Genomic DNA, 55,379 nt, shown 5'->3' with positions numbered 1-55,379 from the left:
CAGTGGACGGAAGGGCAGAAAACTGCTGCGAAACCGCACTCCATCCTCTCCCCGCACGTCACTACTACTTCCCGATCCGCAGCGCGCCCCTCCTGTCAATTTTGAAGTTGACCCACGAAAACGGACACCTATCCTTTTGATCAGGAGGTGTCGAAATGGGCAGGCATCGTATCTCATACGCTGTGGAATTCCGGGCCCACATGATCGAGCTCGTGAAGGCCGGGCGTACGCCCGAGGAACTTGCACGCGAATTCGAGCCGACCGCACAGACAATCATCAACTGGGTCGCGCAGGTTGATCGCGACGCCGGTGTGCGTCATGACGGGCTAACCACGGCGGAGCGGCAGGAACTCACGCGGTTACGTCGTGAAGTTCGGCAGTTGAAGATGGAGAGGGACATCCTCTCGCAGGCCGCGGCCTGGTTCGCGAGGGAGACGGGAGCCGTTCCACCAAAGGGCGGTACGGATTCATGAGAGCGAACGGGCCCGGTGGCCCATTGCCGCGATGGCACGGCTGCTCAGGGTCTCGTCGAGCGGGCTACTACGCGTGGCTCGTACGCGAACCGTCGCGGCTCGATCGATGCGCAGCTGCTCGCTCGCATCCGGCCCCTGCATGCGAGCTCGCGCGGCACGTATGGGGCGCCACGTATCCATGCGCAACTCGCGCGTGAAGGTGTGCACGTAGGACGCAAGCGGGTGGCGCCCCTGATGCGCATGGCCGGCCTGTATGGTGCGAGCCGGTGACGCTGGCCACACACCACACGGCAACGCGCGGGGGCCCGGCGTGCCCCCGATCTTGTACGCCGACACTCCTGTGCCGAGGCGGTGAACGTGCTGTGGGTAGCGGATGCCACTTACATCCCGACTGGCGAGGGGTTTCTGTATCTGGCTGTGGTCCTCGACGTGTTCAGTCGCCGCATCGTCGGCTGGGCGATGTCAAGCCATCTGTACACCGAATTGATGTTGCGTGCACTGGACATGGCGTTGCTGCAGCGAAGCCATGAGGGCGTCATCTTGCACTCGGCATCTGAGGGTCCCAATACGTCAGCATTCGCTACAGCGAGCGGCTGTCCGAACGGGCATCGAACCATCGGTCGGCAGCCGTGACGACGGCTACGACACTCAGTTCAAAATGCGTATTGAACGTTGGTTCGATCTGACCCGTGCTACCACCGGCCGAGATGCCCTGGCGTTGACCTGTCGATCGGATTCCGGCGTTCCCCGAGCATTGCCGGGCCCAACGTTTGTGACCTGATAGGAGCTTCGTACTGCGCCGTGAGTATCCTGTCCTGCGAGTGGGGTTGGTAATGCGCCCACCACATGGACCACACGCATGGAACAAATAGAAGTGATCTTGGGAGTTGATACGCATCTGGAAGTCCACGTCGGAGCGGTCATAAGCGAGACAGGGAAGTTGCTGGGAACTCGATCTGCCTCAGTAGATTCGGGCGGTTACCTCGATTTACTAATCTGGGCAAAGTCGTTCGGTGATTTGCGTAGCGCTGGTGTGGAAGGAACCGGAACCTACCCGCCGGATTGTCCGGCGGGAGCGGCACGAGGTGACGAGGCAAATGTGCATGACGACACGCAAGGAGTTGGTGGCAGCATTGCAATTCCCTACGGCAGCGCGACGGTCGGTGAACGGTTCAGGATTCTCGATGAGTTCGTGCCTCTGACCGGGTACCACCGCAAGCACGCCATTCGGTTGCCACGGGAAGAGCCCCGCGCGGCAAAGGGGACGCGCGAGCGCAACCGGCTATACGACGAGGCGGTACGCCGGCCGCTGACCGTGTTGTGGGAAGCCGCCGACAGGCTTTGCGGCAAGCGGCTGAAGTCGTTGATCCCGAAGCTGGTTGATGCCATGGAGCGGCACGGCCATCTCGACCTGGATGCGGTCGTCAAGGCCAAACTCCTTCAGGTCAGCGCGGCGACCATCGATCACACACTGGCCAATGCGCGTGCGCACATCGATGGGCAGCGCAAACGGCGCACGGGGATGGGCTGGGCCATCCGGCGCAGCATTCCGGTGCGTATCTTCGCGGACTGGCGCGATCTACCACCTGGCTTCTTCGAGATCGATATGGTCGAACACTGCGGCGGCTCGAAGATAGACGGTGAGTTCGTCCACACCCTCACGTTGTCAAACGCAATCTCAAGTTGATTCAGCTTCGGACGCAAACGCAATCGTAATTTCATACGCCCGCACATGCGGTTATTGGATCGGTGCGGCCTCCTTTGAATTGCGTTTGCGTTTGACGTCGCCCATATCGTTGATGTGTGGCGGAGGAATGCGGTTGATCATGCCGGCCTGACGCTTTTCCTTCAGCCTGTACGAGTCGCCAGAAATCGGCACGACGTGTGCGTGATGAAGCAACCGGTCGCCGAGCGCCGCCGTGAGCGTTGCGTCCTCGGCGAAGGTCTGATCCCACTGGCCGAACGGCAATTTGCTGGTCAGGATGAGGCTGCCCGTTTCGTAGCGTTTAGCGACGACCTGGAAGAGCAGGCTCGCCTGCTCCCGGTCCGTGGGCAGGTATCCCATCTCGTCAATGATCAGCAGTGTGTAGGGGTTTCGTAATCCGCTTGATGGTTTCCTCCTGCTGGTCACGACGCAACGCTGTCGTCAATTGCATCAGAAGATCGGCTGCAGTGATGAAGCGAGTGCGAAACCCGGCACATGGCAAGCCAGCAGCGTTTCGATGCGCATGTCGGTGACAAACTTCGCGTAGCTGACGCGGCTGTAACCCAACGTCGCAACGAACGTCGCAAGCATGCCGAGCTTGCGCCCCGGCTTACGAAACTCGATCCAGTCGATTTGCATCTGATGGCCCGGCTCTGTTTCGAATCTGATCACGGGGTCGGGGCGTGCAGCGGGTCGAAGCTTCTGCAGATACTCCTGCACCCGGCGCAACCCGCCCGTGTAGCCGCGCTCCTCAATCTCCCGCTTGAGCACCGTCGCCGGAATCCAGTCCGGCTTCGCTGCTTCGACGCGGTCCTGTAGATACGCTTTGAACGGCGCAAGCTTGCTGACGACTGGCTGACGGGCTTTACGTTGTGGCGGCCCCGATGCCAGATACCTCCGGACTGTGTTGACTGCCATGCCGGTCTCGACAGCGATGTCCCGGAGGCTGTTTCCCTGGCGACGCAGAATCTCGATTTCCATGTACTCCTCGTAGCTGATCACGGGCCGCCCAAAAGGAGCAACCCTACAACGAGGTGTATCAATTCCCAACTGCGCTGCTGTATCAATTTACAACTGAGCGCGACATTCGCCGCGCGTCGGCTTGTCGTGCAGTTGGCCGGTTGGCTGAGCGCACATCATAGTGCGCTCCGCGGTCATACGTTGCTGCTCGAGCATGAATTGGCGTCGCGTCATGCGTCCCATCGAGTTTGAACATCGCGTGGGCGATACCGTCGCTCGATGCCGAGCACCTGATCTCGCTGTTGCGGGAAAAGCTGAATCAGACCGTTCTGGCGGCGCCGGTCATCGACTTGAAGCTGGTTGCGGATCAGATTGGCGAATATGCCGGGCAGTCGAACACACTATTTCCAATGCCCGAATCGGACGGCGATTCGATCACGCGTTTGCTCGATCGCGCTTGACTGCGAGGTTGGGGCAGGAAAACGTGTTGCAGCTGTCAGTGCAGGACGATTATCGCCCGGAGGGGGCAATGTGCGTCGAGGCATATCAGGCGCAAGCGTTTTCGTGCAAGAAGCGCTCGCCGACGAAGGGCCACACAAAAATCGAAGCGGGTATACCTGGCTAACAGATGAGTTGCGCAACGTCGCCGAGAAGCGGGGGCGCTGGCGCCGGATCGGTGCAAGCAACCTTGGCAACTCAAACAACGCAGTCAACCCCACACCCATCCGACTCGAACAAAATTAAAAGCACCCACGTTCCCGCACCCCAACCTGGCGATATCCAGTCATCACTCGATCTACCTGAAAGCGCATTGCCGCCGCAACCACGCCCGCTCTGGATGCTTGATAAGCCCGGCGTCGGATGATGCGCGACCAGCAGCCGATCTATCGCCAGCCACTAAAATGCTTACACGTACCGAGCGGATCGAAGCAGGCTGGTGGGACGGCAATCGTGTCGAGCGGAATTACTATGTCGCGGCCGACGAAGGAACGGGAGCGTCAACAGAAAGACCGCGAGGACAAGGCAAAAGCGGCGCAAGCAGAAACGTCTTCAGAAGACACGATAGCGACAACGTCCTCAACCGACCAGATCGCGGAAGACGACGGCGCATCCAAACCTATCCCTCACCTGATCATCGGCAGCGAACTCGACCTTACCGACGGCGCTGGCGAACCCTTCTGTACGCTGGTTGCCCTAGCCATCGACTGCAACGGCTGCGGCAATCTTTCCGAGCTGATCACGCTGGCGCACCTCGCGTGCGGGCAAAGGCAGCTATTGCTTAAGCCCGTCGGACTTTACCGATTGGTTGCCTCATCTCGCGCATCTGAAAGGGCTCCCCGACTGCGTGCCGATGCTCGCGCCGCAGCGTACGGCGACGCGCTGGCACACGCTGCGGTGTGAGCATCGTTAGTATGCCGTACTATTCGCGCTGCAATTGCGCGATCTGTCGCTGCCGCATCTGACGGTGAACCGGGCGAAACGGCGCGCGGCCAGACGATTGAGCGCACGCGTGTTTCAACCGTCGAGCACCTATGATTTGCGCGGTACCGGGGTGCGCATCGGCATGCATCTCATCAAATGCTCGGCGCAAGGGGCCGCCGAGTGCATAGTGTCCGTTCGCAGCGACGCGCAGTTTGCCGATGTCGAAGATCTGGCAGGCATCGCCACTGGCGGCGACCTTGCCGGCAGTGTGCAGTACGCCGACAGGGCGGGCCAGGAGAAACGGAAAGACAGAGGAAAGGTGATCCAACTCGTCGCCCGTCGTCTCGATGGATCATCGCGAACTGTTCGGCGATCTGGCCACGGCGAGCCGCGATTTTCATTGAGGCCGGCTGGCCGTGGCGGAGCACACACCCATGCCGATGTCACGCGTCCGTCTCGCTGCGCCACGGAAAAGCGGCCAACACTTGCTGGATCGCCGTGTCGAACGGCATGCGGCGGCCGATCCCGAGCGCTTCGAGCCGGCTCGACGCGAGGTGGCAGTTATGCGGACGCGGCGTCGCATCGGTCGGCGTGGATTGCGGACTCAGGTGCGCGTCGAGTCGCAAGGCTTCGGCGAGGCGCACGGCGATATCGTACTTGGTCATCGGTTCGTCGCCGGACCACTGCACAATGCCGCGAATCGTTTCGCCACGCGCATGCCGTTCGAGCATTTGCCGGATCACCAGCGCGACGTCCGGCGTGAAGGTGGGATAGCGGATCGCCCACGCGTCCATCACGGCTGCCTTACCGTTCGATGACGCCGACGCGGCAATCGCCGGCACGAGACTCGTCACCGCCGATTCCGCCCAGTTGACAATCGGCCCATACAGCAGCGGCAGGCGCAGCACGCAGCCGAGGTCGGTCGCCTCAGTCAGCGCGCGCTCTCCTTCGAGCTTGCTATGCCCATACGCGTTGAGCGGCGCGGGCGGGGAGTCGTGCCGGTAGGGCGGGTGGGCGCCGTCGAACACGTAATCGGTGGAAATCGACAGCGTCCATGCGCCGCGCCGGCTGGCCGCCACGGCCAGGGTGCGCACTGCATCGACATTCAGCGCGCGGGCCAGTGCCGGGTCATGCTCGCACACGTCCGGCCGACGCTCCGCCGCGGCAATCACCAGCGCGTGCGGCGCTTCGCGTTCGACGAATTGCTCGACTGCATCCGCGTCGCGAATATCCAGCGCGACGGTGTTCGGCTGCGGCCGGCTGAACGCCGTGGCAACGACTTGCCAACTCGTCTGCTGCGCCAGTTCGTTGACGAGCGCACGGCCGAGCAGCCCGGAGGCGCCAATGACGGCAACTTTGAACATGATTCGAGCTCGTTTAGCGGGCTGCGCCGCCGGTTGCCGTGCCGCTCTCGACGGCGGCGACGGTGTAACCGGCTCCCTCGATGGCGGCCTTCAGCACGTCGACCGGTTGCGCCGAATCGACCGTCACGCTGCCGGACGCGAGATCCACCCGGACCTGCGCGGTGGCATCGTGCTCACGAATGGCGTTCGTGACGGCCGCGACGCAATGCTGGCAGCTCATGCCTTCTACCTGGAATTCAACTGTCATCGGAATTTCCTCTAAGGGAATCGTGTTGCGATAGTTGAATTATGCCTGTCGAACCGTCTTTGAGTTGCTGGACCTTCCCACCATGGGAAGGTGTACGATCGACTCAGACCTTGGGGAAACAGTCATGAATATCGGCGAAGCGGCCCGCACGTCGGGCGTCACAGCGAAGATGATTCGCTATTACGAAAGCGTTGGCTTGCTGGCGGCAAAAGGACGTACGAGCGCCGGCTATCGCGTTTACGGCCCGCAAGAGGTTCATTCGCTGCGCTTTATCCGGCAGGCGCGCCGGCTCGGCTTTCTCGTCGAAGATATTCGCCGGCTGTTGGCGCTATGGCACGACCGCTCGCGCGCCAGTGCCGAAGTGAAGCGGATCGCGCTGGAACACGTCGCGGAACTCGACCGCCGGATCGCCGAACTCACCGATATGCGCGATACGCTGGCGCATCTGGCCGACCACTGCCATGGCGACGACCGCCCGGACTGTCCGATCATCGAGCGCCTTGCCGATAGTGATCTGGTGGCGGGAAAAGGTTGTCACCCGGTTTGATCGCAAGCGGTGTCGGTGTAACCGGTGAATCACTGTGTTGCAACCGTGTGGTGTCTGCACCAACTATGTGCCAAAAAAATCAGGGCTCCATGCGAAAAAGCTGAAAGTCGCTGATGAATCGAATTAATTCAACCATTTGCGCGCACTGTGAGCGTGCACCATTCCAAAACGGAATGCACTCCATGCGGGCATTTCACTACCAAGGTGGCACCTCAGGACTATAATGCGGGTTAACCCTTTTACGGGAAATCCCTGATGTCCAATCCACCGGGGATTCAATCTGATCCTTGGAGAACGTCATGTTTGTATACTTTCTTGAAAAGCTGAGCACCTGGTTTGAAACCGCGGAACGTAGCCGTCGTGAAGCCTACCTGGCATCGTCGTCGGATATTGTTCAGCTCGAACAGCGTATCCGCTCGCTCGAAACCAACGGCTACTCGCTGTAAGTCTCAGCTGCTTCGAGTTGCCCCGCCGACGCTCGGCGTTCGGCCACTGCAGTAAATATCAAGCCCCGTCGATTCGGGGCTTTGTCACATCTGGACTCTGAAATTTCCCCGCGGAAGGGGGCCGCCGCTCATTTCTGGCGAATATCGACTAGCGTGGCGGATAACGCCGAGGTAAGGTGAGACGTTCCACGCAATCCGGCATTCTCAAACCCGACAGGTCCGCCCATGCCTTGCGTCCGCTCACGCCAATCCCCCCAATTCCTTCTGGCCACAGCCATTGTGGCCGCGCTGACGACGGTTTGCGCTGCGTCGAACGCGTTTGCCACGCCGGACAGCGCCCGCAGGCCGGTGATCATCGACTCGCACGGCGGCATCAACAATGGCCAGAGCGGCTCGGTGGTCCAGACCGGGCCACTGTCATGGCAGCCGATCGTCGGTGCGCAACCCATCGCCGCGCCGGTCGAGCTGGCGCCGGAACCGTCGCCACCGATCATGGTCGCGCCTTATATTCAATTGCCCGTAGGTGGCGGTTCGCCGCCACGGCCGCAGCCTCGTCCGATGCCTCTTCCGCAATAAGTTCATTCGGCGCGCCTGCCTGAGCAGTTCAGCTTGATCTCCGTTGACCGTTCGGTCGCCGCCAGTCGCTATGGCTGATTGCCGCGTATCGCACTCGCCCTCACGCGTGCGTGACAAGTGACAAGTGACGAGCGCATTGGGGTTTGGGCGCATGGCGCGCGCAAAACCGTCCGACGACAATCGGTTCGCGGTGTGCCTCCGGTGGCCCGAGTCTCGCCTGGTGGGCAGCGTCACCGCTTCGAACGAAAAGAGAACAAGGAGACAACAAATGCCCACTCACTGGATGCGGCGTGCAATGAGCGCTTTCGCAACGCTGCTGGCGCTTGCGGCGCTACCGGGCGTCGCGCTCGCCAAGGACACGCCCGAGAAACCCGCGCTGACGATGGCTGTCGGCGGTTTGCCCGGCCTCTACTATTTGCCCGTACTGACCGCGAAGCAGTTGGGCTACTTCAAGGACGAAGGTCTCGACGTCACGCTCGAAGATTTCGCGGGCGGATCGAAAGCGCTGGAGGCGGTGGTAGGCGGCAGCGCCGACGTGGGCGCGGGGGCGTTCGAACACACGCTGTTCATGCAGGCCAAGGGACAACACTATCGCGCGTTCGTGCTGATGGGCCGCGCGCCGCAGATCGTCGTCGCGGTGCTCAAGTCGAAGGCCGACCAGATCAAGACGCTGGCGGACTTCAAGGGCGCGAAAGTCGGCGTGAGCGCGCCGGGTTCGTCGACGGATCTGGTGCTTACCGTGGCGCTGCGCAAAGCCGGTGTGCAACGCAGCGATATTTCGGCGATCGGCGTGGGCAGCGGCGCGACGGTGCTGGCGGCGGTGAGTAGCGGTCAGATCGACGCGCTGTCCAACGTCGATCCGATGATGACCAAACTGACGCGCAGCGGCGCGATCAAGGTGCTGGTCGATACGCGCACGGTGAAGGGCACCCAGGAGGTATTCGGCGGGACCATGCCCGCCGCGACGCTCTACGCGTCGGAGAGCTTCATACAGAAGAATCCGAAGACGACCCAGGCGCTCGCCAATGCGATCGTGCGCGCCAACCACTGGCTGCAAACCGCGAGTGATGCCGATCTGCTGAAGATGGTGCCGCCGGCCTATTTGCTCAACGACTCGGCGCTCTACGTCGAAGCCTTTCACAACGTGCGCGACGCGTATTCGCCGGATGGTTTGATGCCGGAGGACGGCCCGGCGACTTCATTGCGCGCGCTGGCGTCGTTCGATAACCGGCTCGACCCGAAAAAGATCGATTTGAACGCGACCTATACCAACGAGTTCGCGCGTAAGGCTGCTGCGCAACTGAAGTGAAGTGCACACGCAGCGGGCAAATGGGAAGGCCGGTGCGCGTCGTCGTGCGCTTTGCGTTGGCGGAAGATGCGCGAGCGGCTCGCAACCAATTCGCTTGTCACCCCGCTTGCGTGAAACCCGGAACCCGGAGCATGGGCGGCGGGGGGCGGCAACAAAGCTCGCCGGCCGCGAGATGCGCGTTAATTACCGCAACCCGCTGCAAACCTTCAGCGGGCAAACCGCAGTCGGGAAACCTCAGTCGCCGCGATACTCCACCTTGAATTCCGCTGCCTTATCCTCTCCGAGCGTTTTGACGAGCCAGGGCATCTGCTCTTTCAGCATCTTCGCCAGCGTGTACGGCGGGTTCAGGATGAACATGCCGCTGCCGAAGAGTCCAAACCCGTCCTCCGGCGGATTGCTGACGGTCAGGCTCACGTGGAGCCAGTTACGCTCCTGCAGCTTCTTCAACTGATCGGGAAAGCGCTGCGATTCTGGGCGCCTCACCTGCGGATACCACACGGCATAAGTGCCGGTCGGAAAGCGCTTCAGGCTCTCCTCGACGCAGCGCAACGTGCGTGTGTAATCGCGCTTGTCTTCATACGACGGATCGAGCAGCACCAGCGCGCGGCGCGGCGCCGGAGGCAGCAGCGCGAGAATGCCGTCGAAGCCGTCGCCCGCGAAAAGCATCGCCCGGCGGCCCGCGTCGCGAAAATTGTGGCGCAGCACGTCGATTTCGGTCGTGTGCAGTTCGAACAGACGCATGCGGTCCTGTTCGCGCAACTGCCGCCACGCGATGTACGGCGAGCCGGGATAGAATCGCAATTGGCCGTCCGGATTGAGCGCGCTCACTTCTTCGACATAGTCGGAGAAGATGGGCGGCAGATCGTTGCGCTCCCACAGTCTGGCGATGCCGGTCTGGAATTCGCCGGTCTTGGTCGCGTAGCCTTCCTTCAGCGAATAGACACCGGCGCCCGCATGCGTGTCGATATACCAATAGGCTTTGTCTTTCTGACCGAGGTAACGCAGTAGCTGCAACACGACGGCGTGTTTCAGAACGTCGGCGTGATTGCCTGCATGAAAGGCGTGGCGGTAGCTGAGCATGATGAGGAAACGCTGAAAGAGGGCATCCCGGTCCACGGCGGATCCGGCGGTGCGGGTGCAATGCGGCGGCACAACCGGCAAGGGGCGCCGATGCGCAGCGCGGCCGCGTATTGTACGCGACGCGGCGCTGCGCACCGGCGCGAGTTCCGCGGCAAGTTCCGCTTCACGGGGCCTCCGCCTCGGCCATGCTACGCGCGCCGGCGCGAATCTGCTCAGTCGTAGGCGTCGCCGACGATCTCCTCGATCCGCTGCTTGAGCTCCGGCGTGATCTGCGCAGCCACGTCGGCGGCTTTCATGTTTTCGCCGATCTGTTCGACCCGCGACGCGCCGGTAATCACCGTGCTGACGTTCGGATTCTTTAGAATCCACGCGATCGCGAGCTGGCCGATCGTGCAGCCCAACTCGTCGGCGACGGCGCCGAGCTTGCCGACCACGTCGTTCTTCGCTGCGTCGGTGACCTGCTTGCGCAGCCAGTCGTAGCCTTGCAACTGCGCACGGCTATCGGACGGCACGCCGTCGCGGTATTTGCCGGTCAGCAGGCCGGACGCCAGCGGGCTCCAGGTGGTCAGCCCGAGGCCGATATCCTCGTAAAGCCGCTTGTACTCCTGCTCGACGCGTGTGCGATGGAACAGGTTGTACTGCGGCTGTTCCATGACCGGCTTGTGCAGATGGTGCCGCTCCGCAATCGCATAAGCGGCGCGGATTTCATCGGCGCTCCATTCGGACGTGCCCCAGTACAGCGCCTTGCCGCGCGCGATCATGTCGCTCATCGCCCAGACGGTTTCCTCGACGGGCGTGTTCGGATCGGGACGATGGCAGAACACCAGATCCACATAGTCGAGTTGCAGACGCTTGAGCGACGCGTCGACCGCGTTCAGCAGATATTTGCGGTTCAGCGTGTGGTACTGGTTCGGCGCTTCCGTGAGCCCCCAGAAGAATTTCGTCGACACCACATAGCTCACGCGCGGCCACGCCAGCTCCTTCAGCGCCTGGCCCATGATTTCCTCGGATTTGCCGCCGGCGTAGACCTCGGCGTTGTCGAAGAAGTTGACACCGGCGTCGCGCGCTGCCGCCAGCGATTCACGCGCCGCGCGATGATCCACCTGATTGCCATAGGTGACCCACGAGCCGATGGACAATTCGCTGACTTGCAGGCCCGAACGGCCCAGACGTCGATAATTCATGCATTCCTCCTTGTTGTGGTGCCACGGGAATTGCGCAGAAGGCGTCCAGTTTAAAGAGATCCAGCGCGATGTGCGTTTTACCTATGGAGTTCGCAGGGTTCATGCACAATAGCAGCGTTGGCCGCAGTGCAGCATCCGCCGGACGGTCTATGCGGTTTAGCCGACTTCACGTCGCTTGCGGCCTGTGGTTTCATTGCTCATCAATCAACTGCATGGAGGTTCTGGATGTCGTCTCTGAACACGAATCTGAACGGCAAGGTCGCCGTCGTTACCGGCGCGGCAAGCGGCATCGGCAAGCAGATTGCGCTGACTCTTTCCGCGGCGGGCGCGGCGGTCGCGATCGCCGACCTGAACCAGAACGGCGCGAACGCTGTCGCTGAAGAAATCACGAAAGGCGGCGGCAAGGCAATCGGCGTGGCGATGGACGTCACGAGCGAGGAGGCCGTCAATCAGGGCATCGACAGGATCGCCGCGGAACTCGGCTCGATCGACATTCTCGTTTCCAACGCCGGAATCCAGATCGTCAATCCGATCGAAAACTATTCGTTTTCCGACTGGAAGAAGATGCAGGCGATCCACGTCGACGGCGCGTTCCTCACCACGAAGGCCGCACTGAAGCACATGTACAAGGACGACCGCGGCGGCATCGTGATCTACATGGGCTCGGTCCATTCGCACGAAGCGTCGCCGCTGAAGTCCGCTTATGTGACGGCCAAGCATGCGCTGCTCGGGCTCGCGCGCGTGCTGGCGAAGGAAGGCGCGAAGCACAATGTGCGCTCGCATGTGGTGTGTCCGGGTTTCGTGCGCACGCCGCTGGTCGACAAGCAGATTCCCGAGCAGTCCAAGGAACTCGGCATCAGTGAAGAAGAGGTCGTCAAGCGCGTGATGCTGGGCGGCACGGTCGACGGCATTTTCACCACGGTCGAAGATGTTGCGCAAACGGTGCTGTTCCTGTCCACCTTCCCGACGGCGGCGTTGACCGGTCAGTCCTTCATTGTGAGCCACGGCTGGTATATGCAATAAGGGGGTGCCCATGGCGCAGCGCAATCTCAAGCGGGCGCGCGTGCGTGCGCCCGGCGACGGGGACGGCGAGGGCGCCGGTCCGGCGTCCGCCGTGCGCCCCGGCCGGCAAGTCCATTTGCCCAACTACGAAACCGTCGCGCTGATGCTGCAGGGCGGCGGTGCGCTGGGCGCGTATCAGGCCGGTGTCTTTCAGGGGCTGTACGAAGCCGGCATCGAGCCGAACTGGCTGGCCGGCATTTCGATTGGCGCATTGAACACGGCCATCATCGCCGGCAATCCGCCCGGCAAGCGCGTCGAGCGGTTGCTGCAGTTCTGGGAGACGATCTGTCAACCGGCGTTCGGGCCGCCGTTGCCGGCTTTCATCGAGCACGCGCTTTTCAATTCCGGCGACGCCCTGCGCAAAGCCTTCACGGCAACCCAGGCGATGAGCGCGATCGTCGAAGGGCAAAAGGGCTTTTTCGTGCCGCGTTTTCCGCCGCCATTGCCCACGGTGTCCGGGCCGCCGCAAACGGCCAGCTACTACGACACCGCGCCGCTGAAGGCCACGCTCGAAGCGCTCTGCGATTTCGACCGCATCAATTCGGGTGAAACGCGCGTGTCGGTGGGCGCGGTGAATTGCGGCACGGGCAATTTCGCGTACTTCGACAACACGCACACCACGCTGAGGCCCGAGCACTTCATGGCGTCGGGCGCATTGCCGCCAGGCTTTGCGGCAGTCGAAATCGACGGCCAGTACTACTGGGACGGTGGTTTGATGTCGAATACGCCGCTCTACGAGGTGATTCAGTCCACGCCGCGTCGTGACACGCTCGCGTTTCAGGTCGATCTGTGGAGCGCGATCGGACCGGTGCCGGACAACCTCACCGACGTTCAGGGGCGCATGAAAGACATCCAGTATTCAAGCCGCACGCGTCTCGTGACCGACATGCTGCAACGCTCGCAGCGATTCCGGCACGTGCTGCGCGAGGTGCTGGAGCGCGTGCCGTCCGACCAGCGCGACGACCCGTGGTGCAAGCTGGCGGATGACCTCGCGTGTTCGAAGCGCTACAACGTGATCCATCTGATCTACCGGCACAAGGAGTACGAAGGGCAGTACAAGGACTTTCAGTTCGGCCTGTCGACCATGCGCGAGCACTGGCAAAGCGGTCTGGACGACATTCGCCGTTCGCTCGAACATCCCGACTGGCTCGACATGCCCGATAACGACGCGGGTTTCGTCACGCACGACATCCATCGCGATTCGCGCTGAAAGCACTGCAGTGGCGGCAAATAAAAAACGGCGCCCTTTCTGAAAGGGTGCCGTTCTCGTTTTAACAGCAGTTGCAGCAGACAGAGCGCGCGACGAATGCCCGCGCTCCGAAACGCGTTACTTCAACACGTGAGCGATCGCGTTAGCCACCGCGTCGAGGTTGCGCGTGTTCAGCGCAGCCACGCAGATGCGGCCGGTGCTCACGGCGTAGATGCCGAACTCTTCGTGCAGACGGTCCACTTGCGGTGCCGTCAGACCCGAGTACGAGAACATGCCGCGCTGTGCGTTCACGAAGCTGAAGTCGCGATCCACGCCGCCTGCCTTCAGGCGTTCGACCAGGCCGTTGCGCATTGCGCGGATACGGTCGCGCATTTCAGCCAGTTCCGCTTCCCACGTGGCGCGCAGTTCGGGCGACGCGAGCACCGCTGCGACCACCGAGCCACCGTGCGTCGGCGGGTTCGAGTAGTTGGTGCGGATCACGCGCTTCAGTTGCGACAGCACGCGTGCGGCTTCTTCCTTGCTCGCGGTGATGATCGACAGCGCGCCGACGCGCTCGCCGTACAGCGAGAACGACTTCGAGAACGACGACGAGACGAACACGTTCAGCTCCGATGCCGCGAACAGACGCACGGCGGCCGCGTCCGCTTCGATGTTGTCGCCGAAACCCTGGTAGGCGATATCGAGGAACGGCACGAGATTGCGCGCCTTGACGACTTCGACCACCTGCTTCCATTGATCGACAGTGAGGTCGACGCCGGTCGGGTTGTGGCAGCAAGCGTGCAGCACGACGACCGTGCCCGCGGCGTAGCTGTTCAGCGCGCTCAGCATGCCTTCGAAGTTCACGCCATGAGTGTGCGCGTCGTAGTACGTGTACGACTCGACTTCGAAGCCTGCGCCTTCGAACAGTGCGCGGTGGTTTTCCCAGCTCGGGTCGCTGATCGCGACTTTGCCGGTCGGGTTCAGGCGCTTCAGGAAGTCCGCGCCGATCTTCAGCGCGCCCGTGCCGCCCAGTGCCTGCGCCGTGACGACGCGGCCCGCTGCGATCAGCGGCGAGTCGTTGCCGAGCAGCAGCTTCTGCACGGCGGCATCGTAAGCGGCAATGCCTTCGATCGGCAGATAGCCACGCGGCAGCGCGGCTTCGACGCGGGCCTTTTCAGCTTCGCGCACGGCGCGCAGCAGCGGAATCTTGCCTTCTTCATTGAAGTACACGCCAACGCCCAGGTTGACCTTGGTGGCGCGCGTATCGGCGTTGAAAGCTTCGTTCAGGCCCAGAATCGGGTCGCGGGGAGCAAGTTCGACGGCGGAGAACAGAGACATGGTGGGTGGGCAGCAGTAGTGAAAAGAAGGCAGCTCGGAGCGCGGCGGCCCAGCCTGAAGCGTTTGATGCAAAACACGGACAGGCAGTGGACAGCGGCGAGCGCAACTTCGCATTGTAACGAATCCGCGCGTGTTTTCGGACTACAAGGCCGACGGCGGGGCATTATTTGCTTGAAAAACAGGCACTACGGCGCCACCTCGCAATAACGGATCCGCGCGGGCGCCGCCCGCACGAAAGCCGCCGGCCGGCTCCAGGCGGAGGGCGCGCGTATTCACCAAGCCGCTCGGGACGCGAGTGTGGAAAGCCCCGCATCGCTCGTGCAGAGGGCCATCAGGTTACGCGCTCGTTGCGTCCCATGATGCCCGGGGGAACCGGCCCGCGGCCCCACCCGCGGCTTCCCGAACCCTACGCAGACCCGCTCGATCCGCGTTTCCCGCAACCCGTTAGAATGGTCCTTTGCCCGAGGCCCGACGCCGTCCCCATGTCCGAACAACATCTGACTGAAGCCGAAGATACGCTCGACGAATCCAAATTCGTCAGGTTCGATGGCTCGCCGTTCCAGCTCTACCAGCCGTATCTGCCCGCCGGCGACCAGCCGACGGCGATCGACACGCTCGTCGAAGGCGTCGAGGACGGTCTCGCGTTCCAGACGCTGCTCGGCGTGACCGGCTCCGGCAAGACCTTCACGATGGCGAACACGATTGCGCGGCTCGGCCGCCCGGCGATTGTTTTCGCGCCGAACAAGACGCTCGCCGCGCAGCTTTACTCGGAGTTCCGCGAGTTCTTCCCGCGCAATGCGGTCGAGTACTTCGTTTCGTACTACGACTACTACCAGCCGGAAGCGTACGTGCCGCAGCGCGACCTGTTCATCGAGAAGGACTCGTCGATCAACGAGCACATCGAGCAGATGCGGCTGTCGGCTACGAAGAACCTGATGGAGCGGCGCGACGTGGTGATCGTGGCGACCGTGTCGGCGATCTACGGTATCGGCAACCCGTCCGAATATCACCAGATGATTCTCACGCTGCGCACCGGCGACAAGCTCGGCCAGCGCGACGTCATCGCGCGGCTGATCGCGATGCAGTACAACCGCAACGAGGCCGACTTCCAGCGCGGCTCGTTCCGCGTGCGCGGCGACACGATCGATATCTTCCCGGCCGAGCACGCCGAAATGGCGGTGCGCGTCGAATTGTTCGACGACGAGGTTGAAACGCTGCAGTTGTTCGATCCGCTCACCGGCCGCGTGCGGCAGAAGATTCCGCGTTTCACCGTGTATCCGTCGTCGCACTACGTGACGCCGCGCGATACCGTGATTCGCGCGGTCGAAACGATCAAGAGCGAATTGCGCGAGCGGCTCGAATTCTTTTATGGCGACGGCAAGCTCGTCGAAGCGCAGCGGCTCGAGCAACGCACGCGCTTCGACCTGGAAATGCTGCAGGAGCTCGGCTTCTGCAAGGGCATCGAAAATTACTCGCGGCACTTCTCCGGCGCGGCGCCGGGCGAGCCGCCGCCGACGCTGGTCGACTACCTGCCGCCGGACGCGATCATGATGCTCGATGAGTCGCACGTGCTGATCGGCCAGTTGAACGGCATGTATAACGGCGACCGGGCGCGCAAGGAAAATCTGGTCGACTACGGTTTCCGTCTGCCGTCGGCGCTCGACAACCGGCCGCTCAAGTTCAACGAGTTCGAACGCAAGATGCGTCAGGTGGTGTTCGTGTCCGCGACGCCGGCGGACTATGAGAAGAAGACCGCCGGGCAGGTGGCCGAGCAATTGGTGCGGCCGACCGGGCTCGTCGATCCGGAGATCGAGGTGCGGCCGGCGCGCAGCCAGGTCGACGACGTGCTCGGCGAGATCAACGAGCGCGTCAAAGTGGGCGACCGCGTGCTGGTCACCGTGCTGACCAAGCGGATGGCCGAACAGTTGACCGAGTTTCTGGCCGACCACGGCGTCAAGGTGCGCTATCTACATAGCGACATCGACACGGTGGAGCGGGTCGAGATCATCCGCGATCTGCGGCTGGGCACCTTCGACGTGCTGGTCGGCATCAACCTGCTGCGCGAGGGGCTGGACATCCCCGAAGTGTCACTGGTCGCGATTCTCGACGCGGACAAGGAGGGCTTTCTGCGCGCCGAGCGTTCGCTGATCCAGACCATCGGCCGGGCCGCGCGCAACGTGAATGGCAAGGCGATTCTGTACGCTGACAAGGTAACGGACTCGATGCGCCGCGCGATCGACGAAACCGAGCGGCGGCGCGCCAAGCAGATCGCCTTCAATGCCGCGAACGGCATCACGCCGCGCGGCGTGGTCAAGCGCATTCGCGACATCATCGACGGCGTGTACAACGTCGACGACGCGCGCGCCGAACTGAAGCAGCAGCAAACGCGCGCGAAATTCGAGGACATGTCGGAAAAGCAACTCTCCAAGGAGATCAAGCGCCTCGAAAAGCAGATGATGGAGCACGCGAAGAATCTCGAATTCGAGAAGGCCGCGCAGACCCGCGACCAGTTGGCGCTGCTGCGCCAGCGCGTGTTCGGCGCGAATGTCGGCGATCACGTTTCCGGCGTCGATTAAAGCTTCCCGTCCCCAGAAGGAGCGCGGCAAATGTTCCGCGCTCTTTTCAATTGCCGCGCACAAGGTCGCCGCGAGGCTACCCGTCAGGCCGCCCAATCGTTCACCCGCACTTTCTTAAAACCGCCTTAAGACCCTGTTGCTACAAGGCTTTGCGTGCGTGCGGATTTGTTTCCCCTGGCGATCAATGATAAACTCCGCCCAATATTGAGAATGGTTCGCATTTAAGGTTCTTGTAGGCAATTCACGCCCGGTCGATCGCCTTGCAGCAGGCGGCGGGGCGGCCGCCTCGGCATGTGCCGCGCACCGTTCCAATGGATTCGATTCAAGTCTGATAAAAACAAGGAGTTTCAATGCGGATTTCTTCATTTGTGCGTGGCGGCGCCGCAGCGGTGGCCGCCGTGGCGGCTCTTTCGGCAACGGCTGCGGAATACCCGATCGGCAAGCAGCACATTCAGAGCGGCATGGAAATCGGCGCGGTCTACCTGCAACCGATCACGATGGAACCGGAAGGCATGATGCGTAAGGCGTCGGATTCGGACGTCCACCTCGAAGCCGACATCCACGCGGTCAAGAACAACCCGACCGGTTTCGCCGAAGGCGACTGGATGCCGTATCTGCAAGTGCATTACGAGCTGACGAAAGCCGGCTCGAACCAGCCGCAGAAGGGCGACCTGATGGCAATGGTCGCCAACGATGGTCCGCACTACGGCGACAACGTCAAGCTGCAAGGCCCGGGCAAATATCACCTGAAACTGATCGTCGAACCGCCGATGCAGACGGGCCATATGGCTTTCGGCCGCCACGTCGACAAGGAAACCGGCGTGGGTCCGTGGTTCAAGCCATTCACGATCGAATACGACTTCACCTACGCCGGTATCGGCAAGAAGGGCGGCTACTGATCGGCCGATTGCCGCCGCTCACGCGGCGCAGCCACGCCTGAACGAACGCGTGGCCGCACCGCGCCGAATGGGCGAACGAATGTATGCAGCAGGCGGCGCGCGGACGATCGAGGTCGGCGCGCCGCGTTTTCCGGAAAGGCTAATGAGAATTAACCGAAAGATCGCGATGCTTGCCGCCACGGCGTTGTTCGCGGGCGCGGCCCACGCAGCCGACCTGCCGACCTTCAAGCTGGAAATGAACGACGGCAAGCTGATCCCGGCGCGCATCGAAGTGCCGGCGGGGCAGCGGATCAAGATCGAAGTGCGCAACACCGGCAAAGGCGCGGCCGAATTCGAGAGTGTCCAGTTGCGTAAAGAGAAGGTGCTGGCGCCGGGCGCGGATTCGTTCGTCGTGATTGCTCCGCTGGAGCCGGGCGAATACAAGTTTTTCGACGATTTCCATCAGCAGGCGCAGGGCGTGATCGTCGCGAAGTAATGGCTTGAGACGCGGGCGCGCGCTTTCAGCGAGCGCCGCATTCGCTCAGGCAGTCAGGCAGTGGACGTATCGAAGGGAGAGCTTGAATGGGTCAGATTCTGTTCATCGTGTGGCGGGAAAGTGTCGAGGCATTGCTGGTCGTCGGCATTCTGTACGCGTGGTTGAAAAATGGCGACGACGATGCGCGCCGTGGCTTGCCGTACCTGTGGGGCGGCGTCGCGGCCGGTGTGATCGCGGCGGTGGCGCTCGGCGCGGCGCTGGTCGGTTTCACCGAAGTGCTCTCCGGTGACGCGCAGGACTATTTCCAGACCGCGATGGTGCTGATCGCCTGTGTGCTGATCGTGCAGATGGTGCTGTGGATGAAGCAGCACGGCCGGTCCCTGAAGCGCGACATGGAACAGTCGCTGGCAAAGAGCCAGCGCGACTCGAACTGGTGGGGCGTCGCGTTGCTGGTGGCTCTCGCGATTGCGCGTGAAGGCAGCGAAACGGTGATCTTCCTGTATGGCCTCGGCTTTGGCCAGTCGGGCCACGTGGACGGCAGCCAGATGCTCGCGGTCGTGATCGGCCTCGCTCTCGCGTTCCTGACCTTCTACCTGCTGCAACTGGGCGGCAAGATCTTCTCGTGGCGGCTTTTTTTCCGCGTCACCGAAATCATGCTGTTGTTCCTCGGCGCGGGCCTGTTCCAGACCGGCGTTGACAAGCTGATCGACAAGGAGATCCTGCCCACTTTCGTCGACCAGATGTGGAATTCGTCGGCGCTCCTCGATGACTCGAGCACCTTCGGCTCGCTGGTCGCGACGCTCACCGGCTATCGCGCACATCCTGCGCTGATGAACCTGATCGCCTACGCGGTGTACTGGGCAGCCGTCTATCTGCTGGTGCGCCGCGCGAATCGCAAGCCCGCGCAGCAAGCGGCCGGGCGCGCAGCATGAGCACCGTGATGACCCGCCCGGGACGCCTCGCGGCGGCCGGACAGTGGATGCAGCGTCATGGCGCCGTGATCCGCGGCATCCAGTGGGTCGTGGTGGCGGTGTACGCGTTTCTGATCATCGTGCCGGCGGTGATGCCGCTGCCGGACGATACCGCGCATCTATGGAGCAACCTGACGCTCGCCGCGCAGTTCGTGTTCTGGGGCATCTGGTGGCCGTTCGTGTTGCTGTCGATGGTGATGCTCGGCCGCGTCTGGTGCGGCGTGCTGTGTCCCGAAGGCGCGCTCGCCGAATTCGCCAGCAAGTTCGGCCGCGGCTGGGCCATTCCGCGCTGGATGCGCTGGGGCGGCTGGCCATTCGTCGCGTTCGGCATCACCACCATCTATGGCCAGATGGTGAGCGTCTATCAGTATCCGAAAGCCGTGCTGCTGGTGCTCGGCGGATCGACCTTCGCGGCCATCATCATCGGCTTGCTATACGGACGGGAGAAGCGCGTCTGGTGCAAGTACCTGTGCCCCGTCAACGGGGTTTTTTCGCTTCTGGCGCGCCTCGCTCCGTTCCACTACAAAGTCGATGAAGACGCATGGCGCCGTTCGTATAAGAACGGCGAGCATGGACATCGTGTGATTCCGATCAATTGCGCGCCGCTCGTGCCGCTGCGCAATATGAAGGGCGCGGCGGACTGCCATATGTGCGGCCGTTGCAGCGGGCACCGCGATGCGATCGCGTTGACGTGGCGCACGCCGTCGTCGGAAGTGGTGCAGCTCGGCGACAAGAAGGCGAACGCGTGGGATACGGCGTTGATCCTGTACGGCCTGCTCGGCATCGCGATCGGCGCATTCCACTGGACCGCTTCGCGCTGGTTCGTCGACCTGAAGATGTTCTTCGCCACGTGGCTGGTCGACCACGACATCACCTGGCCGCTCGACACCAACGCACCCTGGTACCTGTTCACGCATTACCCCGAGCAGAACGACGTGTTTTCGTGGCTCGACGGCACCATGGTGATTGGCTACATCCTCGCGACGGCGCTGGTGTACGGCACCACGCTGCTGCTGTTGCTGATGGGCGCGACCCGTATGCTGGGACGCTTCAGCGCGGTGCGGATGCATCATCTGACGCAGGGGCTGATTCCGATCGCGGGCGCGGGTGTGTTCCTGGGGTTGTCGGCCACCACGCTGTCGCTGTTGCGTGCTGAACATGTGCCGTTGTGGTGGGCGTCGGATCTGCGCATCACGATTCTGGTGATTGCGAACCTGTGGAGCGCATGGCTTGCATGGCTCATCACGCGCCGCTACAGCGAGCGCTTCGTTCAGCGCGGCCTCACGATGGTGTGGTTCGTCGCGGCGCTGGCCGTGGTCGATAGTGCGTGGTGGCTGATGTTCTGGGGCTGGGCTTCGAAGTAAGTCTGAACGCGTTTTTCCGGCGTGCCCGGTTGTTGAAACACATTTGCGCCGCACAAACAAAAAGCCGTGATGATGTATCGACATCCCACGGCTTTTTCGTTTTCTGCATCAGCGATACACGACGTTTCGTGCATCCGCATCGGGTGAAAACCGAAAAAAAGCGGCCTGGCTGGCTGCGACGGCTGGCTTGGTGTCTGCACGAAGGGGTCTAGTTCTCACGTGCAAGCCGTCGTGGCTGGCTAATGCCCAACACCTCTCGAGGAGGTGGTCCCCACAATACCCGGTACTGACTGCTATTCGTTCTTACTTCGTCAGGATCAGCTTTCCTAAGCGCGTTGCCCGCAACTGGTAGGTTTCGCCGTTATGCACGATGCTGACGTGGCTATGTCCTTGCAGCAATGCGTCGCTGCGCACGACCCGCTCCGACGTCTCGCCCGAACCGTTGGCGCTCTCCGCGGCTGGCTTTGTGCTGGCGCTCGCCGTCGACGATGACTTCGGACGGCTGGTCAGCGCGGCCGCCGGGCGGCGCAGGCTGAGTGTGGAAGGGCGGGTGAGATCGGTCATTCGTTTTAGCTGTTGGTCGATTCGATGGGTTGATTCTAAATGATAACTATTACCATTTACAAGGAAGAGAAATTCATCGAATTCGAGTTCTGATAGGCGAGAGGTCTTGCAACTGGAGAGCCGGACAGAACGACAGCGGCTTGCCTGGCCGCCTCGACCGGCGGCTCAGCAACGTCAACCCGGCGGCGCGGGCAGCGCCCGCGCGGGATTCAATGCAGCGAACCGGGCTCCTGCTTCGTCTGCACGAATTGGCGGATCAACCGCACTGTATCGATATCGTTCTCCCGATACGCCGACTTGACGATTTCCTGCGTCTGCACGGCGTCCTGATCGTTGGAGACAGGCAGCGTGGTCGCATACTCGAAGCGCAGGAACAGCTGCAACTCGTCGGGCTGCTCGATGGTCATCGTCAGCGAGCCGCCAACGTAGTCCGCGGTTGGCAGGATGTCGTAGCGCACGCTCTGGCTTTCCTGCAGCGTGACGCGATCGCGCACGGTGGCCTGGCCGTAGTGCAGCTCCCGTTCGAGGACATGGCCTTCGCGCGAAAGAATCGTGCAGCTGTCGAGCCCCATCACGAACAGTTGCGGCTGTTCCGCGCGCAGCACGAGCCCCTCCCACAACTGCTCGCGGGTCATCGAGTCGACAAAGGGATTCAACGGGTCGTTGATCTGGATAAGGTGTTCGAAATTCAAGACGCCAGCTTCCTATGAAAGCGTTGCAATACATACGGCCCGGTCGATTCGGGCGCGCGCTTCAAGCGGTTGCCGCATTACGCGACGGAGAGGCCGGTTCGAATCGTAATCGAATGCGTGAGGATCTTGTGGACCGGGCATGCATTGGCAATTTGCAAGAGCCGTTCCCGCTGCTCGTCGGACAGATCGCCTTCGAGCACGATCTTGCGATCGATGGTCGAACCTGCGTCGCCGGTTTCGAGCGCGAGCGTCACGTGCACGTCCGTCAAAGGCCAGCTTTTGCGCTGAGCGTACATCTTCAGCGTGATCGACGTACAGGCGCCGAGACTCGAAAGCAATAGCGAAACGGGCGTCGGGCCGCGATCGCCGCCGCCGAGCGATTCGGGTTCGTCGGCCAGCCAAGTGTGCTTGCCGTCGTCGAAAAGGACCTGGAAATTAGTCGAACCGATGTGGGCGGTGACGGTGGGTTCTGCCATGCGCGCTCCTGAACAGGACGGAAAAACGCCGCGCGTCACGGTTCATCGTGGTGAAACGGTGTGGCGCGGCATGAGCCGCTATTGTGAACGAAATTATCCGCCTTCGCGCCTCGGGCGGATGCGGGTCCAGCGTGAAAGCGGCGCGAGCGGGGCGTGGGCAGCCTGTGCGCGCCGCTCGAGGTGCGAGCCGCGGCGGTTGGGCTATGTGGGCAATCCCCAAACCGCGCCGCGCGCCGCGCCAGCCGCTTAGTGCGTGATTGCGCCCATGCGCCCAGCCTGATAGTCGATGACCGCCTGTCGGATCTCGTCTTCGGTGTTCATCACGAACGGGCCATAGCGCACCACGGGCTCCTTCAACGGTACGCCGCCCAGCAACAGCACCTCGAGCGGCTCTTCGCCGGCGGCAAGGGTGACCGCGTCGCCATCGTTCTGGAATACGACCATCTTCTGCGCGTCGATTTCCTGGCGCGCTTCGCCTTCGCCATAAAAGCCTTTACCGGACAGACTGTAGGCGAACACGCGATAGTCGGCCGGCACCGGTTGACGGATCGTCGCGCCGGGTTGCAGCGAGAAATGCTGGTACAGGATCGGCGTGCGCGTTTCGATCGCGGCCTTAACGCCGAGCGCTTCGCCGGCGATCACCTTGACGCGCACCTTACCGTCCTCGGACGTCGCCACCGGAATGCCCGATGACGGCATTTCCTGGTAGCGCGGCGCGATCATCTTGTCGCGACGCGGCAGATTCACCCACAACTGCAGGCCGTGCACGCGCCCCCCGCTGCGCACGAACGACGGGTCCGGCATTTCGCTGTGCACGACGCCCGCGCCCGCGGTCATCCATTGCACGTCGCCGGCATGCAACGTGCCGGAATGGCCCGCCGAATCCTTGTGGCCAAACTGGCCCTCCAGCACGTAGGTGACCGTCTCGAAGCCGCGATGCGGATGATCGGGCGCGCCTTTGGCCTCGCCCGGCGCGTAGTCGATCGGGCCCATTTCGTCGAGCAGCAGGAACGGATCGAAGTCCATCAGCAAGCGGGTGGGGAACGGGCGGTTGACGATAAAGCCGCCGCCTTCGGTCGTGCGAACCGCGGGGAACGTGCGTTCGATCGTGCGTGTCGTGCTCATCAATATCACCTTGGAAAATGGGGAATAGCGTCATTTTTGAAACATGGAGCTATTATAGGGACCGTTTTTCGAGGTGCCAGCCGCCGCCACGCAATGGATTGTTCTATTACTGGAACGATGGGATGAAGATCGATTCACACAACCTGAATGACCTGATGTATTTCTCACAGGTGGTCGAACATGGCGGGTTTTCCGCCGCCGAACGGGTGCTGGGCATCTCCAAGTCACGGCTGTCGCGCCGCCTGACCGAACTGGAGGCGTCGCTGGGCGTGCGTCTGCTGCAGCGTTCCACGCGCAAGCTCGCGCTGACCGAAGCCGGTCAGCTGTTCTACCAGCATTGCCAGGCGATGCTCGGCGAGGCGCAGGCGGCGGTCAACGTGGTGCAGCAACTGCGTTCGTCGCCGCGCGGCACGGTGCGCGTCAGCGTGCCGGTCACGATCTCACAGACCATTCTGTCGACGATCCTGCCGGAATTCATGCATCGCTATCCCGAGGTGCGGGTGGTGATGCGGGTAACGAATCGCGTGGTCGATCTGTTCGAGGATTCGATCGACGTCGCGCTGCGCGTGCGCTCCGATCCGCCGGAAAATGCCAACATCGTCGTGCGGCCGCTGTGGCGCACGCAGCAGATGCTGGTGGGGGCGCCGAGCCTGTTGCAGCAGAATGCACCGCCGCTACTGCCGGCCGATCTGAGCCGCTTCGAAACGCTCGACGTGCCGACCGGCGACGGCCGCCATGTCTTTAACCTGATTTCGCCCGATGGCACACGTCACTCGCACGAGCACGAGCCGCGGCTCGTTACGGCCGATCTGATGACGATTCGCGAGGCGGTGCTTGCCGGCGTCGGCATCGCCGCGTTGCCGGAAATGATGTATGGCGCCGCGCTGCGCGCGGGACAATTGTCGCCGGTGATGCCGGGGTGGACCTTGCCGACGCCGCAACTGTACGCGGTCTTCGTATCGCGCCAGGGAATGGTGCCGGCCGTGCGCGCGTTCGTCGACTATCTGGTCGAGATGCTCGATCCGGACGACGGCAAGCACATCATAGGCGAGTGTCCCGGGAGCGAGGACAAGGCCACGGCGCAAGCGTCGCTCGCGGTTGCGCCATAGCAGGGCTCATGCGCTGCGGCATCGCTTTTAGCATTTAAGCACGGCTTGTCATGAGTACTTTCAATGGCTGTTTGCTTGAATGCGCGCCCTCGCGGGCTTATAGTGAAATCCCTTCGCTAAGGAGTCTCTTATGCGGAAACTCATGGCCGCTATCATAGCGGGCCTGATAGGGCTGACCGCGCTGTCCGTGTCGATCACGGCTGTCGCATGCGGAGACACGAGCAATCAATCGTCGAACGATGGCAAATGATCCCGCCGCCCGAAGGCGCCGAGTGCGCACAAAAAAAGGCCTTCATCTGACGATGAAGGCCTTTTACTTTTTTTGGCCCTTGTTTCAAGGGATTTTGTGCGCTTTTCGGCAGGCGCTGCTTAATCCGTCGCGCTTTTGCCTGCCGCGTTATTTCGTCTTGGGCTGCGTGACGAAACCGATCTTCGTGAGGCCGCCGGCCTGCGCCGCCGACATCACTTGCGCGACTTTCTCGTACGGCACCTTGCGGTCCGCATCGAGATGCAGTTCCGGCTGCGGGTTCGCTTGCGCGGCCTCTGCAATCTTCGCGCTCAACGCTGCCTCGTCGACTTTCTTGTCATCCCACAACACGTTGCCGTCGGCGTCGATCGAGACTGTAACCTGTGCGGGCTTGGTGTCTTCCTTCTGACTGCTTGCATGCGGCAGATCGATTTTGACCGCGTGACGAATCACCGGAATCGTCACCATGAAGACGATCAGGAGAACCAACATCACGTCGACGAGCGGCGTCATGTTGATTTCGTTCATCAGGCCGTCGTCATCGTCGCCGGCGAAGGGGCTCATTGCCATCGGAGTGCCTCGTCGATCAGTTCGCGCGGGTCGCGAGACGCAGGCCGTCGCCGCGCTTGGACGACGACAGGCGGGCGCCCGTCACGAAGAATGCGTGCAAGCCATGCGCAAAGCGGCTCAGCTTGGCGACCACCGACTTGTTGGCGCGCGTCAGTGCGTTGTAGCCCAGCACCGCGGGGATCGCGACGAACAGACCGAACGCGGTCATGATCAACGCTTCGCCGACCGGGCCGGCGACCTGGTCGATCGACGACTGGCCGCTCGCGCCGATCGCCAGCAGCGCGTGATAGATGCCCCACACGGTGCCGAACAGACCGACGAACGGCGCCGTGCTGCCGATCGACGCGAGGATCGCAAGGCCGCTCTGCATGCGCGCGACGCTTTCATCCATGGTGTCTTTCAGACAACGCGTGACCCAGTCCGACACGTCCATGCGGTCATGCAGATGCGGTTGCGTCTGGTGATGGTGATCGGCCGCTTCCTGGCCCGACAGCGCGAGCGCGAGGAACGGATTGTCCTGCGGCGTCGACGAGCCTGCGCCGAGTTTCTGCACGCCGTCGGCGAGATCGTCCGAATGCCAGAACGCCTGCTCGGCATTCTTCGTGAGACGCTTCAGGCGCATCACGTTCCAGCTTTTGATGACGATCACGCTCCACGACATCACCGACATGATCAATAACGCGAGCGCGATCCCGCGCGTCACGAAATCCCCTTGCGCCCACACGTGCGCCAATCCGTAGTTTTGCATTGCAATTCCTTTTTATTTGAAATCTGCTTCAATCGGTCAGATTGAAGTCGAAAGGCTGAGCGTACGCGGCCCGAACCGGCTGGCCGTTCTCGAGATAGGGCTTGCAGGCGCTTGCGCGCACCGCGGCGAGCGCGGCGTCGTCAAGACGGCTGAAGCCGCTGCTTTTTTTCAGCTCGATGCTCTCGAGCTTGCCGCTCAGGCCGACCACGAACTTCACGTAGGCGGTGCCGGTTTCGCCGCGTCGCCTCGACAGCGACGGATAGTCGGGTTTGGCGATGTTGCACTCGATGTGCGAAACGTTTTTCGGCGCGCTGATTTCCAGCGTCTCGCGACCGATCGCGGGGGCGGCCGCAGCGGGCGGCGCCGCCGGTGCGGCGGGAGCGGGCGGCGTCGGATCAGGAGCCGCGACCGGCGTCGGCGACGGCGCGGCTGCCTGCGGCAACGGCGTAGGCGTCGGCTTGGGCGTCGGGGTCGGCTTCGGCTGGATTTTGGGCTTCGTATGAACCGGCGGCGTCGGCTTGGGCGGCGGCGGCGCGATGGATTGCATCGCGACGGGCGCGGCAAGCGGCGCCGGCGGCAGCAACTGCGCGGTCATCACGTGCGATTCGAGCGTGGCCTGCACGGGTTCATGACGCAGCGTCATGATCGCGGCAACGTGAAGCACCGCCACTGCGGCGGTCGCGGTCATCACGCGGGAATTCGTACGAGCGGGCGAAGCCGGCACGGTGCCGGCTGAAACGGTAGGCGAGGTCTGCATGCTAGCGTGGCAGCGCGCTGTCGAGGCAGCGCGTCAGACAAGACATCGTCATGTTCGGAAGATCAGCAGCGAAATAAACAAAGTAGTCACGAAACCAATCAGCAATTCCATCTCAAACTCCTTTTGACAGTTGAGCGGGTAGCTGGCTGGTACGAATACTGGCTTGCTGACGGCAGTGGGATAACGCGTGTTGCAGCGTGAAACTGCGGGGCGCTCGCCCCGAGGCACGGCTTGCGCCGCGCGGTGAAAGCAGACCTCAGGCGGCCTTGCGTTCGTAGAACGTCAGCGGTACGGCCTGGGTGTGATGCTCGACGATGCCGCAGCGGGTTGCGCATACGCCGCTTTGCATCATGACGTCACGCACGGATTCTTCGCACTTGCCGCAGCATGACGCGACGCCGAGTTCAAACTGAAGCTCGTCGAACGAGTCGATGCCATCCGCGATAGAGGAACGGATCGTGCGGTCAGAAACAGATTTGCAGACACAGACAATCATGGCAGGCGTCATGGCTAACGTTAATGCGAATTATTATCATTTTGTTTGGGTCGTTTGGCAAGTGTCCTGCATGATTTTTTGTAACAAAACCAGACTCTTAGAATGGATTCATCTATGGGCGGGCGCCGGCGCATGCGGCCGTTGTAAGCTCAAAAACCTGGAAAATGCGCAAAAACCCGTCGGCTAGCGCGCCAAAACGGCGCTCGCGCGCATTTTATGCGGCCTGGGAGTCCGAGGCTGCGGTGCGCGGCGACACAATCAGCACCCGTTCGACGGCCGCTTCGATGTGCAGCAGAGTCGCCGCAAGCTGTTGTTGATGGGTGCCGTCGCCGGTTGAATAAAAACGGGGCGGAACAGAGTTCGCGCTGTCCGGGGCGGCGCGCAGCCCGTGCTGATCCAGCACGCGCTCCAGTTGACGCGCAATGGCCACGCCCGTGTCGATCAGCGTCAGCCGGTCGCCGACGATGTCGCGGATCGCCGCATCGAGAAACGGGTAATGGGTGCAACCGAGCACCAGCGTGTCGGCGCCCGCGTCGAGCATGGGTTGCAGGTAGCCCCGCAGCAGCGCGCGCAATTCGGCCGAGCCGACATCGCAGCGCTCGACGGCCTGCACGAGGCCGTGGCCCGGCTGGCACAGAAAGCGGCAGTCGGCCGCGTAGCGTTCGAGTAGCGCCTGAAAGCGGGCGCTGCGCAAGGTCACCTGCGTGGCGAGCACGCCGGCCACGCGAGTTTTGGACTGCAACGCAGCAGGTTTGATGCCCGGCTCGACGCCCACCAGCCGAATGGGCAGCTTTTCGCGTACCAGAGCGATGGATTGCGCGGTCGCCGTGTTGCAGGCGACTACCAGCGCCTTCGCACCTTGCTTGACCAGCCATTCGCCGATGGCAAGCGTGCGGTCGGCGATGAAGTCGTCGTCGCGCTCGCCGTACGGGGCGTAAAGCGAGTCGGCGACATACACGATCGCTTCGTCGGGCAGTTGCGCACGCACCGCTCTTAACACCGACAATCCGCCCAGACCCGAATCAAAAATGCCGACCGGCGCGCGCGAAGCGGCGCCCGGGGTGAATGTCCGGACAGTCGGGGACGGCGAATGTGCAGGCATAGGCGAAGAGTGCGCAAGAAGGCACGCGCGGCGCGCCGGTCGAGGGAAACCCGGAAAAACGGGAAAGTGCGCAAGTATATCGCCCGCGCGGTTCAGGTCGTCGCGGATGCCAGTGCATCCGGACGAGCCCGTGTGGGTGCGGGCCGTTTCAGCGCCGGGCGATCAGGATTCGACCTCGCCCATTGCCGTTTGCTGATAGTTCTGGATGCCGACCTTGTCGATCAGGTCGAGCTGGGTTTCGAGCCAGTCGATGTGTTCTTCCGTGTCGTCGAGAATCTTCACGAAGATTTCGCGGGAGATGAAATCGCGAACGGATTCGCAATACACGATTGCTTCTTTGCAGGTGTTCTGCGAAATCTGTTCGAGCTTCAAATCGCATTCGAGGATTTCTTTGGTTTCCTCGCCGATCAACAGCTTGTGCAGGTCTTGCAGATTCGGCAGGCCGTCGAGCATGAAAATGCGTTCGATCAGCCAGTCGGCATGCTTCATTTCGCCGATCGACTCGTCGTATTCATGCTTGCCGAGCTTATCGAGACCCCAGTGCTTGTACATCCGGGCGTGCAGGAAGTACTGGTTGATGGCGGTCAGCTCGTTTTTCAGTTGCGAGTTCAGATACTCGATGACTTTCTTATCGCCTTGCATGGCATTTCCTTGTGTGGGAGACCTTGATTTTTCAACAACAATAAACGCCATACCTGAAAAAGCCAAGGACTCACAAGCAACTTTCGACATTGTTTCAGGTATCGCGCACCGTGCCGCCTGTAGCAATAAAAAAGCCGGGTACATACCCCGGCTTTTCGACTCACGCTACAGGCCTAATTGCGAATCGTTAAACCGTCGCAACTGGAATCTTGCCGATTTTCGCTTGCCATTCCTTCGGGCCAGTCTGGTGCACGGACGTGCCGGTCGAGTCGACCGCGACCGTCACGGGCATGTCCTGCACGTCGAACTCGTAGATTGCTTCCATGCCGAGGTCTTCGAACGCGAGCACCTTCGCGCTGCGAATCGCCTTCGACACGAGGTACGCGGCGCCGCCCACCGCCATCAGATATGCAGCCTTGTGCTTCTTGATCGCCTCGATCGCAACCGGTCCGCGCTCGGCCTTGCCGATCATCGAAATAAGACCAGTTTGGGACAGCATCGTCTCGGTGAACTTGTCCATGCGCGTCGCGGTGGTCGGGCCCGCCGGGCCGACGGCTTCATCGCGCACCGGATCGACCGGGCCGACGTAGTAGATCACGCGGTTGGTGAAGTCGACCGGCAGCTTTTCGCCCTTTGCCAGCATGTCGGCGATGCGCTTGTGAGCGGCGTCGCGGCCCGTCAACATCTTGCCCGACAGCAGGAGCGTCTGGCCCGGCTTCCAACCGGCAACTTCTTCCGGTGTCAGCGTGTTCAGGTCGACACGCTTACTGGTTTCCGTGTTCGGTTCCCACTGCACTTTCGGCCATGCGTCGAGCGATGGCGCTTCGAGCCTGGCGACGCCGGAGCCGTCCAGCGTGAAGTGCGCGTGACGCGTAGCGGCGCAGTTCGGGATGATCGCGATCGGCTTGGACGCGGCGTGCGTCGGTGCGGCCATGATCTTCACGTCGAGCACGGTGGCCAGACCGCCGAGACCTTGCGCGCCGATACCGAGCGCGTTGACCTTCTCGTGCAGTTCGACGCGCAGCTCTTCGATCCAGTCCTTCGGGCCGCGTGCGATCACGTCCTGAATGTCGATCGGGTCCATCAGCGATTCCTTCGCCATCACCATCGCTTTCTCGGCGGTGCCGCCGATGCCGATGCCGAGCATGCCCGGCGGGCACCAGCCCGCGCCCATGGTCGGCACGGTCTTCAGAATCCAGTCGACGATCGAATCCGACGGATTGAGCATCGCGAACTTCGACTTGTTCTCCGAGCCGCCGCCCTTGGCCGCGACCTGCACGTCGACCTTGTCGCCCGGGACGATCTCGTAGTGGATCACGGCCGGCGTGTTGTCCTTCGTGTTCTTGCGTGCGCCTTCCGGCGGGCTCACGATCGACGCGCGCAGCACGTTGTCCGGGTTCAGGTAACCGCGGCGCACGCCTTCGTTGATCATCTCGGTGACGCCCATCGTCGCGCCATCCCAACGCACGTCCATGCCGACCTTCACGAACACCGTGACGATGCCGGTGTCCTGGCAGATCGGGCGCTTGCCTTCCGCGCACATGCGGCTGTTGGTGAGGATCTGCGCGATCGCATCTTTCGCGGCGGGGCTCTGTTCGAGCTCGTAAGCGCGGCCCAAGGCCTGGATGTAATCGAGCGGATGGTAATAGCTGATGTACTGCAGCGAATCAGCAATACTCTGGATCAGGTCTTCCTGTTTGATGACGGTCATGGCTAGCTCAGTGGGGACAATGGCGCTTGTTGTCGGACGCGCAGCGCAGTGCGGTCAGTCGTGCGCCTTCAGGGGAGTGGAACCTTTAATGGAACCCACGGCGTGCAGTGTCGCGGGCTCTTCGAAATGCTTGGGATGCGTATGGGTGGTAAGGCGGTCGACTAGCGCCATCACCAGCGCCGACACCAGGAACGCCACGTGGATGATGACCTGCCACATGATCGTGTGGGTCGTGTTCTGGTCGGGGCTGATGAAGGTCTTCAGCAAGTGGATCGACGAGATGCTGATCAGCGCCATCGACAGTTTGACTTTGAGCACGCCGGCGTTCACGTGGTCGAGCCATTCCGGTTCGTCCGGATGACCCTCTACGCCCAGGCGCGACACGAAGGTTTCATACCCGCCGATGATCACCATGATCAGCAGGTTCGAGATCATCACCACGTCGATCAGGCCGAGCACGACCAGCATGATGTTGGTTTCGTCGAGCGTCATCGACGCCGTGACCAGGTGCCAGACTTCCTTGAGGAACAGCACCACGTAGACGGCCTGCGCGACGATCAGGCCCAGGTAGAGCGGCAATTGCAGCCAGCGGCTCATGAAGATGATGGCGGGCAGCGGACGCATCGGGCGGCGCTGACGGGCAGAGTCGGGTCGCGGAGCGGACATAGGCAAGAGTCAGATGAAACGCAGGTGACGGAACACGGACTAAACGCGGCGACCCAGGCATGCTGCGATGCGCGCGGTTCGGCTGCGCAAAGCCGCGCAAACGGGGCGCAGACGGCGCGGTGTACAGCCGGGAGAGGCCGGAAAAGCTCGCGTCAGGCGCGCTATTGTACAGCGTCGGGTGAGTTTGCTGCGGCGCGGCGGGCAGGCGGGGGGCGGCGTGGGGGCAGAGCGGGAGCGTCGGCGGCGTGAGTGATGTGCTCAGGACGCCACCGGCGGCACGCGCCTCGCTTTCAGACTTGCGAGCCCAATGCCCGCGATCACGCAGGCGAGCGCGAACCCATGCGCGAGCGTGGGCCGTTCACCGAGAAACGTGATGCCGTAGATCGCCGCCGCCACCGGCAGCACCGCGCTGAACACGCCCGCGAGACTGCCGGGCACATGGCGGATGCCCTTCATCCACAGCCAGAACGAAAAGATGCTGGCCGACAGCCCGTACCACAGCACCAGGGTCCAGACGCCGAGCGGCACCGCGCGATAGTCGAAGTGCGCGAGCGCACTCGCGCCGAGCGGCAGCATCAGCAGCAGGCCGAACAGGTGCGTGTACGCGCAGATGTCGATGGGCGCGAGCGTTTGGGTGAGACGGCGCGACAGGATGATGTAGAGCGATTCGCAGCACACTGCGCCGAGCACCATCAGATTGCCGGTGAACGACGTTTCGCCGCCCGCTTTCTGCTCCACGTGCGCGAGGTTGATGACGACCACGCCGACGATCGCCAGCGCGATCGACGCTAGCGCTCGTCCGTTCGGACGCTCCTTGAGGATCAGCCACGAGAGCAGCGCGACGACCGCGGGGATCGTGCTGGTGATCACGCCGGCCGCCACCGCGCTGGTGCGGTGCACGCCGTTGAGCATCAGCAGCGTAAACCCGAAGGTGCCGAATAACGCCTGCAGAAACAGGTTGACCCATTCGTCGCGCTTGACCCGGCGCAGCTTGGCGACGCGCAGCAAAGGCCATAGCACCGCCATCGCGATCACGAAGCGCAGCAGCGCGAACAGAGGGACGGGGACGAACTCGACGATCGATTTACCGATTCCGACATTGCTGCCGACCAGCAACATCGAGGTAATGAGAAACAGGGAGTAGCGATTCAAGCTGGAATCCGGACGGCTAGTTCAGTTAGCATTGTAAGAGGCCGGGCGAGCCAGCGTAAAGGCGCGAGGCCTGGCGCAGACAGGGCGCTCGACGCTGCAACGCATGCGCTGCGCTCATCGTATGTGGGTTCGAATACATGAACGTCGCGTAACGAGTAGCATGCCCGCTTGAGGTCGCGTAGGGTTGAGTGCGCCGCGTGTGCATTGCCTCTGCGTCGTGGCAACAAGGCAGCAACCTGGCAACAACGGGGCAGCAGCTAAGGGTTTTCGCTGGCAATCCAATGCGGCTCGCGTAAGTGCCCGGTAAGTTGCAGCGCTTATGTTTAAGCACAAGAGTGGCAGGCCCGTCGCGCGCACGCATGCTGCGGCGCGACATCGCCGCGTGATGCAGACCCACGGTCGGCGGCGCGGCGCGCGGGCCGCGAAGGTTGGAGACAGCGCCGCGCTTGCCGCGGCGTCAACAGGACATGGCGCGTCACGGGCGCGCCGGCACAGGTTTTACGTTTCATCTTCACCAAGGGGTTGTCGATGTCTGCGATTGAATCGGTTCTTCAGGAACGCCGTGTTTTCCCGCCCTCCGCTGAAGCAACGGCGGGTGCAACGATCTCCGGCATGGACGCGTACCGCGCTCTCGCCGCCGAAGCGGAGCGCGATTACGAAGGCTTCTGGGGGCGCCTCGCCCGCGAGACGCTGAGCTGGAGCAAGCCTTTCACCAAGGTGCTCGACGAATCGAACGCGCCGTTCTACACGTGGTTCGAAGACGGCCAGCTGAACGCGTCGTATAACAGCATCGACCGTCACGTCGAAGCCGGCAATGGCGAGCGCGTCGCGATCGTGTTCGAAGCCGACGACGGCACTGTCACCAACGTGACCTACCAGGATCTGCTGCAACGCGTGTCGCGCTTCGCGAATGCGTTGAAGAAGCGCGGCGTAAAGAAGGGCGACCGCGTGGTGATCTATATGCCGATGTCGATCGAAGCCATCGTCGCGATGCAGGCTTGCGCGCGGATTGGGGCCACGCATTCGGTGGTGTTCGGCGGCTTCTCGTCGAAGTCGCTCAATGAGCGGCTGGTGGACGTGGGCGCCGTCGCGCTCGTGACCTCGGACGAACAGATGCGCGGCGGCAAGGCATTGCCGCTGAAGAACATCGCCGACGAAGCGCTGGCGATGGGCGGCTGCGAAGCGGTCAAGAGCGTGATCGTCTATCGGCGCACCGGCGGCAAGGTCGCATGGAACGAAGACCGCGATCTGTGGATGCACGAGCTCTCGCAGGTCGAATCGGATCAATGCGCGCCCGAGTGGGTCGGCGCCGAGCATCCGCTGTTCATTCTCTACACGTCCGGTTCGACCGGTAAGCCGAAGGGCGTGCAGCACAGCACCGGCGGCTATTTGCTGTGGGCCGCGCAGACCATGAAGTGGACCTTCGACTGGAAGCCCACCGACGTGTTCTGGTGCACCGCCGACATCGGCTGGATCACCGGCCATAGCTACATCACGTATGGTCCGCTGACGCTTGGCGGCACGCAGGTCGTGTTCGAAGGCGTGCCGACCTATCCGAACGCCGGGCGTTTCTGGGAGATGATCGCCAAGCACAAGGTCTCGCTGTTCTACACGGCGCCCACGGCGATCCGCTCGCTGATCAAGGCCGCCGAAGCCGACCAGAAAGTGCATCCGAAGAGCTACGATCTGTCGACGCTGCGCATCATCGGCACGGTCGGCGAGCCGATCAATCCGGAAGCGTGGGTGTGGTATCACGAGAACGTCGGCGGCGGCCGTTGCCCGATCGTCGATACGTGGTGGCAAACCGAAACCGGCGGCCACATGATCACGCCGCTGCCGGGCGCCACGCCGCTCGTGCCGGGTTCATGCACGCTGCCGCTGCCCGGCATCATGGCCGCGGTCGTCGACGAAACCGGCCAGGACGTGCCGAACGGGCAGGGCGGCATTCTGGTGGTGAAGCGTCCGTGGCCGTCGATGCTGCGCAACGTGTGGGGCGACCCGGACCGCTACAAGAAAAGCTACTTCCCCGAGGAACTCGGCGGCACGCTCTATCTCGCCGGCGACGGCGCGGTGCGCGACAAGGAGACCGGCTACTTCACGATCATGGGCCGCATCGATGACGTGCTGAACGTGTCGGGTCACCGGCTCGGAACGATGGAGATCGAGTCGGCGCTGGTGTCCAATCCGCTCGTCGCCGAGGCAGCCGTGGTGGGCCGGCCCGACGCCACCACCGGCGAAGCAGTGTGCGCGTTCGTCGTACTCAAGCGCGCGCGTCCGCAAGGCGACGAGGCGGTGAAGCTCGCCAACGAACTGCGCAACTGGGTCGGCAAGGAGATCGGTCCGATCGCCAAGCCGAAGGACATCCGCTTCGGCGAGAACCTGCCGAAGACGCGTTCGGGCAAGATCATGCGCCGACTGCTGCGCTCGCTCGCGAAGGGCGAAGAGATCACTCAGGACGTGTCCACGCTGGAGAACCCGGCGATTCTCGATCAGCTCGGCGAGTCGCTCTGAGCGCCGGTTCATCTGTGTTCCTCGCAAGGGCGCATCGAACGATGTGCTCTTGATCTGACGCACAGTTCGGCCCCTTGGGCCACGCTATGAATGCCACCGCGCGGTCAATCCCGATTGCCTGCCCGGTGGCTTTTTGATACATAGGCGCATGGCCGCGCCGCACCACTCCCACGCTACGCTCAATCCAGCGCCCGAACCGCCCGCGGTCTCGGCGGCGATGGCGCTCGCGCATCGCAAGTATTGGCGTTTCAATGTCGCGCTGATCGCGACGCTGATGGCCATCGGCTTCGTCGTATCGTTCGTGTTGCCGCTGATCGCACCGGCATTGGCAGAAGTGCGCATCGGGGGCTTCAGGTTGCCGTTCTATTTCGGTGCGCAAGGCGCGATCCTGATCTACCTCGCGCTGATCGTCGTGTATATCGCGCTGATGCAGCGCGCCGACCGCCGCCTGCAACGCGCGTTCGATGCGGATGCCAGTGCAAAGGCGAATGCAGACGCCAGCGCGTACACGAATGCCGGCGTCGCTGCGCCGGCCACCCCCGGGACGCTGAGCCGATGAAGCTCACGCACCGGCTGATCCGCTCCTACGCGTTCTATACGCTCGGCTTCCTGCTGTTCATTTATGTGATGTGGCGCATCGAGCGCACGAACGGCCCTGGCGTGTGGATCGGCTACGTGTTCCTGTTCGTGCCGATCGCGGTGTATGCGGTGATCGGCGTGCTGTCACGCACGTCCGATCTGGTCGAATACTACGTAGCGGGGCGGCGCGTGCCCTCTGCGTTCAACGGCATGGCGACCGCGGCCGACTGGTTGTCGGCCGCGTCGTTCATTGGGCTGGCCGGTTCGATCTATTCGACCGGATACGACGGTCTTGCGTATCTGATGGGCTGGACCGGCGGCTATTGCCTCGTCGCGTTTCTGCTTGCACCCTACGTGCGCAAGCTCGCGCGCTACACGATTCCCGATTTTCTCGGCACGCGCTTTTCGAGCAACGCGGTGCGCGGGCTCGCGGCATTGGCCGCGATCCTGTGCTCGTTCGTCTACCTGGTCGCGCAGATCCAGGGCGTCGGCCTGATCGCGACGCGCTTTATCGGCGTGGATTTCGCCGTCGGCATTTTCTGCGGACTCGCGGGCATCCTCGTGTGCTCGTTTCTGGGCGGCATGCGCGCTGTCACGTGGACCCAGGTCGCGCAGTACATCATCCTGATCGCGGCGATCCTGATCCCGGTGTCGATGATCGCGCATAAAGACGGCCTCGGCTGGGCGCCGCAATTCAGCTACGGCCGTTTGATGGAGCGCATGGAGAGCCTCGAGAAACAAGTGCGCGACGAGCCGCTCGAGCAGACCGTGCGCGACGACTATCGACGCCGCGCCACGCTGATGCAGATGCGGCTCGACACGTTGCCGCAATCGTTCGTCGACGAAAAGCAGCGGCTCACGCAAGAGGTCGCCGATCTGCGCCGCCACAACGGCCCGCTGCGCGACATCAAGGAGCGCGAAAGGGCGCTCGAACAGTTTCCGCGCGATGCCGCCGCAGCGCAGATCGTCTGGACCCAGCGCCGCGACGAAATGCTGGCGCGCGCGGCCGCGCCGGTGCCGATGCATGAGCCGTTTCCCGCCGTCAACGATGAAGAGCGGCGCATCCATGAGCGCAATTTTCTTTCGCTGCTGCTGTGTCTGTCGCTCGGCACCGCGAGCCTGCCGCATATCCTGACGCGCTATAACACGACGACGTCGGTGGCGTCCGCGCGACGCTCGGTCGGCTGGACGCTCTTTTTCGTTGCGTTGTTCTATCTGACGGTGCCGGTGCTCGCGGTGCTGATCAAGTACGAGATTCTGAGCAACCTGGTCGGCCATCACTTTGCCGATCTGCCGCAATGGCTCACGCAGTGGCGCAAGGTGGAGCCGACCCTGATCAGTCTCGCCGATACCAACGCCGATGGGATCGTGCGTTGGAGCGAGATCCAGATGCAGCCCGATATGGTCGTGCTCGCCGCGCCGGAGATTGCGGGACTGCCGTATGTGATGTCGGGCCTGATCGCGGCCGGCGCGCTCGCCGCGGCGCTTTCGACTGCGGATGGTTTGCTGCTGACGATCGCCAACGCGTTGTCACACGACGTGTATTACCACATGGTCGATCCCAACGCGTCGAGCCAGCGGCGTGTGACGATCTCGAAGATTCTGTTGCTGGGGGTGGCGCTGTTCGCGTCGTATGTGGCGTCGCTGAATGCGGGGAATATTCTGTTTCTGGTGGGGGCGGCGTTTTCGCTGGCGGCGTCGAGTCTGTTCCCCGTGCTGGTGCTCGGCGTGTTCTGGAAGCGCACGACGCGGCTCGGCGCCGTCGCGGGCATGGTGGCGGGGCTGCTGGTGTGCATCTACTACATCGTTTCGACGTATCCGTTCTTCACGCAGATGACGGGCTTCACCGGCGCCCGCTGGTTCGGCATCGAGCCGATCAGCTCGGGCGTGTTCGGCGTGCCGGCGGGGTTTCTGGTGGCGATCGGGGTGAGTCTGATCGACCGTAAACCGGATGCTTACGCGAGGGCGCTGGTGGACTATATCCGGCATCCTTAGCCTCGTTTGCGCAAGGGGTGTGGCGCAGGGCGCGAAGTTTGCTATAATTCGGCTCCCCGCCGGAGAGATGGATGAGCGGTTTAAGTCGCACGCCTGGAAAGCGTGTATAGGTTAATAACCTATCCGGGGTTCGAATCCCCGTCTCTCCGCCAGAACGAATTTTAAATCCTTGATTTCAAAGGATTTTGATTTATCATCGATGTTTTACCCATGTGGCGAAACGCGGTGCAGTAGAAAGCCCTGTTCATTTCGGTGAGCAGGGCTTTTTCGTTTGCATGCCGGCCCGTTTGCGGTCAAGCGGTGTGCACAGGTAGCGTTGGCGCGATGAAGATACTGATGTTGAGAGTACTGAATAACCGCTGAGAGAGGTTTTATGTCTGACCCCACGCAGTATCATGTTTATCGACTAGACGATGCATATCCCGGAGTACTGGGTGAGTGCTTGGCATTTGTAACTGTCACAAAGGAGGTAGCTGGGTGGTGGGGAACCTACCATTTGCTATCCAGTGCGAGAGGGATTTCTCTGTCGCGGGGCGACGTTGAATGCGCGGCATCAATGATCTCATCGCTCCAGATCGCTGACCCCTACATGTTCGTTCTGAAGGAAACATTGAATTTCGCTCAAAGCGAAGTAGCTGATCGCTTGCGGGAAGCGTCATCTGAATGCGGGGTTGAGTCGGTATTTCGTGTGCTGCCGAAATTTTCCGAAGTAGGATTTCAAGAAGTTGCGGGCGCTTATATGCGCGGTGCATTCGCAGGAAAGTGGGGAGATTTGCGCGATGAATGTCGATCAGCGGTACTGCAATCGCAAATTCGTCAATTGTTGCAGTGGACGCCTAGCGCTCGACGCGCCGTGTGAAAATCAAATCACGTGGGCATACAGATGCAAAGTCGAAGCCCCGCCAGAAGCTGCCTCTTGTGTATAAAACTTCTGCGTGACGGCGATTGCTTGTCAGGTTGACGGCAAAACCCGAAAGGCTGATTGTTTAAGTCTGGCTATATGTCATAGTTACGGCATGCAAAAAACCGAATACCATTTTTACATGGACGACTCAGGGGCGCGCGACCCTGACCGTAGCAGAGACGCAAGCGCCAAGGGTCCGGACTGGTTCGCGCTGGGAGGTTTGCTGATCAAATCGGACGATGAAGATGCCGCTAAAGCTGCAATCAAAGCATTTCGCGAGCGCTGGACCGAGATGGCGGACGCGCCGCTGCGCTCATATGACATCCGAAACAAAACGAAGAGGTTCCGTTGGCTTGATGGATTGACGAAGGAGCGTTACAGCCAATTCATGCACGAGCTTACGACTCTAATTGTAAGCTTGCCAATTCACGTACTCGCGTGCGTTATTGATAGACCTGGCTACAACAAGCGCTATATGGAGCAGTATGGTGATCGTCGCTGGAAGCTTTGCAGGACCGCATTTACTATTGCGGTAGAGCGCGCTGCGAAGGTTGCGCTTCACGACGGCATCAGGTTGCGCGTCTACTTGGAGCGAAGCGATAAACCAACGGAGCAGCAATTTAAGGGATATTTCGATGAGATGCGCCAGCACGGGTTGCCATTTAACGCGGGCACATCTTTGAAGTATCGACCGCTGACAGTGGAACAACTGCACAGCACTTTGTTTGAGTTTCGCATCAAAACGAAAGAATCGGTTTTGATGCAGTTTGCTGACCTTGTGCTGTGGCCGGTATGCTGTGGCGGATATGATAAGGCCCATCGCGCCTACGCCGTGCTTGCAGAAGCCGGGAAGCTACTGGATATTCGGTGTACGGATGATAATGGGCTGCTCGGAACTAAATATAGCTGCTTCGAATAGTCACGCCAGAAACACAAAAGCCCGCTTTCGCGGGCTTCAGGCGGCCACCAGATCAGCTGGGGTAACCTCGTAGGCTATGCCTGACAGCGATAATACACCATTGCGAGAAAAGGTCAACAGCTTGTCAACAGTTGTTCGTGGGTGCAAAGACAGACCCCAAGACGCTCGGCATGTTTTTCAATGGCCGACGCGATTTCCTCTGTCAGTTGATCGGCCGATTCATCGGGGTGCGCCGCCAGCACGCGTAGATCATCGTGGATCGCTTGCGCGTGCGCGCGGGCGAGGTTCGATGCAAGAATTTCGATGTGATTGTTCATCTAGGTATCGATGGTAGTGGTTCGTTTAAACGGCTGCGTGACTGCCAGCCATGTTTGCCAAAACGGATTCGCCAGCTGCCCGCATAGCAGCCGCAGCCAATGCGAGGGCTTCGCTACGCCGCCGCTCAGGATCGTCTCCAGGCATTCGCGGGCCTAAAATCAACTCCACCGCGCGGTCGAACGGGTCGCCTGCATTGATGTTGCGGGTAACGTCGCGGCCCCTGGGCGCTCCATGAACACGTATTGTCATTTCGAGGCGCCTCCAGTCGTTGGCGGCGTCACGTCACGAAAAGCATAGGCAACACCCTTCCAGGACTTCATCGCGTTACGCAGTCGGCCCGCAGCGGCGTTGAGATCGGCCGATATGCTTGCGTCATGCGATAGAGCGTCGGCCGTGGAAATCATCGCGACGCACAGCACAAAAAGATTGTTGCTATCAACGTTCGCCATCACTCGCCCCGTACCTGTCGGATGATTGGGCCATTGGGATCGATACGGCGCGCACCTTTTGGCGCCGGATGGCGGCGCTTGCCCTTGCCGTATCTGCGCTTACTGGGGGCCGTCGCTGTGGGCATCGACTTCGGTTCGGGTGCGGGCGGCAGTACAGCTTCGACGCGGCGTTTAAACAGCGTCGCAAGAAGTGATTTCATGGTGCGGAGGCCTCCAGGCGTTGAGCGGACGCAAGCGCAACGGCGGTGCATTCCAGCTGCGCGACGACGCGACGAATGTCGGTCACCGCGTGCGTTACGGCTGGCGCGTTGATGTTGCCGGCAGCGGCCAGCAATGAGCGATAGCGCGCGAGCGTCGCGCTGGCTTCGCCAACCTGGTCGGCCGCTTCGATAAGTGTGGTTCGGCTCATATGATTTCGTAGTAGTACCTGGCATTTCCGGCCCCAGGATGGCGAAGGGTGTGGCCCGTTGTAGACCACGGTGGGCCAGGCCGTGGCCGCGTCCTTTCCGAGCTGGTAACGCGGCTGACCAGTCCTGCTATTTACCCGGCAGGCGCGGTTTGAAATTTGTTTTGCTGCGGCGCTTCGAGAGCGCGGTTAATCAGGCCAGTCAGGATTTGCGACGTGGAGAACCGCATGCCCAGCGTCTGCTCCATGCGAACGCGCTCGGCTTCCACGCGCTCAACAACATCGGTCGGCGTGCTGAAAGTGATTTGTGCCATGTTAGTAATCCGTCATCCATTTTCGTTGGCCATTGCCGCGCGTTGCTATGCCATCCATGCGCTGCCACTCAGCGAACCGATCACGCAGCATGCGCATCGCGCGCTTCGTTTGCTCGTCATTCATGCTGAAGCGCTCGCGCAGCCACGCGGATGCCGTGTCGTTCGCGTACTGAAAGCCCGCTCGGCCATCGCTTGCCATGCAGATGACGCGTGGTGCATCCGTTTCCGGGTCATTGTCGCGGTGATGGAAGCTCAAACCTGCGATCAGCAGAGCGCAGGCCGTGGGCGGTTCGTCGGTCGGCAACTCGGTCGCAACCGGGTTGCCGATCACAGCAGCGCGCAGGCGGGCGAACAGGCCGCTGTGACCGAACATCATGCTGACACTTCCCAGAACGCCGCAGCGTCAGGCACAGCAGGGAGCGCATTCACGAAACACGTGATGCTCGTGGATCCGTCAATTGACGTGCGCTTCGCAACGATGCGCAGGTCGGCCCACAGCATGACTGCGGCGCGGCCAAAGGCACCGACGAACGTCTTGCTGTGTGAACTCGTCAGTTCGGCGTCGATGCCTTGCACGGCCAGAGTGCCGTCCTGACGCACGGCCGCACCAAAGCCGCCAGTGCCCACCAGTGCCCGGAGGTTCCCAAACTCCAGATTGCGCGCAGCAGCCGCGCCGAAGCCTGACCAGGCGGCAGGCGTGGCCGCGTCAATCGCATTCAGCAGGATCGTATCCGCCAGCTGTCCGATACCGCGCAGCACCGATTCAACCAGGTTGCGGCGCAGGAATTCGCCGCCGCCGACAGCGATGTTTTGAGGGCGTGTGATGCTGGTCGTGAACGCATACGACGGTGCGGTGGACCAGGTAATGGATGCGTCATGCACGGGGACGGCTTGCACCGTTGCGGATGCGCCATCGGCCACGGCAGCGAACGGAGCGGGGTCTACCACACGGACAATGCCGGCGTCATCCCGGAAGCCGTACAGAGCATCGGTGCGCTGCCCATCGATCAGCTTCAGGCTGTCGCGGGGCGTCGCGACAACGATGCGGGCACCAGCGGCAGCGCATCGGCTGTTTGCCTCGATCACGGCGCGAGGATCGAGCACAACGGTCTGCCCGGTGGGATGCATGTTCAGCGCGTAGACGCCATCCGGGACAGGATTGCCGTCCGCGATCAGGTCCAGCAGGGAAATTTCTTCGGACGCAGCAGCGGGCTTTGCCACGCGACGCGGCGCATCTTCAGCCCCCACGTCTTGGTAGCCAAGGGCGCGCGAAGCGGAATCGATCACGCTGATAAACGGATTCGTGCGCACGTTGCGGCCAGCATCGGCGCGGCGTCGTGCATCTGCTGCGTCCGCAGCGATTGCGCGTTCGGCAATGGCCATCAGGGTGCGGGCGTCTGCGGTGCTGTACGCCGGTTCAATGTTTTCGATCATGGTGATTAGGAATCCCAGGGAGTATTTGTGGCAATTATACCCGCGCTTTTCGCACTTGTGCGACCTTTTATCAATTAAATCAATCACGTACGTTCACGCAACTTCATCGAACTTCACGGGGTTCACTGCACTTCACGATGTAAAGCGGCGCTCGGAGTGGGGTTGTTTATTTCACCAGTCCGCAACATTCGTTGCTGGGCGTTGTTTTGGTGCAACGAATGAAATCATAAAGTTCGCTCTGCGAACGCACGCAGATATCGGCTTCCGGGGGTAGACTGCTCCCGCAGTTGCCACCCCATCGCGGAGTACCTTTTCTTTCTGAAGCCTTACAAACCCACCGCCTACCAGCCTGCCACCCACAGGCCGCCATCCCACGTCTACGGCACGCCAGCGGCACGCCTGCGGGCTTCATCAGTCAGGCTGTATCTGCCCCTACCATCACGCGCCACCAGGCCAACACGCTCAAGGCTCGCCAGCCTGCGCACTATCGTTGGCCGTGGCATGCCCCACGTAGCCTTCCAGCTTGTGCGCTGTCATGGGGCTTGCACTCAGCATCACCGATTGCCACACCGACCAGCAACAGTACATCACCAGCACGCGCAGTAAACCTGCGTTCCCTAAGCAGTGCCAGGGACAACTTTCGCATGTCATCAAGGATGCGGTGCAACTGTGTACGTTTTGTCATTGGCGAACTGTCCGACTTGTCCGGGTTTGGGAGCGATTTCCGTAAAGTCCTCTCATGTAATGAAAATCTAGAGACTTTGCCAAAAACGCCTCCAAAGTCGGACAAGTCGGACAGTCAGAAGGGCCGCGTGTCTCGCGATAGGCAAAATCCCTTGTAGATCGGCACGCGTGGCTGCGTGTTTGTCTTTCCAGACGCGATTCCCCGCTCGTCGAATGCACGCGTGAGCGATGTTTTGCTCATTGCGGCCACGCCCTGGCGGCCACACCACGCGACGTAAGAGCCGTAAGCGTCATCCTTCGCGCATGACATAGCCGGATCGATCAGCGCATCTTCGTCAAGCCATTGGCCAACCAGGTCTGAATCCGCCCGATACGCGGCGCTGGCGGCAGCAACGCGCCTGGCGGGGCGCAGTCCGTGCAACAGATACTCCGCATAGCCCGCCACCAGCCACGCCAAGATTCCCTCGCGTTCGGAAAGCAGACGTTCTTCCAGCCGCTTGTCTTGCTCGTCCGGCGAGAAATTGCGCTCGAATGGTATCAACGCGATACGACGCCAGATGCCTTCATCGTTATCCGTAATGATCGGCTTGTGGTTGCCGCGCACCCAAAGCTTGTGCGTGGGCGCGAAATTGAACAGGTCTTTGTACAGGTGGCGCGCTGCAATCGCTTCCGTGGACGTCACTTCCTTGACCGTCTGCGAACTGAGTTTCGCCCCTGCCTCAACCTCGTTCGCCAGCGCCATCCGCAAACCCTGAAGGCTGGCCTTTACCGGCGATGCGGATTCCTTGTTGTCGTTCTTCGACGTGGCCAGAAAGCTGGTCGGCACGCTCCCGACGAACGGCCCCAGCACGGCCCGCAGTACATTCACCAGCACGCTTTTGCCGTTCGCGCCGCGCCCCAGCATGAAGAAAAGCATTTCCTCATTCACGCGCCCGCTAAGCGTGTACGCAAGCGCACGGCGCAAGTAGTCCACCCAGTCCGCATCATTGCAGCTGATTTCGTCCAGAAACCTGAGCCATTGCGGCGCCTGCCCGTCGGGCTTGTACTCGACGGGCGACTGGCGAACCATGCGCATCTCGGGGCTGTGTGGGCGCAGTTCGCCGCTGGGCAAATGAATGACGCCGTTGGCCACATTCAGCAGGTCGGGGTCCTGGTCGAAATCAGCCGGTCTTGCTGCCAGCCTCCGGTCTGAGCGCGCCAACTGCAGCGCTGCGCTCACGCCCGCAGCGGACATGGCGCGCTTCGCCAGTCGGATCATGCGTCCAGCAGCGTCAGGGTCGCTGGCGGTACTGCCCAGCGCTTCCTTCAGAATTGCAGGCCCGATGACTTTAGCGATTTCGGTTTCTTCGCCAGTCGCGCACGCCTCCCAGCGGCCATCCAGATACACGCGCCAGCCCTTGCCGCCGTGCTCATAAAGGAACGTGCCGGCCATGCGATCCGCCAGCATCATCGAAATTCGAACGTCGGAATCGACGGTTTCATCATCAACAGCCGCATCTTCGGCGCGTGCGTTGTCGTTCGCGGCCTTCCTCGCCTCGCGCTGTTCAGCCTCCCATTTCAGCAGCCCTTCAGGCTTCGGGTATCGCGGCGGCTGCTTTTTCTTGGGGCGCGGCGAATGCTCGGGCGCTGCAGGTGCATCCAGCCTGCCAGCCTTCTGCATGGCACGGATTTCTTCAATCGAAATGAACGCGTTCACTCGGCGTCACCTCCGGCTTGCTTGCGCTTCGGCTCCCAGCCGATGGACTGCAGCGCGCGACGAACAGCGGCGGGCGTGTAGTTGATGCCATCGCGGCAGCCATAGTGAAAGTTACGCACGATCAAGCGTCCAGCCTCATGCAGGCCCACGCCGCGTTGCCTCGCTTGCATCACGCTCTTGATAACGGCGTCATCCACAACGCGCCGCTGACGCTCCGCTTCGTCACGAAGCATGGCAGAGTTGACTTTCTCCCACGCAAGTAAATCTGCAGGCGTCAAGTATTGGCTATCGCTCATCGCGTCACTCCCAGCACAGCATTGATGAGGAATACGATGAACAGATCGAACGTGAATTCGCGTGAAAATCTCTGGAGCATGGTGGTAAACTTGTGTGTGGTTTTAGGTTTGTCTTGGAGGGTGTCCAGTCGCATGATTGGCGCCCTTTTTTTATTGCGTGCGCGATGCTGCTACGCGGCTGTCAATCCACGCGTCCACGTCCGATTCAAGCCATCCAGACGCTTTTTCGCCCAGCTTGATAGGCTTCGGAAACTCGCCAAGCGAGGCTGCGCGATAGACCGACGAGCGCGGCATGCCGACTTTGTGAATGACGTCCGTGATACGCAGAATTCGCTTCGGTTTCTGGTCCATGTTTGCGGTTCATCCAATTAGTTAGGATGGTTCCATGATGGACGAAGCTAGACGGCGCTTCCTCTTGTGGGTTCTGCGTGCGACAGTTCGTTTCCCCATCCAAGTAATCACGCGAAATGCGGGCGATTAATCTATCGTCACCGCTCATCACGAAAACAGTGGTTTAGAGTTTTTTCTCTAGAATGAAAAAGCCCCGTACTAAGCGGGGCATTCGTCATGCTGCGATGGCGACCAGCGCTGCTGGCGGCTCAGTCTCGATGTAGGCGGCCCAGTCATTCATCAGGCTGCGGCGCTTCTCAAACAGCGTGCCGCGCTGATAAGCGGCTTCGGCCTTGTCCTTCAGCTGGTGTGCCAATGCGTGTTCAATGACTTCCCGCGCGTGGTGCGTTTGTTCGCCGGCCCAGTCGCGGAACGTGGACCGGAATCCATGCACCGTCAGGCCGGCGTGGCCCATGTCCTTCAGCAGCTTCAGCATGGCCATGTTCGACAGCCCCTTTTCGCCGGTCCATCCGGGGAAAATGAATTTGCAATCGTCGTCTGATTTGCGAGCAGCCTCCATTTCCTTCAGGATTTCGACGGCGCGCTCCGACAGCGGGATGGCGTGTTCTTTGGATGCCTTCATGCGACCAGCTGGCACGGTCCAGATATTCTGCGCTAGGTCCGCTTCGTCGCGCACCATGCCGATGGTTTCGCCGGTACGCGCAGCCGTCAGGATCGTGAATTCAAGCGCTCGCGCTGCTACGCCACGCTGACGCCGCAAATCTTGAATGAACGCATAAATGGCGCGATACGGCAGCGCTTCGTGATGCTTCTCTTTCTGTATCTTTCCAGGGGGAGGTAATAGGGTATCCAGGTGATGCTTCCACGTGGCTGGATTGTCGCCAGTACGCAACTTGTGAGTCGTTGCCCACGCTAGAATCCGTTCAATTCGGCCGCGCACGCGTGAGGCGGTTTCGTTCTTTGTCGTCCAGATCGGTTCGAGAACACGGACGATATGGGGCGTGTCGATGTGTCCCACGTCCAGAGCGCCAATGATTGGAGACGCGTACGCTGCTAGGGTGTTAGTCCACTGCTCGGCATGCTTTGGGTTCTTCCAGCCGCCACGATGCGCAGCGATGTACTTTTCTGCGCACTGGTCGAACGTCATCCGGCTAGCGGCATCTGCCTTCGCAATGGCACGTTCTGCCATCGGGTCTCTGCCCGTTGCAAGGGTAGTGCGTAGTTCGGCCGCTCTATCGCGGGCAGCCTTCAAAGAGATGGCAGGGTATGGACCAAGCCCCAAGTCGTGGGTCTTCCCATGCCTTGAGTATCTGAATATCCATGACTTCGTTACGGACTTGCTCACTTGCAGCCATAGTCCGCCGCCGTCGCCTATATATCCCGGCTCTTTTCGCGTCTGAACCTTGCGGTCAGACAGCTTTTCGATTCCCCGCGCCATGCGCTCTCCGCCTGTTTTTATACCCACGTTTCTACCCATGATCTAGCCATGGATTTGAGTGGCCTATGGTAGACGGATATAGACACAAAGTGCAAGTAAAACAATGGCTTGAGTGAAGGGGCGTGATGATGCGTGATGTACCGTGATAGGCGGAGGCGGCCCGTCTCTCCGCCAGTATTCCCATAAGGCTTTCCAGCCTGCCGAGTTTCCCGGCTGTACCTTTATACGGTGGTTGTCCCTTTGGCGAGTCATCGCAAAGGCTTCACGCGTTCCGGCTTCCGCCGGTAAATCTTCTCTGTCACCTTGCCGTCGGCATGCGCCAACAGCGCCCGGGCGTGCTCCAAAGTCTCCGCGTCACTTGCGCATGTCGTGCTCGGTGCACCTCCCTCTCACCTTGGTCGTTTTCAGAACCCTGGTCATGAAGTTGCGCCACATCGTGTCCCATCCGCCGGCGCGGCCCGCCTCTTCGTCGAAGTAACCCTCGCCGCGCATGTTGCAGAACAACTACGGCGCGAGCTTCACCGGACGAGCTGATTTCGCCAAAGCCACGGCTTCGCGCAGTTCTTCGGACCATTCGATAATCAGACGCTTGCCGGTGGAGTGTTCGGTCTTGCCTGGCGTGAAATGAATCCCGTCGTCCTGCAGGTCAGACATCCTTAGCCGAAGCGGGTCGCCGCGGCGCTTCCATTGAGAAGTTTGATGCGACCGTGCGCCTGGATCGCCAGCACACTGCCCGAATATCGCCGCGACTGCAGGGAAGGGCATTCCATGATCTCCCAGTCCTCAATGTATCGCGTGCGCGGTTTTTCCCCGCCTGGCCTAACTCTCCCCTGAACGGATGTGAGTCTAGATATCCCCACTCCACGGCTTTCGTGTATGCGTGGGACAGCACTTCAATCTCGCGCTTCGCAGCGGTCTTTGCCTGTGTGCCTGAGTCGACGTTTCGCTTTTTAGGCATTACGCGGCGCTCCAATTGGGCGTGGGTCCTGGCCAACACAGTGCGACAACCATCCACCAGGGAGTTGAACGACACTGCGCAATGGGCGATTCGCTTCTGGTTGAAGTCGCGGGAGAGCGTGCGACCGACCATGGACAGGCGATCGGTATGATCCACTAAGCTCGATTGATAGGCGGGGACGAAGCTCCAATGCAGTCATGGGCACATGCGTGCGGCGACGCAAATGGACGCTACCAGGCGGCCAGCTCGAACATTCGCGTTAAATCATGCGCGCGATCGGTCTATCTTCATGAACAAGAAAGATCACGCCTATTGAACAAGCAGAAAGTTCTACTCGATCGACTTGCCTATCCAAAGGAGCGGCAGTAGTTGTGGGGCGGATTCAACCGGTGGATGCAATAGTTTGCCGGAATCGTTCAGCGGGCGTTTCGTAGTCCAGCGTCTTTCGCGGATGCTCATTCAATCGTCTTGCCACAGCGTTGAGTTTTGCCTGCGAATACACCGACAGGTCGGTGCCTTTGGGGAAGTACTGCCCTAACAGCCCATTCGTATTTTCGACTATGGGACTGTCGCCTGCATCGCTGCGTAACCAGGCCGTTATGATGTCCGCTTCGACCGCAAGACGATGGTTGGCGCTGACCGAAAATCGCAGCGCGTTCAGTTCCGCATTGGGTGAGTAGCCGGGCAGGCCCAAGCTGTCGCTTTGTCCTTCACTAATGCCAAACTAGGAGGCGGGCTAGTTGGTGCCAAGCCGCGCGGCAGCGATGTCATGACATAAATTCGACTTTCCCGCTGTTCAGGTGATACATCGCGCCTACCATCTTTATCTTTCCATCCCTTTCCATTGACGCCAGGATTTCGCTGCGCTTGCGTAAGTCGTCGATCGTGTTCTGGACATTGACTCTTGCTACCTTGTCTACGAATTCGATGTTGCTGCCGGTGCGTTTCCCTTCATATTGCGTGGCATCAACGGCAGGCTTTATCTTCGCAAGCAAGCCGGTCAGATTGCCAAGCTGGACATTGTCGATAGCGCCCTTGATCGCACCGCAATCGGTGTGGCCCATCACTAACACGACCTTGGCTCCGGCCGCGGCGCAGGCGAATTCGAGGCTTCCTGCCAGATCCTCATTGGCAATATTGCCCGCTATACGTGCGTTGAAGGTATCGCCGATGCCGGAATCGAGGATAAGTTCAGCGGGGGCGCGGGAGTCGATACAACTGAGAATAACGGCGGCGGGGAACTGGCCACCGGCACTTGCCCGTTTCTGGGCGAGATAGTCGTGCTGATGCGCCTTTCCCGAGCGAAAACGTTCGTTGCCTTTCTTCATGCCTTCAATGATCTGATCGGGCGTCAGATTGTCACGCTCTTTTTGCGTGAGTGCCGCGGCCAGAGAGACAGAAGACACCGAGAGCGCAGCGGTGCTGACTGCTCCGGCAAGTGCGATGCCGAGGCCTGTCTTCAGCGCTGTACGCCGGCCGCTTTCAATGGATTGCGGGGAATCCGGGCAGGCGCAGTGACGAGACTTGCAATCCATGATCGGTTCTCCATCAGGCTGACTGATTAAGTCTTCAGTCTATGTTGTTTTTCATACAAATCACAAGCTCTGCTGATGGGTGTCAGGTCGCGCCGGGGTTGGTCCTCAATCACGTCCCGGCCAGATTGCTCAATCGAAAGCAAAGAATTCGAGCCTGCGAGATGCGAACCATGTCTTTAACAGTTCGACGGCTGCCGGCTTGTTCCATGGCTTCTGTCATCGCTGACTCCGAGAGGCCAATCCGGACCGCCCATTTCAGCTTTCAGGTTGCCTTCGCAGGTTGTGCACGAATGGACAAGCAGCGAATCCCCATGTGAAAAATCAGAATGGTCGGCATCGAGCGAGTTCTTACTACTATTGTTCCCGTCAATTTGCAGCGCCGTGGGGATGGCTCATATACCTCGCAAGCGGTCGTCGCTCGGTCAGCCGTTTCGTACGCAACCACGAAACCGCGTTCGATTAACCGCTCCTACCCGCAGTCTGACGTTGCGGTCATGTCTGTGTGACGGCCAATCGATAAATGTCGGCCGAGTTGAGGACAGGTTGCGGCACGCCGCGACGTACGACATTAAGCATGGCGTCGCCAATAATTCCAGTGGTCAATATGCTAGCTGGAGTTATACGCCGGAGCAGCATCAGTAGTGGTTTGAGCACGGCATACATCCACCGGTAAATGGCGGTGCGCGACTGGATCCCGTCTTCAGGAACGATCGCGGAGGGCCGGAAAATGGCCAACCGCTGAAACGGCAGCCGCTGCAACGCGTTTTCTGTTTGTCCCCGGATTCGGGCCCACATTGACTTGCCCTGCTCGCTGCTGTCCGCGCCTGCCCCCGATACATACACCATTGTCATGCCCAGACTGCGGGCAAGCAGTTGTTGCGCGAGATGAAGGGTGAGGTCATAGGTCACCGCTCTGTACGCCGACTCGGACATGCCGAAAGAAGATACGCCGACGCAAAAGAAGCATGCGTCGACGTTGGCGAATGTATCGTCTGCGGCGTCGAAGCTATTCAGGTCGGCGACAACGAAGACCCTTAACCGCGGATCCTCGTAGCCAGGCAGCGTGCGCCGGCCCACCACGATGATTTCGGTGACGTCCCGGGCCTTGAGACACGCACGCAATACGCCTTGGCCGACCATGCCCGTTGCGCCGATCAGGACAACTCGCATCGCATCACTCCGACGGCCATGCAGGCGGTGCCGCGCCGAAATCGGCAGCGAGGGTGACGGCTTTCCAGCACTGCATCGTCTCGCGGCGCGCCTGTTCCTCGGCTTCGACGACCTGCCAGGCGTCCGAGCCAAGCACGAGGCGCGCGGGCACCGCTGCACGCGAGGCGAGCGCCACAATCAGCTTCGCAATGCGCTCAGGATCGCCTACTTCATGGCCGACGTAGGCATCCATGAGCGCCTTGAAGTCTCCCAGCGATGCTTCGTAATCTTGCGGCAGACTCTGCAGTGTCGCGCGAGCCTCATGGCCCCACTCGGTACGCATGCCACCTGGCTCAAGCGTACAGACGCGGATCCCGAAGGGCGCGACCTCCTTGCCCACCACGTCGCTGAATCCACCCACCGCCCATTTGGCAGCCTGGTAAGCCGAAAGTCCCGGGCTGCTGATGCGGCCGCCTGCCGATGAAACCTGAAAGATGTGGCCACCGCCCTGCGCACGCATCACCGGGATGGCTGCACGGGTAAGGTTCACCACGCCAAAGAGATTGGTCTCGATCTGCGCACGAAAATCTTCGGCTCGCACGTACTCAAACGGCTGAATGTGGCCGTAGCCGGCATTGTTGACGAGGACGTCCAGGCTACCGAAGAGACGAACGGCTTCGGACACGGCCTCCTTCGCCTGTTGTTCGTTCGTGACGTCAAGTTCGAACGTAGCCAGACGCTCGCCGTAGCGCGCCTGCAAATCGGCGAATCGCGCTATGTCGCGCGCGCTCGCGAGTACCTTACCGCCGGCCTGCAACGCTGCTTCGAGAATGGAGTGGCCCAAACCTCGGGACGCACCTGTAATCAGCCAGACTTTGGACATGATAGTTACCTTTTGAGATGCACCGACATCGGTGCCTTTTTGACAGAGGCGCGGGCGACCTTCAAACCATTCGGCATCGCGCGCGAACGCAAGTCGCTGTGAACCAGTCGCGCGTTTCATGTATGCCGTGCGGCAAGTTCCGCGAACGCGTTCCTCGCTGTCGCCGTTGGCAAAGCACATTGCTTCGTGGCGGCACGCTGCTATACAGCAGTCGCAATGCTCACTGTGGATTGAATCCGGCCTTGCCCGCGAACATCACGGATTCGGCGAGTTCCTTTTGCGCCTGCAGCGCGGCGAGGCTCCGCGTATAGCTGCCTTCCAGCACCGAATATGCATCTCCGCCGAGGACGGTACGCAGCGGTGGCTCCGGCATCTGGCTGATCGTATAGATGGCGTCGGCCATTTTCAGGGGGTCGCCCGAAGCGTATTCATCGCCGACTTCCTTGACCTGACGGCGCAGCTTGCCGACCGCACCGTCCCTGTAGGCGTCGAGTTCCTCGGTCCAGCTGATATTCGCCACGAAGCCGGTCTTGATGGACCCCGGTTCGATGATGATGGTTTTGATGCCGAACTCGACGATTTCCTGGCTCACCGCCTCGGCGAAACCTTCAAGGCCGAACTTCGCCGCGTGGTACAACGAACCGCTGGGGAAGGCGCCACGTCCGCCTACACTGCTGACGTGGATGAACGTGCCGCGCTTCCTGGCGCGCAATGCCGGAAGGAACGCGCGCGTGACATGAATAGGCGCGAGCAGATTCAGCCCGATCTGCTGCTGGATGTCGGCTTCACTCATCTCCTCCATTGCGCCGATCACCGCACCTCCCGCGTTGTTGACGACCACATCGACATCAGGATGGCGTGCCGCGGCGGCCTGAATCTGCTCGCGGTTCATCAAATCGACCGCCTCCAACTCGAGCAGAGCCGGATATTTCTGCTTGAGCGCCTGCATCGCCTCGACACGGCGAACCGCCGCAACCACAGGATGCCCCTGGGCCAGCGCTTTTTCCGTGAGGGCGAGCCCCAAGCCGCCGGACGCGCCGGTAATGAACCACTTCTGGATGGACATGATTCAGATCTCCTTACAAATAATGAGTGCTTGATCACTCAATGATAGTCGAAAATTTTTACTGCGTGATTGCCCGCCACAGAACACGAAATCCCAGTTGCCGGTGATGTTCGGCGTCCTTGGGATGCCTGTCAACGTAGTCAATCGTAGTATCTGCAATGTGTTCTATCACGGACGAAAGAAAGGCGATCGGCGCATCTACCAGCACGCCATCACGCACTCCATCCTGCATCATCCGGGACACCTCCAGAAACGCCTCCATACCCTGCGCTCTGGTTTCGTCGAGTATATGCCCCGATGCCGTGAGCCGCGAGACGGCGAACCGTCCGGCGGCGTTAGCGAGGCCCCAACTCACATAGCGCTGGAAAACATGCTCCATGCGTTGCCTGTAGTCTGCGTCGTGCGGATAGTCCGGCATGATGGTTTCCGCGAGGCTCCGCTTGAGGTGCAGATAGATTTCCTGGAACAGTGCCTCCTTATTCTCAAAGTACGTGAACAAGGTACCCTCAGCCACGCCTGCGCCCCGGGCAATGCTCGACGTGCTGGCCAGCACCCCCAGTTCAGAAACCGCCTGCGTTGCGGACAATAACAGGGCATATCGCTTTTCTGGACTCAAAGGGCGCGCCATAGATCTGTGCATCGATATAGAGTGAGTACGCACTCAATTATAGACGACTTTCCTCGGAATGCAATCGCTCGACTCGTGAGAGTGTCGAGGTGCCATGAGTGACTCTCTCGGTGGCAGGTTTTGCTGGCAAGAGCGACATCCGCAGTTCCGACAACGAATCACGGCGTTGGGTCGGATGCGGCCGGTTGGATCAGGACGTAGTCGACCGAGGCGCACATTGGGGCACCGCGTCCCCCACAAAGCTGCTGTCGCCGCCGGGTGATGGGGCAGAGCGAGCCTAGCGGATGCCGTGGGTTCCGAGCAGTGCCTACCGGTCCAGTTGCCAGCGCAGGATCGGGTGGGTCGCGCCGGCCGGCATGACCCACGCGCCGGTCGGGCTGAAGTCCCACGACGCGTCGAAGCTCGACGGGTTGCTCATCTGAGCAGTTGTGAGGCCGTTTGACACGGGTAGTTGTGCGAGATTTCCAGTGCCCACCGTTCGTGTCGTCGTCTCTTTGTCCCAGTAGACATTCGTTGCAATCGTTCCGCCGTTGTCGAACGCCACGATTCCGCCGTAAGTGCCGTAATCCGGACCTTGATATGAAGGGCCTTGAACCGGGCCAGATGCGAACGACTGCTCGATCACGCCGCTATTCGAGTAAGCCAATCCGCCAGCCGCAAACAGCCCGATGACACTGCCGGCAGCGTAGGACTGTGACACCGTGCCACTGTTGAAGCCGACGAGTCCGCCCGGCGACAGGCGCACGTCGCCGCCGACATCCGCGGTAGTAAATGACTGAACGATCCGTCCGAAGTTGACGCCGACGAGCCCGCCTGCATCGCCTGCATCGCCCACGGAAGCGCTGCTCCAGGAGCGCTCGACAAGACCGTCATTGGTACCTACCAAACCGCCAAGCGGAGTGTTCCCATAGTGGGGGGACGACCGGACGCCGGTCGTGTACGCGTAGGTGATCAACCCTCGGTTGCGGCCCGCCAGAATCCCGTATGTGACAGAAATGGGAGAGTTGAACGAAACGTCGAAGACGGCATTGAGTGCGCTGTTCGTCATGCCGACGTTGCGCACGACGCCCGTGGTGCCGATCTCGCCGAACAGGCCAAGCGACCGGGTACCCGACGGTGAGTAATACTCATTCTGACTGAAATGGTCGATCACATGTCCCATGCCGTCGAACTGGCCCGAGAACGGGGTCGCTGCGCTGCCAATCGGGACGAAGTCGACGCCGGAGGAGGGGGTGGCGGAAGAGAGGATCGTCGCGCTGGCATCAATATCCTTGCCGAGCGCATAGTTGCCTGCCAGATCGAGCGATACGTTCTGCAAATCGGTCAACGAATTGACCAGCTTGTAGCCGGTCACTTGCGTCACGAGACCGCTATAGGGCGCGGCTGTCCACGCGGGATTCGCCAGGATCGTCCCGGGGCTGTAGCTGCCGTTCATGTCATAGAACGACCTCGCGAAACCCGTACTGCCCGACCAGTCGATCATGCCCTGGTTTGCCACGCTGCCAGTGTTGTTGATGCTCGCCGCGTCCGCCCGCAAACTCAGGTTGCCGCTGCCGGTGTTCCTGAGTGTTGTCGCCGGGGATATCGTCACATTGCGAAAAGCCACGAGCGATAACGACGCC

At 61.3% G+C, this 55,379-nt stretch carries 56 protein-coding genes, 1 tRNA gene and 5 pseudogenes; 22 read left to right on the top strand and 40 right to left on the bottom strand.

The annotated features are described in order from the left end of the window. The first annotated feature begins 155 nt into the window (after positions 1-155). From P0D89_RS30445 to P0D89_RS54675, 4 genes and pseudogenes are all read left to right on the top strand, one after another. Complete coding sequence (locus tag P0D89_RS30445) at positions 156-473, top strand: transposase (RefSeq protein WP_408363252.1); 318 nt, start codon at positions 156-158, stop codon at positions 471-473. A 15-nt stretch (positions 474-488) separates the two neighbouring features. After that, on the top strand, positions 489-743 hold the full coding sequence (locus tag P0D89_RS30440; RefSeq protein WP_408377620.1) for an IS3 family transposase: 255 nt from the start codon (positions 489-491) through the stop codon (positions 741-743). A gap of 87 nt (positions 744-830) precedes the next feature. Further along, a complete protein-coding gene (locus P0D89_RS30435; RefSeq protein WP_408377618.1) occupies positions 831-1,106 on the top strand; it encodes a DDE-type integrase/transposase/recombinase in 276 nt (91 codons plus the stop codon). Positions 1,107-1,332: 226 nt separating this feature from the next. Beyond that, positions 1,333-1,557, top strand: a pseudogene (locus P0D89_RS54675) (IS110 family transposase); the annotation flags it as partial. A gap of 654 nt (positions 1,558-2,211) precedes the next feature. Here the strand turns inward: P0D89_RS54675 and P0D89_RS30425 are convergent. After that, positions 2,212-2,671: pseudogene (locus tag P0D89_RS30425) on the bottom strand (ATP-binding protein); the annotation flags it as partial. Beyond that, positions 2,662-3,180, bottom strand: a pseudogene (locus P0D89_RS30420) (IS21 family transposase); the annotation flags it as partial. The pseudogenes P0D89_RS30425 and P0D89_RS30420, both read right to left, overlap by 10 nt. Before the next feature lie 84 nt (positions 3,181-3,264). On the opposite strand from P0D89_RS30420, the pseudogene P0D89_RS30415 reads away from it, so the two are divergent. Next, positions 3,265-4,124: pseudogene (locus P0D89_RS30415) on the top strand (Y-family DNA polymerase); the annotation flags it as partial. Positions 4,125-5,003: 879 nt separating this feature from the next. Here the strand turns inward: P0D89_RS30415 and P0D89_RS30410 are convergent. Together P0D89_RS30410 and P0D89_RS30405 are read right to left on the bottom strand one after the other, a co-directional pair. Then, positions 5,004-5,924, bottom strand: coding sequence for a dTDP-4-dehydrorhamnose reductase family protein (locus P0D89_RS30410; protein WP_408363260.1), 921 nt, complete (start codon positions 5,922-5,924; stop codon positions 5,004-5,006). Between the two features lie 13 nt (positions 5,925-5,937). Then, complete coding sequence (locus tag P0D89_RS30405) at positions 5,938-6,171, bottom strand: heavy-metal-associated domain-containing protein (protein ID WP_408363262.1); 234 nt, start codon at positions 6,169-6,171, stop codon at positions 5,938-5,940. Positions 6,172-6,295: 124 nt separating this feature from the next. Between P0D89_RS30405 and cueR the strand changes: the two genes are divergently transcribed. After that, positions 6,296-6,718, top strand: coding sequence for a Cu(I)-responsive transcriptional regulator (gene cueR / locus P0D89_RS30400; RefSeq protein WP_408363264.1), 423 nt, complete (start codon positions 6,296-6,298; stop codon positions 6,716-6,718). 299 nt (positions 6,719-7,017) lie between these two features. Continuing rightward, the gene (locus P0D89_RS30395) at positions 7,018-7,164 is read left to right on the top strand and encodes a DUF3563 family protein (RefSeq protein ID WP_408363266.1); all 147 of its coding nucleotides are present in this window, start codon (positions 7,018-7,020) and stop codon (positions 7,162-7,164) included. A 128-nt stretch (positions 7,165-7,292) separates the two neighbouring features. Here P0D89_RS30395 and P0D89_RS30390 read toward each other — a convergent pair whose 3' ends face one another. Next, a complete protein-coding gene (locus P0D89_RS30390) occupies positions 7,293-7,658 on the bottom strand; it encodes a hypothetical protein (protein ID WP_408363268.1) in 366 nt (121 codons plus the stop codon). A gap of 350 nt (positions 7,659-8,008) precedes the next feature. Here P0D89_RS30390 and P0D89_RS30385 point away from each other — a divergent pair, with 350 nt between their 5' ends. Beyond that, positions 8,009-9,049, top strand: coding sequence for an ABC transporter substrate-binding protein (locus P0D89_RS30385; RefSeq protein ID WP_408363270.1), 1,041 nt, complete (start codon positions 8,009-8,011; stop codon positions 9,047-9,049). A 234-nt stretch (positions 9,050-9,283) separates the two neighbouring features. On the opposite strand, the gene P0D89_RS30380 is transcribed toward P0D89_RS30385, so the two are convergent. Together P0D89_RS30380 and P0D89_RS30375 are read right to left on the bottom strand one after the other, a co-directional pair. Further along, positions 9,284-10,129, bottom strand: a complete 846-nt coding sequence (locus tag P0D89_RS30380) for a 23S rRNA (adenine(2030)-N(6))-methyltransferase RlmJ (protein ID WP_408363361.1) — start codon at positions 10,127-10,129, stop codon at positions 9,284-9,286. 212 nt (positions 10,130-10,341) lie between these two features. Beyond that, on the bottom strand, positions 10,342-11,313 hold the full coding sequence (locus P0D89_RS30375; RefSeq protein ID WP_408363272.1) for a potassium channel beta subunit family protein: 972 nt from the start codon (positions 11,311-11,313) through the stop codon (positions 10,342-10,344). 225 nt (positions 11,314-11,538) lie between these two features. Between P0D89_RS30375 and P0D89_RS30370 the strand changes: the two genes are divergently transcribed. Continuing rightward, positions 11,539-12,336: a 3-hydroxybutyrate dehydrogenase gene (locus P0D89_RS30370; protein WP_408363274.1), complete on the top strand. Its 798-nt coding sequence runs from the start codon at positions 11,539-11,541 to the stop codon at positions 12,334-12,336. A gap of 10 nt (positions 12,337-12,346) precedes the next feature. Then, entirely contained in the window at positions 12,347-13,585 is a 1,239-nt protein-coding gene (locus P0D89_RS30365; RefSeq protein ID WP_408363276.1) for a DUF3734 domain-containing protein, read from the top strand. Positions 13,586-13,702: 117 nt separating this feature from the next. Here P0D89_RS30365 and P0D89_RS30360 read toward each other — a convergent pair whose 3' ends face one another. Continuing rightward, on the bottom strand, positions 13,703-14,902 hold the full coding sequence (locus P0D89_RS30360) for an amino acid aminotransferase (protein WP_408363278.1): 1,200 nt from the start codon (positions 14,900-14,902) through the stop codon (positions 13,703-13,705). A gap of 482 nt (positions 14,903-15,384) precedes the next feature. On the opposite strand from P0D89_RS30360, the gene uvrB reads away from it, so the two are divergent. From uvrB to P0D89_RS30335, 5 genes are all read left to right on the top strand, one after another. Beyond that, positions 15,385-17,478 (top strand): excinuclease ABC subunit UvrB, encoded by a 2,094-nt coding sequence (gene uvrB / locus P0D89_RS30355; protein ID WP_408363280.1) that lies wholly within the window; start codon positions 15,385-15,387, stop codon positions 17,476-17,478. Between the two features lie 350 nt (positions 17,479-17,828). Beyond that, positions 17,829-18,377 carry an iron transporter gene (locus P0D89_RS30350; RefSeq protein ID WP_408363282.1) on the top strand — a complete coding sequence of 183 codons (549 nt, stop codon included), beginning with the start codon at positions 17,829-17,831 and terminating at the stop codon, positions 18,375-18,377. Between the two features lie 142 nt (positions 18,378-18,519). After that, positions 18,520-18,852: a cupredoxin domain-containing protein gene (locus P0D89_RS30345; RefSeq protein WP_408363284.1), complete on the top strand. Its 333-nt coding sequence runs from the start codon at positions 18,520-18,522 to the stop codon at positions 18,850-18,852. A gap of 86 nt (positions 18,853-18,938) precedes the next feature. Beyond that, complete coding sequence (locus P0D89_RS30340) at positions 18,939-19,784, top strand: FTR1 family iron permease (RefSeq protein ID WP_408363286.1); 846 nt, start codon at positions 18,939-18,941, stop codon at positions 19,782-19,784. Further along, the gene (locus P0D89_RS30335; protein ID WP_408363288.1) at positions 19,781-21,187 is read left to right on the top strand and encodes a 4Fe-4S binding protein; all 1,407 of its coding nucleotides are present in this window, start codon (positions 19,781-19,783) and stop codon (positions 21,185-21,187) included. The genes P0D89_RS30340 and P0D89_RS30335 overlap by 4 nt, the downstream gene beginning before the upstream one ends. A gap of 303 nt (positions 21,188-21,490) precedes the next feature. Here the strand turns inward: P0D89_RS30335 and P0D89_RS30330 are convergent, their stop codons facing one another. From P0D89_RS30330 to P0D89_RS30315, 4 genes are all read right to left on the bottom strand, one after another. Then, on the bottom strand, positions 21,491-21,751 hold the full coding sequence (locus P0D89_RS30330) for a hemin uptake protein HemP (protein WP_408363290.1): 261 nt from the start codon (positions 21,749-21,751) through the stop codon (positions 21,491-21,493). A 209-nt stretch (positions 21,752-21,960) separates the two neighbouring features. Then, positions 21,961-22,443: an SRPBCC family protein gene (locus P0D89_RS30325; protein WP_408363292.1), complete on the bottom strand. Its 483-nt coding sequence runs from the start codon at positions 22,441-22,443 to the stop codon at positions 21,961-21,963. Between the two features lie 77 nt (positions 22,444-22,520). Further along, positions 22,521-22,919 carry an OsmC family protein gene (locus P0D89_RS30320; RefSeq protein ID WP_408363294.1) on the bottom strand — a complete coding sequence of 133 codons (399 nt, stop codon included), beginning with the start codon at positions 22,917-22,919 and terminating at the stop codon, positions 22,521-22,523. 246 nt (positions 22,920-23,165) lie between these two features. After that, positions 23,166-24,044, bottom strand: a complete 879-nt coding sequence (locus P0D89_RS30315; protein WP_408363296.1) for a pirin family protein — start codon at positions 24,042-24,044, stop codon at positions 23,166-23,168. Positions 24,045-24,166: 122 nt separating this feature from the next. On the opposite strand from P0D89_RS30315, the gene P0D89_RS30310 reads away from it, so the two are divergent. After that, entirely contained in the window at positions 24,167-25,153 is a 987-nt protein-coding gene (locus P0D89_RS30310) for a LysR family transcriptional regulator (RefSeq protein WP_408363298.1), read from the top strand. Positions 25,154-25,550: 397 nt separating this feature from the next. On the opposite strand, the gene P0D89_RS30305 is transcribed toward P0D89_RS30310, so the two are convergent. From P0D89_RS30305 to P0D89_RS30265, 9 genes are all read right to left on the bottom strand, one after another. Next, complete coding sequence (locus P0D89_RS30305) at positions 25,551-25,970, bottom strand: ExbD/TolR family protein (protein ID WP_408363300.1); 420 nt, start codon at positions 25,968-25,970, stop codon at positions 25,551-25,553. A gap of 16 nt (positions 25,971-25,986) precedes the next feature. Then, positions 25,987-26,718 (bottom strand): MotA/TolQ/ExbB proton channel family protein, encoded by a 732-nt coding sequence (locus tag P0D89_RS30300; RefSeq protein WP_408363302.1) that lies wholly within the window; start codon positions 26,716-26,718, stop codon positions 25,987-25,989. A 28-nt stretch (positions 26,719-26,746) separates the two neighbouring features. Further along, entirely contained in the window at positions 26,747-27,475 is a 729-nt protein-coding gene (locus P0D89_RS30295; RefSeq protein ID WP_408363304.1) for an energy transducer TonB, read from the bottom strand. 256 nt (positions 27,476-27,731) lie between these two features. Further along, a complete protein-coding gene (locus P0D89_RS30290) occupies positions 27,732-27,971 on the bottom strand; it encodes a (2Fe-2S)-binding protein (RefSeq protein WP_408363306.1) in 240 nt (79 codons plus the stop codon). 214 nt (positions 27,972-28,185) lie between these two features. Next, positions 28,186-29,073: a glutamate racemase gene (gene murI, locus P0D89_RS30285; protein WP_408363308.1), complete on the bottom strand. Its 888-nt coding sequence runs from the start codon at positions 29,071-29,073 to the stop codon at positions 28,186-28,188. A gap of 162 nt (positions 29,074-29,235) precedes the next feature. Further along, positions 29,236-29,715: a bacterioferritin gene (gene bfr, locus P0D89_RS30280; RefSeq protein ID WP_149672699.1), complete on the bottom strand. Its 480-nt coding sequence runs from the start codon at positions 29,713-29,715 to the stop codon at positions 29,236-29,238. Between the two features lie 187 nt (positions 29,716-29,902). Next, positions 29,903-31,426 (bottom strand): fumarate hydratase, encoded by a 1,524-nt coding sequence (locus tag P0D89_RS30275; protein ID WP_408363311.1) that lies wholly within the window; start codon positions 31,424-31,426, stop codon positions 29,903-29,905. 54 nt (positions 31,427-31,480) lie between these two features. Further along, on the bottom strand, positions 31,481-32,050 hold the full coding sequence (locus P0D89_RS30270; RefSeq protein ID WP_408363313.1) for a TIGR00645 family protein: 570 nt from the start codon (positions 32,048-32,050) through the stop codon (positions 31,481-31,483). 300 nt (positions 32,051-32,350) lie between these two features. Beyond that, entirely contained in the window at positions 32,351-33,244 is an 894-nt protein-coding gene (locus tag P0D89_RS30265) for a DMT family transporter (RefSeq protein WP_408363315.1), read from the bottom strand. Positions 33,245-33,772: 528 nt separating this feature from the next. Here P0D89_RS30265 and acs point away from each other — a divergent pair. From acs to P0D89_RS30235, 6 genes are all read left to right on the top strand, one after another. After that, entirely contained in the window at positions 33,773-35,755 is a 1,983-nt protein-coding gene (acs, locus tag P0D89_RS30260; protein WP_408363317.1) for an acetate--CoA ligase, read from the top strand. Between the two features lie 148 nt (positions 35,756-35,903). After that, complete coding sequence (locus tag P0D89_RS30255; RefSeq protein ID WP_408363319.1) at positions 35,904-36,314, top strand: DUF4212 domain-containing protein; 411 nt, start codon at positions 35,904-35,906, stop codon at positions 36,312-36,314. Continuing rightward, the gene (locus tag P0D89_RS30250; RefSeq protein ID WP_408363321.1) at positions 36,311-38,329 is read left to right on the top strand and encodes a sodium:solute symporter family protein; all 2,019 of its coding nucleotides are present in this window, start codon (positions 36,311-36,313) and stop codon (positions 38,327-38,329) included. The genes P0D89_RS30255 and P0D89_RS30250 overlap by 4 nt, the downstream gene beginning before the upstream one ends. A gap of 61 nt (positions 38,330-38,390) precedes the next feature. Then, a tRNA-Ser gene (locus tag P0D89_RS30245) sits at positions 38,391-38,481 on the top strand. A gap of 404 nt (positions 38,482-38,885) precedes the next feature. Next, complete coding sequence (locus tag P0D89_RS30240) at positions 38,886-39,188, top strand: hypothetical protein (protein ID WP_408377616.1); 303 nt, start codon at positions 38,886-38,888, stop codon at positions 39,186-39,188. 157 nt (positions 39,189-39,345) lie between these two features. After that, on the top strand, positions 39,346-40,152 hold the full coding sequence (locus P0D89_RS30235; RefSeq protein WP_408363325.1) for a DUF3800 domain-containing protein: 807 nt from the start codon (positions 39,346-39,348) through the stop codon (positions 40,150-40,152). A gap of 113 nt (positions 40,153-40,265) precedes the next feature. Here P0D89_RS30235 and P0D89_RS30230 read toward each other — a convergent pair whose 3' ends face one another. The 19 genes and pseudogenes from P0D89_RS30230 to P0D89_RS30140 all read right to left on the bottom strand — a co-directional run. Then, on the bottom strand, positions 40,266-40,469 hold the full coding sequence (locus P0D89_RS30230; RefSeq protein WP_408363327.1) for a hypothetical protein: 204 nt from the start codon (positions 40,467-40,469) through the stop codon (positions 40,266-40,268). 246 nt (positions 40,470-40,715) lie between these two features. Continuing rightward, positions 40,716-40,919, bottom strand: a complete 204-nt coding sequence (locus P0D89_RS30225) for a hypothetical protein (protein ID WP_408363329.1) — start codon at positions 40,917-40,919, stop codon at positions 40,716-40,718. Then, entirely contained in the window at positions 40,919-41,119 is a 201-nt protein-coding gene (locus P0D89_RS30220) for a hypothetical protein (protein WP_408363331.1), read from the bottom strand. Before P0D89_RS30220 ends, P0D89_RS30225 begins: the two co-directional genes overlap by 1 nt. Next, positions 41,116-41,328 (bottom strand): hypothetical protein, encoded by a 213-nt coding sequence (locus P0D89_RS30215; RefSeq protein WP_408363333.1) that lies wholly within the window; start codon positions 41,326-41,328, stop codon positions 41,116-41,118. Before P0D89_RS30215 ends, P0D89_RS30220 begins: the two co-directional genes overlap by 4 nt. 131 nt (positions 41,329-41,459) lie before the next feature. Then, positions 41,460-41,639, bottom strand: coding sequence for a hypothetical protein (locus P0D89_RS30210; protein ID WP_408363335.1), 180 nt, complete (start codon positions 41,637-41,639; stop codon positions 41,460-41,462). Between the two features lies 1 nt (position 41,640). Then, the gene (locus P0D89_RS30205; protein ID WP_408363337.1) at positions 41,641-41,970 is read right to left on the bottom strand and encodes a hypothetical protein; all 330 of its coding nucleotides are present in this window, start codon (positions 41,968-41,970) and stop codon (positions 41,641-41,643) included. A gap of 41 nt (positions 41,971-42,011) precedes the next feature. Beyond that, positions 42,012-43,160: a hypothetical protein gene (locus P0D89_RS30200; RefSeq protein ID WP_408363339.1), complete on the bottom strand. Its 1,149-nt coding sequence runs from the start codon at positions 43,158-43,160 to the stop codon at positions 42,012-42,014. 712 nt (positions 43,161-43,872) lie between these two features. Next, complete coding sequence (locus P0D89_RS30195) at positions 43,873-45,453, bottom strand: DNA primase family protein (RefSeq protein ID WP_408363341.1); 1,581 nt, start codon at positions 45,451-45,453, stop codon at positions 43,873-43,875. Beyond that, positions 45,450-45,749: a hypothetical protein gene (locus tag P0D89_RS30190; protein WP_408363343.1), complete on the bottom strand. Its 300-nt coding sequence runs from the start codon at positions 45,747-45,749 to the stop codon at positions 45,450-45,452. Before P0D89_RS30190 ends, P0D89_RS30195 begins: the two co-directional genes overlap by 4 nt. A 150-nt stretch (positions 45,750-45,899) precedes the next feature. Continuing rightward, a complete protein-coding gene (locus P0D89_RS30185; RefSeq protein WP_408363345.1) occupies positions 45,900-46,100 on the bottom strand; it encodes a helix-turn-helix transcriptional regulator in 201 nt (66 codons plus the stop codon). Positions 46,101-46,314: 214 nt separating this feature from the next. Next, positions 46,315-47,538 (bottom strand): tyrosine-type recombinase/integrase, encoded by a 1,224-nt coding sequence (locus P0D89_RS30180; protein WP_408377622.1) that lies wholly within the window; start codon positions 47,536-47,538, stop codon positions 46,315-46,317. A 504-nt stretch (positions 47,539-48,042) separates the two neighbouring features. Then, positions 48,043-48,192, bottom strand: coding sequence for a site-specific integrase (locus P0D89_RS30175; protein WP_408363349.1), 150 nt, complete (start codon positions 48,190-48,192; stop codon positions 48,043-48,045). 686 nt (positions 48,193-48,878) lie between these two features. Further along, positions 48,879-49,214 (bottom strand): MipA/OmpV family protein, encoded by a 336-nt coding sequence (locus P0D89_RS30170; RefSeq protein WP_408363363.1) that lies wholly within the window; start codon positions 49,212-49,214, stop codon positions 48,879-48,881. Between the two features lie 49 nt (positions 49,215-49,263). Then, positions 49,264-50,031: a carbonic anhydrase family protein gene (locus P0D89_RS30165; RefSeq protein WP_408363351.1), complete on the bottom strand. Its 768-nt coding sequence runs from the start codon at positions 50,029-50,031 to the stop codon at positions 49,264-49,266. 492 nt (positions 50,032-50,523) lie between these two features. After that, entirely contained in the window at positions 50,524-51,201 is a 678-nt protein-coding gene (locus tag P0D89_RS30160) for an NAD-dependent epimerase/dehydratase family protein (RefSeq protein ID WP_408363353.1), read from the bottom strand. A gap of 4 nt (positions 51,202-51,205) precedes the next feature. After that, positions 51,206-52,063 (bottom strand): SDR family NAD(P)-dependent oxidoreductase, encoded by an 858-nt coding sequence (locus P0D89_RS30155; RefSeq protein ID WP_408363365.1) that lies wholly within the window; start codon positions 52,061-52,063, stop codon positions 51,206-51,208. Between the two features lie 220 nt (positions 52,064-52,283). Beyond that, on the bottom strand, positions 52,284-53,129 hold the full coding sequence (locus P0D89_RS30150) for an SDR family NAD(P)-dependent oxidoreductase (RefSeq protein WP_408363355.1): 846 nt from the start codon (positions 53,127-53,129) through the stop codon (positions 52,284-52,286). A gap of 58 nt (positions 53,130-53,187) precedes the next feature. After that, positions 53,188-53,745, bottom strand: a complete 558-nt coding sequence (locus P0D89_RS30145; protein ID WP_408363357.1) for a TetR/AcrR family transcriptional regulator — start codon at positions 53,743-53,745, stop codon at positions 53,188-53,190. A gap of 319 nt (positions 53,746-54,064) precedes the next feature. Further along, positions 54,065-55,379 (bottom strand): annotated as a pseudogene (locus tag P0D89_RS30140) (filamentous hemagglutinin); the annotation flags it as partial.

It is taken from the genome of Paraburkholderia sp. RL18-085-BIA-A (assembly GCF_046027075.1).
In the GTDB taxonomy this organism is placed as follows: Bacteria; Pseudomonadota; Gammaproteobacteria; order Burkholderiales; family Burkholderiaceae; genus Paraburkholderia.
The sequence above is the reverse complement of the archived record's forward strand: the minus strand, read 5'-3'. Positions and strand labels throughout refer to the sequence as shown.

Bases quoted from the DNA above. Each gene is read 5' to 3' on its own strand.
- P0D89_RS30445 (WP_408363252.1), top strand. From the start codon at position 156: ATGGGCAGGCATCGTATCTCATACGCTGTGGAATTCCGGGCCCACATG.
- P0D89_RS30410 (WP_408363260.1), bottom strand. From the start codon at position 5,924: ATGTTCAAAGTTGCCGTCATTGGCGCCTCCGGGCTGCTCGGCCGTGCG.
- P0D89_RS30405 (WP_408363262.1), bottom strand. From the start codon at position 6,171: ATGACAGTTGAATTCCAGGTAGAAGGCATGAGCTGCCAGCATTGCGTC.
- cueR (WP_408363264.1), top strand. From the start codon at position 6,296: ATGAATATCGGCGAAGCGGCCCGCACGTCGGGCGTCACAGCGAAGATG.
- P0D89_RS30395 (WP_408363266.1), top strand. From the start codon at position 7,018: ATGTTTGTATACTTTCTTGAAAAGCTGAGCACCTGGTTTGAAACCGCG.
- P0D89_RS30390 (WP_408363268.1), bottom strand. From the start codon at position 7,658: ATGATCGGTGGCGACGGTTCCGGCGCCAGCTCGACCGGCGCGGCGATG.
- P0D89_RS30385 (WP_408363270.1), top strand. From the start codon at position 8,009: ATGCCCACTCACTGGATGCGGCGTGCAATGAGCGCTTTCGCAACGCTG.
- P0D89_RS30380 (WP_408363361.1), bottom strand. From the start codon at position 10,129: ATGCTCAGCTACCGCCACGCCTTTCATGCAGGCAATCACGCCGACGTT.
- P0D89_RS30375 (WP_408363272.1), bottom strand. From the start codon at position 11,313: ATGAATTATCGACGTCTGGGCCGTTCGGGCCTGCAAGTCAGCGAATTG.
- P0D89_RS30370 (WP_408363274.1), top strand. From the start codon at position 11,539: ATGTCGTCTCTGAACACGAATCTGAACGGCAAGGTCGCCGTCGTTACC.
- P0D89_RS30365 (WP_408363276.1), top strand. From the start codon at position 12,347: ATGGCGCAGCGCAATCTCAAGCGGGCGCGCGTGCGTGCGCCCGGCGAC.
- P0D89_RS30360 (WP_408363278.1), bottom strand. From the start codon at position 14,902: ATGTCTCTGTTCTCCGCCGTCGAACTTGCTCCCCGCGACCCGATTCTG.
- uvrB (WP_408363280.1), top strand. From the start codon at position 15,385: ATGTCCGAACAACATCTGACTGAAGCCGAAGATACGCTCGACGAATCC.
- P0D89_RS30350 (WP_408363282.1), top strand. From the start codon at position 17,829: ATGCGGATTTCTTCATTTGTGCGTGGCGGCGCCGCAGCGGTGGCCGCC.
- P0D89_RS30345 (WP_408363284.1), top strand. From the start codon at position 18,520: ATGAGAATTAACCGAAAGATCGCGATGCTTGCCGCCACGGCGTTGTTC.
- P0D89_RS30340 (WP_408363286.1), top strand. From the start codon at position 18,939: ATGGGTCAGATTCTGTTCATCGTGTGGCGGGAAAGTGTCGAGGCATTG.
- P0D89_RS30335 (WP_408363288.1), top strand. From the start codon at position 19,781: ATGAGCACCGTGATGACCCGCCCGGGACGCCTCGCGGCGGCCGGACAG.
- P0D89_RS30330 (WP_408363290.1), bottom strand. From the start codon at position 21,751: ATGACCGATCTCACCCGCCCTTCCACACTCAGCCTGCGCCGCCCGGCG.
- P0D89_RS30320 (WP_408363294.1), bottom strand. From the start codon at position 22,919: ATGGCAGAACCCACCGTCACCGCCCACATCGGTTCGACTAATTTCCAG.
- P0D89_RS30315 (WP_408363296.1), bottom strand. From the start codon at position 24,044: ATGAGCACGACACGCACGATCGAACGCACGTTCCCCGCGGTTCGCACG.
- P0D89_RS30310 (WP_408363298.1), top strand. From the start codon at position 24,167: ATGAAGATCGATTCACACAACCTGAATGACCTGATGTATTTCTCACAG.
- P0D89_RS30305 (WP_408363300.1), bottom strand. From the start codon at position 25,970: ATGGCAATGAGCCCCTTCGCCGGCGACGATGACGACGGCCTGATGAAC.
- P0D89_RS30300 (WP_408363302.1), bottom strand. From the start codon at position 26,718: ATGCAAAACTACGGATTGGCGCACGTGTGGGCGCAAGGGGATTTCGTG.
- P0D89_RS30295 (WP_408363304.1), bottom strand. From the start codon at position 27,475: ATGCAGACCTCGCCTACCGTTTCAGCCGGCACCGTGCCGGCTTCGCCC.
- P0D89_RS30290 (WP_408363306.1), bottom strand. From the start codon at position 27,971: ATGATTGTCTGTGTCTGCAAATCTGTTTCTGACCGCACGATCCGTTCC.
- murI (WP_408363308.1), bottom strand. From the start codon at position 29,073: ATGCCTGCACATTCGCCGTCCCCGACTGTCCGGACATTCACCCCGGGC.
- bfr (WP_149672699.1), bottom strand. From the start codon at position 29,715: ATGCAAGGCGATAAGAAAGTCATCGAGTATCTGAACTCGCAACTGAAA.
- P0D89_RS30275 (WP_408363311.1), bottom strand. From the start codon at position 31,426: ATGACCGTCATCAAACAGGAAGACCTGATCCAGAGTATTGCTGATTCG.
- P0D89_RS30270 (WP_408363313.1), bottom strand. From the start codon at position 32,050: ATGCGTCCGCTGCCCGCCATCATCTTCATGAGCCGCTGGCTGCAATTG.
- acs (WP_408363317.1), top strand. From the start codon at position 33,773: ATGTCTGCGATTGAATCGGTTCTTCAGGAACGCCGTGTTTTCCCGCCC.
- P0D89_RS30255 (WP_408363319.1), top strand. From the start codon at position 35,904: ATGGCCGCGCCGCACCACTCCCACGCTACGCTCAATCCAGCGCCCGAA.
- P0D89_RS30250 (WP_408363321.1), top strand. From the start codon at position 36,311: ATGAAGCTCACGCACCGGCTGATCCGCTCCTACGCGTTCTATACGCTC.
- P0D89_RS30240 (WP_408377616.1), top strand. From the start codon at position 38,886: ATGATCTCATCGCTCCAGATCGCTGACCCCTACATGTTCGTTCTGAAG.
- P0D89_RS30235 (WP_408363325.1), top strand. From the start codon at position 39,346: ATGCAAAAAACCGAATACCATTTTTACATGGACGACTCAGGGGCGCGC.
- P0D89_RS30230 (WP_408363327.1), bottom strand. From the start codon at position 40,469: ATGAACAATCACATCGAAATTCTTGCATCGAACCTCGCCCGCGCGCAC.
- P0D89_RS30225 (WP_408363329.1), bottom strand. From the start codon at position 40,919: ATGGCGAACGTTGATAGCAACAATCTTTTTGTGCTGTGCGTCGCGATG.
- P0D89_RS30220 (WP_408363331.1), bottom strand. From the start codon at position 41,119: ATGAAATCACTTCTTGCGACGCTGTTTAAACGCCGCGTCGAAGCTGTA.
- P0D89_RS30215 (WP_408363333.1), bottom strand. From the start codon at position 41,328: ATGAGCCGAACCACACTTATCGAAGCGGCCGACCAGGTTGGCGAAGCC.
- P0D89_RS30210 (WP_408363335.1), bottom strand. From the start codon at position 41,639: ATGGCACAAATCACTTTCAGCACGCCGACCGATGTTGTTGAGCGCGTG.
- P0D89_RS30190 (WP_408363343.1), bottom strand. From the start codon at position 45,749: ATGAGCGATAGCCAATACTTGACGCCTGCAGATTTACTTGCGTGGGAG.
- P0D89_RS30185 (WP_408363345.1), bottom strand. From the start codon at position 46,100: ATGGACCAGAAACCGAAGCGAATTCTGCGTATCACGGACGTCATTCAC.
- P0D89_RS30180 (WP_408377622.1), bottom strand. From the start codon at position 47,538: ATGGCGCGGGGAATCGAAAAGCTGTCTGACCGCAAGGTTCAGACGCGA.
- P0D89_RS30175 (WP_408363349.1), bottom strand. From the start codon at position 48,192: ATGTCTGACCTGCAGGACGACGGGATTCATTTCACGCCAGGCAAGACC.
- P0D89_RS30165 (WP_408363351.1), bottom strand. From the start codon at position 50,031: ATGGATTGCAAGTCTCGTCACTGCGCCTGCCCGGATTCCCCGCAATCC.
- P0D89_RS30160 (WP_408363353.1), bottom strand. From the start codon at position 51,201: ATGCGAGTTGTCCTGATCGGCGCAACGGGCATGGTCGGCCAAGGCGTA.
- P0D89_RS30155 (WP_408363365.1), bottom strand. From the start codon at position 52,063: ATGTCCAAAGTCTGGCTGATTACAGGTGCGTCCCGAGGTTTGGGCCAC.
- P0D89_RS30150 (WP_408363355.1), bottom strand. From the start codon at position 53,129: ATGTCCATCCAGAAGTGGTTCATTACCGGCGCGTCCGGCGGCTTGGGG.